Below are 57,671 nucleotides of genomic sequence, written 5' to 3' on the forward strand. Positions count from 1 at the left end.
GTACTGCAGGGGGGACCCTGTGGGAGAGTAGGACGCCGCCGGACTCCTTTTACGGGAAAGCCCCGTGCCCTTGTGGCACGGGGCTTTCCTGCGTTGTGCGCCCAGCATGGGCGATTGCTAACCCTGAGCCGGAGGCAAGGGCATCATCGTGAGGTGGGCTCTGGAGGAAGCCCGAGGCGAGACCTGGGTACCGAGGAACACGAACCGTGTATGAGGCGTACTGGTCGGGTGAGCCCGCAACGGAGGGCGATGCCCAGGGATTCACGCGTGGCACGACAGATATCGACGATGTAGCCGGCGATCTCGGGGGAGACCTTGGTCTGGGCGACTGCCTTGCGGGCGGCTTCCAGATCGGCTGGGCCGGCCACGGGGCGGATCCCCGCTGACTTGAGGTCGCGTGGATTGAAGCTGGCGGAATGACGGGTGAGGACGTTGATCTCCGCGTCGCGGGACGGCAACGGCACGGTCAGTTTGAGGGGAAACCGGTCTAGCTGGGCCTCGGGGAGCGGGTACGTGACCTCGTATTCGACAGGATTCTGCGTGGCGGCTACGAGGAAGGGCTCGGGCAGCAGCCGAGGGGTTCCGTCCATTGTGACCTGGCGCTCTTCCATCGCTTCCAGGAGGGAGGACTGCGTTTTGGGAGGGGTTCGGTTGATCTCGTCGGCGAGAAGCAGGTTGGTGATGACAGGGCCGGGCTGGAAGGAGAACTCTGCCGTGCGGGCGTCGTAGACCAGTGAGCCGGTGACGTCGCTCGGCATCAGGCCGGGGGTGAATTGGACACGCGCGGTTCGGGTGAGGCCGCGAGAGCCCGGACCAAGAGGGGGCACCACCCGCGCCCTGTTCGACCAGGAGCAGGGTGGGGAGGCCGTGGCTCGGGAAGCAGGCGATGGTGTCGAGGCCGTCCGAGGCGTAGTGGAAACCTCCCGCTTCGACATCGCCGGCGTCGCGGGCGGCGGGCAGGGAGCACTCAGGGGCGCGGGTGGCTACCGGGGGACTCCGCGCGGACACCGGGGACCAGCGTGCCCACGGGAGGGAGTGCCCGCCGCGAGAAGGACCGTACGGTAGCCAGAGCGATTCCGGCAGCGACGAGTACGAGGAGGGCGAGCAACAGACCGCGGGTGCGGATCCAGATCTGGTGCGGGGCGAGGGACGCCGAGGTGGTGGTGGGGGCGGGGGTGACCTCGGTCATTCGGCTGCTCCCTGCGCCCCGGCTTTCAGGAGTGTGCGGGCAGTGGACGGCCCGCTTCGGCGGCGGCCTCGTCGGCGGTGCGCCCGGGGCGGGGGTCGAGCAGAGCGCGCTCCTCCAGGGAACGGACGATGGCACGCATGCGCTCCTGGACCGCCTCGGTCCAGCGGTGGGCGGTGGCGTGGGCTTCGGCGGCCGTACGGTGTTCGGCCGCGCTGCGGGGGTTGTCGTCGAAGAGGGCGTCTGCGGGACGCATGGTGCGGTGCGGGGTGCCCAGCCTCCACCAGAGTGCGGCGACGAGTCCGATGACGACCAGCACGAGCACGACAAGACCGAGTGGGCCGCCCGGTGCGGCGCCGGAGGCCGCGTTCAGGAGATCGCCGATCCAGCCCCAGAGGCGGTCGAGGCCGCGCTGGAGGAAGTTGGGATCGTTCTCGTGGTACATCGGTTTGGAAAGCTCGTGCTTCGCGGCCTCGCGGGCGGGGACACGTGGAGTGTCCACGGGTATGTCACCGCTCGCGTGGATGAGTAGCCGTGCTGCTGTTGTGCCCCCCCCGCCGCAGACACGGCATCAGCTCCTGGTGTCGTATCCGGGCAGGCCCGCTGCCCGGGCGAGCTCGAGGTCGAGTGCCTCGCGGCGGATGCGCTGATCTATGTAGAGCAGGGCCATCACACCAGCGGAGAGGGGGTAGGTGATCGTGGCAGTGATCACCTGGCCGATGCCGGAGACGATCAGGAACGGCCAGCCGAAGTCCATGGAGCCGTCCGTGAGGAAGGAGCCGATACCGCCGTCCACAGCCATCGCGATGACGCTGAACGGGATGGCGATGATCATGCTCACGATGAGAGTCAACAGCCAGGTGAGCGCCAGGACGCCGAAGGTCCGCCACCATGCGCCCCTGACCAGCTTCGCGGAGCGGCGCATGGAGGCCGTGATCGATTGCCGCTCCAGCATCAGCGCCGGCAAGGCGAGACAGAAGCAGACCATCAGCCAGATGACGACGACGAGCGCGGCCAGGAGTCCGATGGCGACGAGCGCGGCGCCTGCGGCGGAGCCGACCAGCATGCCCGGCAGCACGCCCACCGTCATGATGGCGGCGCTGATCAGGGTGAGCAGCAGAGTCAGACCCAGCAGCTGAGCAAGCCGGGGCCGGGCTTCGGCCCATGCATCGGAGAGCGTCACCGGGCGGCCCAGCACCGAGCGGCTGATCACCACGGTCAGTACGGATGTCGTGATCAGCGTGGCGATCATGGTGATGAGCAGGGTCGGCACACTGCTGACGAGTGTCGACTGAGCCGAGTCGGCTGCTTGCCGGAGTGCATCCGAGCCAGTGGCGTTCGGGTCGATCGCTGCGGGTTCCGGCAGCAAATAGCGTTGCACGAGGGTGATCGCGATCTGGGCGACCACCGACACGGTGAGCGTGATACCGAGGACCGTGCGCCAGTGGGCCCGCATCGTGGAGACCGTGCCGTCGAGGATCTCGCCGACACCGAGAGGCCGGAGCGGGATGACACCGGGCTTGGCCGCGGGGGGCGACTGCGCCCAGCCGGAGCCGTGCGGCCCGCTTCCCCAGCCAGGGCCCTGAGGCCCACCGCCCCAACCAGGTGCGGGGGGCGGTGCGCCGGGACCTGTGCCGGGAGCGCCCGGTGGGGACCACTGCCCTGCGGGCGGCTGCGTGGAAGACCAATTCCCTGCCGGGCTGCTGCCGTCGACGGGCTCGGAAGGCCGGGGGGTGCCCGCCCCCTGGCCTTCGGAGGGGGCAGATCCGGGCGAGGCCCAGCCCGGAGTGTCGTTCATTCTCGCTCCTTCACGGTCCCGTCCGCTCATCGGGACGGCAGGTTGGCAGCCATCGTGCCACGCGTTGCTCCGGTACGGGCCTGGCGCTGTAACTCCTCCACACCTTCATATGTGTGTGGTTCACCGGGCAGACGGGGCAGATGGTGATCAGGACGCGCAACGCCGGTGGACATCGAGCCTCCCGCGCTTCCCGTACTTCCTTCGCTGTGACGAGCTTCCGGAAGGGCCCGTGCTGGTGCTCTTCGACCCTTGGCTGCCTGCCGAGGAGGCCGAGCCGGTGTGCTCGGATGTGCCCCCGCGCTGGCGCAGGCGATCTGGACGCTGGCGGTGTGCGGGGCGCGGTTGCTGGGCATCACAGGTGCCCCGGGAGGATGCTGGGGCCAGTGGGCGTATGGCGCGGTATGGGCTTGCCCTTCTGGACGAACTGGATTGACTGCTGACCCACTGCAATACGGGGGCGCTCGTCTCGGGTGGTGAGGGCACTGCCTTCGCGGTGGCACTTGGGGCACACCGGGGAGGGGGATGCCGTGCTCATCGGGGCGGACCGTATTGCCGCGGACGCATCGGTGGCGAACAAGGTGGGGAGCTATCCGCTGGTGCTCGCGAAGTACCACCACGTACCGTTCATCGTGCTGGCGCCGACCACGACCGTGGATCTGGACACCGCGGACGGGGCATCGATCAGTGTGGAGCGGCGGCCGGGGGGTGAAGTGACGGAGCTCATATCCCCGCAGATCGGGGTGGCAGGCGGGGGCACCAGCGGATTGCTCGTGGCATCGGTGCGAACCCCGGCGTACAACCCCGCGTTCGACATCACACCGCCGGAGCTGGTCACGGCGATCGTCACGGAGGAGGGCGCAGTTTCCCCGGTCACGGGGGGTCGGACTGGCAGAGCTGTGTGCCAGATCATCGTAGGTAACGATTAGCTAATGGGATGATGTCAATCATGAAGGGACGCGTCCTTGTCGTCGACGACGACACCGCACTGGCCGAGATGCTCGGGATTGTGCTGCGTGGTGAAGGATTCGAGCCGGCGTTCGTAGCGGACGGCGACAAGGCACTTGCCGCATTTCGTGAGGCCAAGCCGGACTTGGTCCTGCTGGATCTGATGCTGCCCGGTAGGGATGGCATCGAGGTCTGCAGGCTGATCAGGGCCGAGTCGGGTGTGCCGATCGTCATGCTCACTGCCAAGAGCGACACGGTTGACGTGGTGGTGGGCCTGGAGTCCGGGGCCGACGACTACATCGTCAAGCCGTTCAAACCTAAGGAGTTGGTTGCCCGGATCAGGGCACGTCTGCGGAGGTCCGAGGAACCGGCGCCGGAGCAGCTGGCCATCGGAGATCTGGTCATCGATGTGGCCGGTCACTCGGTGAAGCGGGAGGGACAGTCGATCGCCCTCACCCCGTTGGAGTTCGACCTGCTGGTCGCCCTCGCCCGTAAGCCGTGGCAGGTCTTCACCCGTGAGGTACTGCTGGAGCAGGTCTGGGGATACCGCCACGCCGCCGACACCCGGCTGGTGAATGTGCATGTCCAGCGCCTGCGCTCCAAGGTCGAGAAGGACCCGGAGCGGCCCGAGATCGTGGTGACCGTCCGAGGCGTCGGTTACAAGGCTGGGCCGAGCTGATATGCCCCTGAGTAGCGCTGCTCCGCAGCCCGGGGAGCCGGGAGCCCGTGCGGAGCGGGCTGCTGCTCCAGGACACAAGGCGTCCCAGGTCGGACGCCTGCTGCCGGGTGGCCTGTTGTTCCACGACCGGGTGCCCGGCGGCCCTGTACCGCGACTGCTGATGCGTTGGGTACGGCGTCCGCTGCTACCTGCCGTGCGGCTTTGGCGACGCAATCTTCAGCTGCGGGTCGTCGCGGGCACGCTGCTCATGTCGCTCGGTGTGGTGCTTCTCCTCGGTCTGGTCGTGATCGGGCAGGTGCGCAACGGCCTGCTCGAGGCGAAGGGCAAGGCTGCCCAGACCCAGGCCCTCGGCGGTTTCGCGGCGGCCCAGGAGAAGGCGAACGCCCCGCTCACCCCCGGTGGGCAGGGCAGCGATGCGGCGGACGGCACCTCGGCCAACAACTCCTGGCGGACCGAGCTCGTTGATCAGCTCGCCAGTGGAGGCAAGAACGCCTTCAACGTGATGGTGCTCAGCGCCGATGAGGGCACCCGTGCGCCGCGAGGCTCGGGCAGTGTGGAGGCGGCGAGCATTCCGCAGAATTTGCGGGACTCCGTGAACGAGGGACCGGGAGCGTTTCAGGCATATTCCCTGATCCAGTACGCGAACGGACAGGAGCCGCAGCCCGGACTCGTCGTGGGCAAGCGGCTCTACGACATCGACCACAATCCGTACCAGCTCTACTACCTCTTCCCGCTGACGCAGGAGGAGAAGTCATTGACGCTGATCAAGGGCACGCTGGCGACTGCGGGGCTGTTCCTGGTCGTGCTGCTCGGGGCCATCGCCTGGTTCGTGGTGCGGCAAGTCGTCACGCCCGTACGGATGGCGGCGGGCATCGCCGAGCGGCTCTCCGCAGGCAGGCTCCAGGAACGGATGAAGGTCACCGGCGAGGACGACATCGCACGGCTCGGTGAGGCCTTCAACAAGATGGCGCAGAACCTGCAGCTGAAGATCCAGCAGCTGGAGGAACTGTCCCGGATGCAGCGGCGTTTCGTCTCCGACGTCTCCCACGAGCTGCGCACGCCCCTGACGACCGTACGGATGGCCGCCGATGTCATCCACGAGGCCCGCAGCGACTTCGATCCCGTGACGGCGCGCTCCGCGGAGCTCCTCGGGGATCAGCTCGACCGGTTCGAGTCGCTGCTCTCCGATCTGCTGGAAATCAGCCGGTTCGACGCGGGCGCCGCTGCGCTGGAGGCCGAGCCGATAGATCTGCGGCAGGTCGTACGACGGGTGATCGGCGGGGCCGAGCCGCTGGCCGAGCGCAAGGGCACCAGGATCCGGGTGGTCGGCGACGAGCAGCCGGTGATCGCGGAGGCCGACGCGCGGCGGGTCGAGCGCGTCCTGCGCAACCTTGTGGTCAACGCCGTCGAGCACGGCGAGGGCAGGGATGTCGTGGTGCGGATGGCGGTGGCCGGAGGTGCGGTCGCCGTGGCCGTCCGCGACTACGGCGTGGGGCTCAAGCCCGGTGAGGCGACGCGGGTGTTCAACCGTTTCTGGCGGGCCGACCCGGCCCGCGCACGGACGACCGGCGGCACCGGACTCGGACTGTCCATCGCCGTGGAGGACGCCCGGCTGCACGGCGGCTGGCTACAGGCATGGGGCGAGCCGGGCGGCGGTTCGCAGTTCCGGCTGACTCTGCCGCGCACGGCGGACGAACCGCTGCGCGGTTCGCCAATACCGCTGGAACCCGAAGACTCCCGGCGCAACCGGGAGAACCGGGAGCGAGCCGCGGCCGCTTCCACGACCGGGAGCGAGCACTGGCTGACGGCAGTGCCGACCCAGCCCGGTGGCAACGACCGGTCCGCGCTGCCCATACCCTCGCGTACCCCAGTGGTCTCCGGGACAGCGCCGGCCTCGGTGCATCCGGCGGCCCTGCCGGGGAGCGGCGCACGGGTGGTCGCGCGCGCCGCCGAGGACCGGCCGGGTGGCGATTTCGACTCTGCAGTGCAGGACCCGGAACGGGGGGACACGAATCGTGGGCGCTGACCGTCGTAAGGACGGCCGTGGAGGCGTGTTGGGGCTGTTCGCGCTGGTCGGATGCGGAGTCGTGCTGCTGTCCGCCTGCGGCTCGATGCCCGTCACCGGGGATGTCAAGGCTGTTGACGCTTCGCAGCCCGGCGACTCCCAGGTGCAGGTGTATGCCGTGGCGCCGCGTGACAACGCCACCCCCAACGAGATCGTCGACGGCTTCCTGGAGTCCATGACGAGTGATGACTCGGACTTCAGGACGACCCGCAAGTACCTGACGAGGAAGGCAGCCAGTACCTGGAAGCCGAGCGCGTTCACGACGGTGCTCACCAAGGCGCCGAACCGGAGCGAGCGCCCGTTCCGTGACAGCGACTCCGGCATGACGGAGATCACTTACACCCTGACTGGTGAGAAGGTGGCAACGGTCGACGCCCAGAGCGCCTATCAGCCGCTCGCGCCCACGGACTACAACCAGCCCCTTCATCTGGTGAAGGAGAACGGGCCGCAGGGCAAGGAGTGGCGCATCGACAGAGTGCCGGACGGCCTTCTGCTCGGGCAGTCGGACTTCAAGCGCCTCTACCGCTCCGTGGATAAGTACTACTTCGCCGCGGGGCCGACGTCGGAGCCGCCGATCCTGGTTGCCGACCCCGTCTATCTCCGCAGCCGGACGGACCCTGTCACGGGGATGGACACCGTGACACAGGCGGTCCGCAGCCTCCTGGCAGGGCCGACCAGTTGGCTGCGGCCGGTGGTCGACTCCAGCTTCCCCGCAGGTACGGCGCTGAAAAAGGGTGTCACCACGCTGACGCCCGACGACCGCAACGTACTGAAGGTCCCGCTCAACAAGAAGGCGGACGGTGTCGGACAGCGCTCCTGCCGCATGATGGCCTCACAGGTCCTCTACACCGTGCGGGACCTGACGTCCGCACGGGTTGAGCAGGTCGAACTGCAGGACTCCGACGGTTCGCAGCTGTGCGTCCTCCGGGCGGACCAGGCGGAGGAGTTCGCACCTGATGGTTCGTCGAGCGGGCCGGACAGCCAGTACTTCGTCGACGCCAATGGGCATGTGGAGCGAATTCCCGGCAGCACCAAGGGCAGTGGCACCCCGGAGGTGGTGGCCGGTCCGCTCGGCGACGGACCGGTGCGGATGGGCGCGGTAGGTGTGGCCAGGGACGAGCAGTCGGCAGCGGCGGTCTCGCGCGACAAGGCGTCCCTCTATGTGGCGTCCCTCTTCTCGGACGGTGAGCTTCCGGCAGCCGCGGTGACCAGCAAGGCCCAGAACCCGAACGATCGTCTGTCGGCGCCGAGCTGGGACGGCCGGGGCGATCTCTGGGTGGCTGACCGGGATCCCGGCAACCCCAGACTGCTGAGGCTGACCGGTGGTACCGGCAAGCCGCAAGAGGTCAGCGTGCCGAGCCTGGACGGCGGGCGGATCGAGGCGCTGCGGATGTCCGCGGACGGCGTGCGGATCGCCCTTCTGGTGAACCAGGACGGTCACAACACTTTGCAGATCGGCCGGATCGAGCGGCGCGGGCCGGAGACTGAGCAGAAGGTCTCGGTGGTCGAGTTGCGACAGGCCGCACCGCAGCTGACGGATGTGACCGCGATGTCTTGGGCGGGCCGGAGCCGTCTCGTGGTGGTCGGCAAGGAGCAGGACGGCGTGCAGCAGGTGCGCTATGTGCAGGCGGACGGCTCGACGGCATCGGGTGTTCTGCCCGGTGTGAACCAGGTGTCGTCGGTCGCGGCGGCGGACGACGAGCAATTGCCGCTGATGGCCGCCACGTCGAGCGACGGGATAGTGAAGCTGTCGCCGGGTGACAACTGGCAGACGGTGGTCAAGGAAGGCTCGTCGCTGGTCTACCCGGGCTGAGAGGCTGTCGGGTGGCCTCTGATCGGGCGGCCACGCCCTGGCACGCACGCTTCCCGCGTTGCCAGGATGTCCTCGTAGCGCCTTCCCTAAGCTCTCAAGGAGCAGGGGAGACCCTATCCGAGGACATCCCGGCGCCTTGGAATCGCACGCACCAGACCGCGTCCGCTTTCCGATCGGAGGCCGCCCGACAGCCTCTGAGACCCCGCAAAGCCGTTTCCACGTTTTCCACAGGGGTGGCCCGGTCTCTGCGGGGAGGGCACAGTGGAGTCATGCGGGGATGGTGGCGGGAGATCTCCGGACTGGTCCTGCCGGTGTCCTGTGGTGGCTGCGGCGTGCCGCGTACCGAGCTGTGCGAGGAATGCCGTGCGGAGCTGTACGGCGGGGTGCCGCGCCGGGTCAGGCCCGTGCCGGAGCCGGCGGGCCTTCCGGTGGTGCACGCGGCCGCTGCGTACGAGAACGCGGTACGTGCGGTGCTGCTGGCCCATAAGGAGCGGGGTGCTCTGGGGCTGGCCGGGGCACTCGGCAAGGCGCTGGCGGGGGCCGTACGGGCTGGGACGGGGCAGGTGGGTGCCATCGGCCCGCTTCTGCTCGTCCCCGTGCCGTCGACGCGGCGGGCCGTGGCGGCGCGGGGACATGATCCGATGCGCCGGATCGCGCTGGCCGCCGCGGGGGAGCTACGGCGCGGAGGTACGGCTACCCGGGTGGTCGCGGTGCTTCGGCAGCGGCGTCCGGTGGCCGATCAGGCGGGGCTGGGAGCCCGGCAGAGGCAGGCGAATCTTGCCGGGGCGCTGGAGGTTGTGGCCGGGGGTGAACGGCTGCTTGCAGCCGGACGGGTGGTGCTGGTCGACGACCTTTTGACGACCGGCGCCTCGCTGGCCGAGGCAGCCAGGGCGATCGCGGCAGCGGACGGACGCACGGGTGCCCTGCCCGGCAGCGGGCAGGCGGCCGTTGTCGCAGTTTCTCCGTCGGCCTCCGAAAGAAACCGGAACGGTCAGTGAACTTGCATCGTTGCAGGTAGTGAGTGGGTGAGAAGACCTGAACGGAGGTACGTGCAAGTAGCGGGTGCCGACATTCGGCCAGGCAGGCTATGTTCGGTTGTGAGGGATGGTGAATACCGGACCTTGATGAATGCACCGCCAGGTTTCGGGCAGGCAACTCACCGGTAGTCCAGAAGCAGAGAATTCGGTGGGGTGGAGACCCTGCCGATGGGGGAGGAGGAGGTGGAAGTCACCGAGTCCGCGGCTCCGGTTACCACCGGGGCCTGGTGCAAAAGGGAGATGCTCCGCCCATGAGCGGAGCGATCCGGGAACGGAGTTCTGCGTGGACATCGTCGTGAAGGGCCGCAAGACCGAGGTGCCCGAGCGGTTCCGCAAGCACGTGGCCGAGAAGCTGAAGCTGGACAAGATCCAGAAGTTCGACGGCAAGGTGATCAGCCTCGACGTCGAGGTGTCCAAGGAGCCGAACCCCCGTCAGGCCGAACGTTCCGACCGGGTGGAGATCACGCTCCGTTCGCGTGGGCCGGTCATCCGGGCGGAAGCGGCCGCAGGCGACCCGTACGCAGCGCTGGACCTGGCCACCGGCAAGCTGGAGGCGCGGCTGCGGAAGCAGCACGACAAGCGCTACAGCCGTCGTGGCAACGGCCGGATTCCCGCTGCCGAGGTCGCCGAGACCGTGCCGGGCGCGGCGTCGTTCAACGGCGAGGGAGAACTGGTCGGCAACGAGGCGGCTCAGTCCGTACCCACCACCAGGTTCGGCTCGCTGGAGGTACAGGGCGAGGGTCCGCTGGTGATGCGCGAGAAGACGCACGTCGCCGCACCGATGTCGCTCGATCAGGCGCTCTACGAGATGGAGCTGGTCGGGCACGACTTCTATCTGTTCGTCGACTCCGAAACGAAGGAACCCAGTGTCGTCTACCGACGGCACGCCTATGACTACGGTGTCATTCACCTGAGGACCGATCCGCTGGCCGCCGACGAATCGGGCGGCGCGGGCGGTGCGCTCGGCGGCTGACGCCACCCTTCTGCGGTGCCCCTGGAGCGCCTGTGCGCCCCCAGGGGCACCCGTGTGCGACCACAGGGCCACCGCCGTGACGTCCAGGCATGAAATCATGTCGTCTCAAGCCAACCGGTGCTCTGTGAAATGCCGTTGGCGGACAGTTTGTGAACTTCAGGCCATGGCCTTCAGGGGGAGGAACAATGGCGGACACCTTCGGGCCCGTGCGCGATGCGAATGATGCCTGCGGCGCTGCCGATAGCGGGGCGAACGCGGACAGCGGTTCCTGCAAGGAGCCGATCCGGGTCCTCGTGGTGGACGACCACGCGCTCTTCCGCAGAGGTCTGGAGATCGTCCTCGCCCAGGAGGAGGACATCCAGGTCGTCGGCGAGGCGGGTGACGGTGCAGAGGCGGTCGACAAGGCGGCCGATCTGCTGCCCGACATCGTGCTGATGGATGTACGGATGCCCAAGCGTGGCGGCATCGAGGCCTGCACGTCGATCAAGGAGGTGGCCCCCAGCGCGAAGATCATCATGCTGACGATCAGTGACGAGGAGGCCGACCTCTACGACGCGATCAAGGCGGGCGCCACTGGCTACCTCCTCAAGGAGATCTCCACGGACGAGGTGGCCACCGCGATTCGCGCGGTAGCCGACGGGCAGTCCCAGATCAGCCCCTCCATGGCGTCGAAACTGCTCACCGAGTTCAAGTCGATGATCCAGCGGACCGACAAGCGCAGGCTGGTGCCGGCGCCGCGGCTCACCGACCGGGAACTCGAAGTCCTGAAACTAGTTGCCACGGGCATGAATAATCGCGATATCGCGAAGGAACTGTTCATTTCCGAGAACACCGTGAAGAACCACGTCCGCAACATTCTGGAGAAGTTGCAGCTGCACTCCAGGATGGAAGCCGTGGTCTATGCCATGCGGGAGAAGATCCTGGAGATCAGATGACCGGTCCCATGACGGGACCGGGCAGGACGACGCCGGGTAAAGGGACGGGAATGCGCGCTCACGCCAGAGCGCGGGCGATTTCCTGAGCCAGCGGCCCGCGCAGCTCCGGCGCGTCGACCCGCTCCAGCCGGACGTCCGTACAACCGACCCAGGATGCGGCCTCCAGCAGCGCCTCGGCCATCGGCGCCACGGCCTTCCGCCCCTCCAGGGACACCTGGCGGGCGACCAGCGTGCTGCCCTCGCGCGCCGGATCGACGCGGCCCTGCAGCCTGCCGCCCGTCAGCAGCGGCATCGCGAAGTAACCGTGAATTCGCTTGGGCTTGGGGACGTAGGCCTCCAGGCGATGGGTGAAACCGAAGATCCGCTCGGTGCGTGCCCGCTCCCAGACCAGCGAGTCGAACGGTGACAACAGGGTCGTACGGTGCCGGCCGCGCGGCTCCGAAGCCAGCGCCGCCGGGTCCGCCCAGGCCGGCTTCGCCCAGCCCTGCACTGTCACCGGCACCAGACCGGAGTCCGCCACCACCGTGTCGAACTGCTCACCCTTGAGCCGGTGGTAGTCCGCGATGTCCGCGCGGGTGCCGACACCCAGGGACTGCCCCGCGAGCGCGACCAGCCGTCGCAGACACTCCGCATCGTCCAGATCGTCGTGCCGCACGGCATCGGGCAGGGCGCGCTCGGCGAGGTCGTACACCCGCTTCCAGCCGCGCCGCTCGGTGCACACCACCTCGCCGTACATCAGGGCGCGCTCGACGGCGACCTTCGACTCCGACCAGTCCCACCACTCCCCGCCGTTCTTCGCGCCGCCCAGCTCCGTCGCCGTCAGCGGGCCCTCGGTGCGCAGCCGCTTGATCACCGTCTTGTAGGCGCCGTCCGGCAGGTCGTGGTGCCAGTGGGGTCGCGAGCGGTAGGCGCGGCGGCGGAACGCGAAGTGTGGCCACTCCTCGACCGGCACGAGGCAGGCCGCGTGCGACCAGTACTCGAAGGTGCGGCCACCCGACCAGTACGCCTTCTCGACCGTGCGGCGGCCGACCGCGCCGAGGCGCGCGTACGGAATCAGTTCGTGCGAACGCGCGAGCACCGAGATCGTGTCGAGCTGTACGGCACCGAGATGCCGCAGCACACCTGGAACCCCGGCCCGGCGGTCCGGAGCGCCCAGGAAGCCCTGGGCGCGCAGGGCGATCCTGCGCGCCTGGTCGGCGGAGAGTTCGGCGGCGGGAGGCGGCACAGACGTCATGCCTCGCACCCTAGAGGGAGGCGCTGACATCCGGTCGTGGAGTTTCCCCGACGGCAAAGAGGCCGATGAGTCAGGTGGTGGCCGGATAGGGGCCTGGCAGGCCAAGATCGGACGGGCCGGCAGCGAACGCCCTGGATGTCCGGGGCCTGACAAGCGACGGGACCTTGTCCGCGTCACCGATCGTGAAAGGCGCGGCAGCGCTCGGTGGTGAGGGTGACCGGCTCCATGTGCGGATTCCGGTGAGACGCCGGCCGTGAAGCGAACACTTTTCGGACTTCCCGGCACCTTCGGAGCCCCCCGGCCGTTGACTCGGACGGAACGAGGGAGCCGACGCGGCGGCAGCCCTCCCGGCGCGGCGCGGTCCTCGCTTACGATGGCCGTTGCGGTGGGGCCCACCTGCCGTGCCCGCGCCAGAGTCCATACACGACCCAGTGCCAGGCCCGACCGGCAAGGAGACCAGCCTCAGTGTCCGTCTTCAACAAGCTCATGCGTGCAGGCGAAGGCAAGATCCTGCGCAAACTGCACCGCATCGCGGACCAGGTCAGCTCCATCGAAGAGGACTTCGTCAACCTCTCCGACGCCGAGCTGCGGGCGCTCACCGACGAGTACAAGGAACGGTACGCGGACGGCGAGAGCCTGGACGACCTGCTCCCCGAGGCATTCGCAACAGTCCGTGAAGCCGCCAAGCGGGTCCTCGGACAGCGCCACTACGACGTCCAGATGATGGGCGGCGCAGCTCTGCACCTCGGCTATGTGGCCGAGATGAAGACCGGCGAGGGCAAGACCCTGGTCGGTACCCTGCCGGCGTATCTCAACGCACTCTCCGGCAAGGGCGTGCACCTGATCACGGTCAATGACTATCTGGCCGAGCGCGACTCCGAAATGATGGGCCGGGTCCACAAGTTTCTCGGCCTGACCGTCGGCTGCATCATCGCCAACATGACGCCCGCCCAGCGCCGTGAGCAGTACGCCTGCGACATCACGTACGGCACGAACAACGAGTTCGGCTTCGACTACCTCCGCGACAACATGGCGTGGTCCGCGGACGAGCTCGTCCAGCGCGGCCACAACTTCGCCGTGGTTGACGAGGTCGACTCGATCCTCGTCGACGAGGCCCGTACGCCGCTGATCATCTCCGGCCCGGCCGACCAGGCCACCAAGTGGTACGGCGACTTCGCCAAGCTGGTCACTCGCCTGGCCAAGGGCGAGGCGGGCAATCCGCTCAAGGGCATCGAGGAGACCGGCGACTACGAGGTCGACGAGAAGAAGCGGACCGTCGGCATCCATGAGTCCGGCGTCTCGAAGGTCGAGGACTGGCTCGGCATCGACAACCTCTACGAGTCGGTGAACACCCCCCTCGTCGGGTACCTCAACAACGCCATCAAGGCCAAGGAACTCTTCAAGAAGGACAAGGACTACGTCGTCATCGACGGCGAAGTCATGATCGTCGACGAGCACACCGGCCGTATCCTCGCCGGCCGCCGCTACAACGAGGGCATGCACCAGGCGATCGAGGCGAAGGAGGGGGTGGACATCAAGGACGAGAACCAGACGCTCGCCACGATCACCCTGCAGAACTTCTTCCGCCTCTACAGCAAGCTCTCCGGCATGACCGGTACGGCGATGACCGAGGCCGCCGAGTTCCACCAGATCTACAAGCTCGGTGTGGTACCGATCCCGACCAACCGGCCGATGGTCCGCGCCGACCAGTCGGACCTGATCTACCGCACCGAGGTCGCGAAGTTCGCCGCGGTCGTCGACGACATCGCCGAGAAGCACGAGAAGGGCCAGCCGATCCTGGTCGGCACCACCTCGGTCGAGAAGTCCGAGTACCTCTCGCAGCAGCTCTCCAAGCGCGGTGTCCAGCACGAGGTCCTCAACGCCAAGCAGCACGACCGTGAGGCGACGATCGTCGCCCAGGCCGGCCGCAAGGGCGCGGTCACGGTCGCGACGAACATGGCCGGACGAGGCACCGACATCAAGCTCGGCGGCAACCCCGACGACCTTGCCGAGGCGGAGCTGCGCCAGCGCGGCCTCGACCCCGTCGATCACGTCGAGGAGTGGGCGGCCGCGCTGCCCGCCGCGCTGGAGAAGGCCGAGCAGGCTGTGAAGGCCGAGTTCGAAGAGGTCAGGGAGCTCGGTGGCCTCTACGTCCTGGGCACCGAGCGGCATGAGTCGCGGCGTATCGACAACCAGCTGCGCGGTCGTTCCGGTCGTCAGGGCGACCCGGGCGAGTCCCGCTTCTATCTGTCGCTCGGCGACGACCTCATGCGGCTGTTCAAGGCGCAGATGGTCGAACGCGTCATGTCGATGGCCAATGTGCCGGACGATGTGCCGATCGAGAACAAGATGGTGACGCGGGCGATCGCGTCGGCCCAGTCGCAGGTCGAGCAGCAGAACTTCGAGACGCGTAAAAACGTCCTGAAGTACGACGAGGTGCTCAACCGGCAGCGCGAGGTCATCTACGGCGAGCGACGCCGGGTCCTGGAAGGCGAGGATCTGCAGGACCAGATCCGCCACTTCATGGACGACACGATCGACGACTACATCCGACAGGAGACCGCCGAGGGCTTCGCCGAGGAGTGGGATCTGGACCGGCTGTGGGGTGCGTTCAAGCAGCTCTACCCGGTGAAGGTCACTGTGGACGAGCTGGAGGACGCGGCGGGCGACCGGGCCGGGATCACTGCCGAATTCATCGGTGAGTCCATCAGGGACGACATCCACGAGCAGTACGAGGCACGCGAGAAGCAGCTCGGCTCGGACATCATGCGTGAGCTGGAGCGGCGTGTGGTGCTGTCCGTCCTGGACCGCAAGTGGCGTGAGCACCTCTACGAGATGGACTACCTCCAGGAGGGCATCGGTCTGCGTGCCATGGCGCAGAAGGACCCGCTGGTCGAGTACCAGCGCGAGGGCTTCGACATGTTCAACGCCATGATGGAGGGCATCAAGGAGGAGTCCGTCGGCTACCTGTTCAACCTGGAGGTCCAGGTCGAGCAGCAGGTCGAGGAGGTTCCGGTGCAGGACGAGGCCGAGCGGACCTCGCTCGTCAAGGAGGACCTCGTGCCCGCGGCGCGTCCGGAGATCCGGGCCAAGGGGCTCGATGCTCCGCAGCGTCCGGACCGGCTGCACTTCTCGGCTCCCACAGTGGACGGGGAGGGCGGGGTCGTCGAGGGCGACTTCTCCAACGGTGACGGTAGGGCTGCTGCGTCCGAGTCGGACGGGCTGACTCGGGCGGAGCGGCGCAAGGCGCAGAAGAATGGTGGGCGGCGCCGCAAGAAGTAGCGGCGGCGCTGGTGGCGTGTTGGCCGGGGCCGGGCACCTTTTGTGGGTGCCCGGCCCCGGCTTGTTTTGGGTCCCTGGTGCGTTTTGGGTCCCTGGTGCGGGGCGTTCTGGGATGGGTTGGTGTCCCTGGTGTCCCTGGTGTGCCACTGCGCGGGGCTTTCCTCGTGCCTTCCCGGAACCGGGGCTCTGCCCCGGGCCCCGCTCCTCCAGCGCCGGTGGGGCTGGGAGTGCGGGGCATGGGTGGGGTGAGGCCTGGAGGTGGTACGCAAGGCCTTCCCCAGGCTCCGCTGCTCGCGCGTCCACGGGCCCTGGGGGTCCTTGGCCGGGCGTTCACCGGCTGGGCGTTGCCTGCAGGTGTTCGTCGCCCAGCTCTACTGCTGCGCAGCGCCAGCGGAGGTCTGTGCCCTGTTCCAGGCGGAAGGCCATGGCCCTCACTTGTTCGCCCGCTGCGATGCTCGCGCAGGCCTCCACCACGCCAGGCGCCGGCTGGGCGCCGTGGCACATGCGGATGACCGGGCGGGCGCCGCGAGCCCTGAGGGGGGTGCGGGGAGCCAGTTCGGCCAGTTGGTCGTACGCCTCGCCGATGGTGTGTCCGAGCATCCAGTGCACCGGGCGCTGGCCGCTGAGGACCGCCAGAAGGCGCTCGGCGAACCAGTGGTGGGGGCGGACGCGTCGGGGAGTCCTTGCGCGTTGCGGTGGTACGGACACGGGCCTGTGCTGGTCGCGTCGTCCGGTGGGCCGGGTCCTGTTCGTGCTCATCGCTCATTGCCCCCGTGCTTCAGAGGCCCGGCCGAATACCGGGCGGTAACTTCTGCTGTGGACCTTCTACGGCGACGGTGGACGTAGTCGCAAGCGCCGATGGGGGACGAACGCGATCGTGAGGAATCACCTATCCGGGTGATGCGCCCGGTGCCGTGCGGGGTGCGAGGAAGGCATGAGGAGGTGAGAGGCGGTTGCGGGGTGGACGGGGCAGCAGTGGTGCACGTAACCCCAAAGGGGGACGTCGCACGTATCCTGAGGACGTTTCCGACTACGAAAGCGGCCAGCCATGCGCGTGTACGTCCCCCTGACGCTCCCCGGTCTCGCAGCGGCGCACAAGGCGGGCGAGATCGGTCCCGGTCCGCTGACCGCCTATGCGGTGACCCCCGGACTGCGCGAGTGGTACGTCTCCGACGACATCGAAGAGCTGGAGTACGCGGCGCTCAACCGGGCCGCTTCCGCCTCGCTGCGTCTGATCGCCGGGAACCCCGAAGCGGTCCGCCGGCGGGTCGTCGTCGCCGTCGACGTACCGGACGGCGTGGCCGTGGCCGACCCGGACCGCAGCCTCGACTCGTCGTCGCTCGGGGAGGTGCGGATCGCGTCCTCCGTGGCGCTGACCGAGGCTGCCGCTGTGCATGTCGACGCGGACGACGCGGAGAAGGACGTCACGGCCGCCGCGGCTGCGCTGGGCGCGGCAGACCTCGGTGACGACGACGCTCAGTTCACGGTGGACGGCGCCGAGGACCACGAGCTGCTCTGGTTCGGCATTCAGGAGATTCCGAATCTGATCGGATGAGAGGGGCGGCGAGGATACTGCCCCCGCTGCCGGACATGTGTCGGACCCGGCGGGTACTTTCTTACGCATGGGGACGCATCGGAGGCACCGCACTCATCTGGTCTGGGACTGGAACGGCACGCTGCTCGACGACAACGCCGCAGTCGTCGGCGCGACCAACGCCGCGTTCGGCGAGGTCGGCCTGGAGCCGATCACGCTGGAGCAGTACCGCGAGATGTACTGCATCCCGATCCCCCGCTTCTACGAACGGCTGATGGGCCGGCTGCCCACGGAAGCCGAGTGGGAGCGGATGGACGGGATATTTCACCGGTACTACACCGAGCAGCGGGCCGCTTGCGGGCTCACCGAAGGTGCCGAGGAGCTTCTCGTTCAGTGGCGGCTGGCCGGGCGCAGCCAGTCCCTCCTGAGCATGTACGGACACGACCAGCTGGTCCCCGTGGTCCGGGGGTACGGCATCGAACGGCACTTCGTACGCGTCGACGGGCGCACCGGGCCGTCCGGCGGCAGCAAGGCGCGGCACATGAAGCGGCACATCGCTGCACTGGACGGGGTATCCCCGGAGCACACGGTGGTCATCGGCGATGCGGCGGACGACGCCGTGGCCGCCGCCCACGTCGGTGCGAAGGCCGTGCTCTACACCGGCGGATCGCACAGCAGAGCCAGTCTGGAGGCGGCCGGGGTGCCGGTGGTCGACAGCCTGGCCGAGGCCGCCGACCTCGCCGAGCAGATGGCTGGATAGGGAGGGAGAAGCTGTGGGGTGGCCCGCGCCGATCAGCGGTCACCCGACAAGCCTCTGAGGGGGCTTGGGCGCCGTCAGGTGGTCACCGGGGCCTTTGTGCGGAGCACCTTCAGGAATTCGCGCATCCACGCCGAGTGGTCCGGCCACGCACGGGACGAGATCAGGGTGCCGTCGACCACCACCTCATGGTCCTCGAAGACAGCGCCCGCCGCCTGCATGTCGATCTCCAGCGCGGGGTACGCGGTGACGTGCCGGCCGGCCAGCGCGCCGACCGCCGCCGTCATCAGCGGGCCGTGGCAGATCTGGGCCACCGGCCGGTCCGAGTCGAAGAAGGCCTTGAGGATCTTGCGCAGCTCGGCGTCGTTGCGAAGATACTCGGGGGCCCGGCCGCCCGGGACGACCAGGGCCACGTAGTCTCCGGGGTCGACCTCGGAGAAGGCCAGGTCGGCGGGCCAGGTGTAGCCGGGCTTCTCGGTGTACGTGTCGAAGCCGGGCGCGAAGTCGTGGACCACGAAGCGGAGCGTCTTGCGGGCGGGGGCGGCGATATGGACGTCGTAGCCCTCCTCACGCAGCCGCTGGTAGGGATAAAGGACTTCCAGGGACTCGGCGGCGTCGCCGGTGACGATCAGGATCTTCGGTGCCATGGCGGGGCTCCCACGGTTCGTCGGCCTGTTTCGTCTACCAGAGTGCGGCAATGCGGGCCGACGCGCTGTCCAGAGTGTCAAACTTCGGGGCCGTCTTTTGTACACATGCGGCCCGTGACGGTTACGGGGGCGGGCGAGATAGCCTGGACCCCGTGATCAGCGCGATACGCCTCGGGGGCAGCGAAGCCCCCGGCCTGCGCCCGGAGTGCCACAGCACCCGGGCCATCACTGATCCTCACAGCCCGGGCCGACTGCCAAAAAAGGCCGATATGGTCCCGGCCATCTCTCATAGCGGCATAGCGTCGACTCAGACCGGAAACCCCGTGTCGTGGCGGTACGTCGTCTTTTCCACCTACGTCACGCAACGGCGCGCGACAGGAGCCAGAGGACATGCAGACCAAGCTGGACGAAGCCAAGGCCGAGCTGCTCGTACGGGCCGCCAAGGTAGCTGACAACAGCCCGGGCGGTGGTGTCGGCGGCCCGGGCGGTACCCCCCGGGTACGTGTTGCGGCCACCGGGGCCGACCAGGAGCGTCCCGGACAGGACGTAATTCTCGCCTACCTCCAGCGCTACTACCTGCACACCGCTCCGGAGGACATCGCGGGCCGTGACCCTGTGGATGTCTTCGGCGCTGCTTCCTCCCACTACCGGCTCGCGGAGACACGCCCGCAAGGCACGGCGAACGTCCGGGTGCACACTCCGACCGTCGAGGAGAACGGCTGGACGTGCAGCCACTCCGTGGTCGAGGTCGTCACCGACGACATGCCGTTCCTGGTCGACTCCGTCACCAACGAGCTGTCCCGGCAGGGGCGCGGCATCCATGTCGTGATCCACCCGCAGGTCGTCGTGCGCCGCGACGTCACCGGCAAGCTCATCGAGGTCCTTGCCGAGGGCAACGGCATCTCGACGAGCCCGCAGGGCCGCAAGAACGCCAAGGGTGCCAAGAACGCCAAGAACGCCAAGGGCGCCAAGGCTGCCAAGGGCGCCGGGACCGAGCTGCCGCACGACGCGCTCGTCGAATCCTGGATCCACGTCGAGATCGACCGCGAGACCGACCGCTCCGACCTCCAGCAGATCGCCACCGATCTGCTGCGGGTGCTGTCCGACGTACGGGAGACCGTCGAGGACTGGGAGAAGATGCGCGACGCCGCACTGCGCATCGCCGACGACCTGCCCGGCGAGCCGCTCGACGACCTCGCCGACGAAGAGGTGAACGAGGCCAGGGAGCTGCTGCGCTGGCTCGCCGCCGACCACTTCACTTTCCTCGGCTACCGCGAGTACGAGCTGAAGGAAACCGACGCGCTGGCCGCCGTCCCCGGCACCGGCCTCGGCATCCTGCGCTCCGACCCGCACCACAGCGTCGACGAGGCGCACCCCGTCAGCCCGTCCTTCGACCGGCTGCCCGCCGACGCCCGGGCCAAGGCCCGCGAGCGCAAGCTCCTCATCCTCACCAAGGCCAACAGCCGGGCTACCGTCCACCGCCCCAGCTACCTCGACTACGTCGGTGTGAAGAAGTTCGACGCCGACGGCAACGTCATCGGTGAGCGCCGATTCCTCGGGCTGTTCTCGTCCGCCGCCTACACCGAGTCCGTGCGCCGGGTGCCCGTCATCCGCCGCAAGGTCTCCGAGGTACTGGAAGGCGCGGGCTTCTCGCCCGACAGCCACGACGGCCGCGACCTGCTGCAGATCCTGGAGACGTACCCGCGCGACGAGCTCTTCCAGGCGCCCGTCGACCAGCTGCGCTCCGTCGTCACCTCCGTGCTGTACCTCCAGGAGCGCCGTCGGCTGCGGCTCTACCTGCGCCAGGACGAGTACGGGCGCTACTACTCCGCGATCGTCTACCTGCCACGCGACCGCTACACCACCGGTGTACGCCTCCGCCTGATCGACATCCTCAAGGAGGAACTGGGCGGCACCAGCGTCGACTTCACCGCCTGGAACACCGAGTCGGTCCTCTCCCGGCTGCACTTCGTCGTCCGGGTCGCACCCGGCACCGAGCTGCCCGACCTCACAGACGCCGAGGCCGACCGCATCGAGGCCCGGCTCGTCGAGGCAGCCCGCTCCTGGGCCGACGGCTTCCAGGAGGCGCTGGGCGCCGAGTGCGGTGAGGAGCGCGCCGCCGAGCTGCTGCGCCAATACAGCCACTCGTTCCCCGAGGGCTACAAGGCCGACCACACGCCACGCGCCGCCGTGGCCGACCTGGTCCACCTGGAGGCCCTCAAGAAGGACGAGAAGGACTTCGCCCTCAGCCTGTACGAGCCGGTCAGCGCCGGCCCCGGCGAGCGCCGCTTCAAGATCTACCGGACCGGCGAGCAGGTCTCGCTGTCCGCCGTGCTCCCGGCGCTCCAGCGACTCGGTGTCGAGGTCGTCGACGAGCGTCCGTACGAGCTGCGCTGCGCGGACCGTACCCACGCCTGGATCTACGACTTCGGTCTGCGGATGCCGCAGACCAACGGCACCGGCAACTACCTCGCCGATGACGCCCGCGACCGGTTCCAGGACGCCTTCGCCGCCGTGTGGACCGGTGAGGCGGAGAACGACGGCTTCAACTCGCTCGTGCTGGGCGCCGGTCTGAACTGGCGGCAGGCGATGGTGCTGCGTGCCTACGCGAAGTACCTGCGCCAGGCAGGATCGACCTTCAGCCAGGACTACATGGAGAGCACTCTCCGTAACAACGTCCACACCACTCGGCTGCTGGTCTCGCTCTTCGAGGCGCGGATGTCGCCCGAGCGCCAGCGGGCCGGTACGGAGCTGACCGACGGGCTCCTCGAGGAGCTGGACGGGGCCCTGGACCAGGTCGCCTCGCTCGACGAGGACCGGATCCTGCGGTCCTTCCTCACTGTCATCAAGGCCACCCTGCGCACGAACTTCTTCCAGATGGAGGATGGCGGGAAGCCGCACGGTTACGTCTCGATGAAGTTCGACCCGCAGTCCATCCCGGACCTGCCGGCGCCCCGTCCGGCGTTCGAGATCTGGGTCTACTCGCCGCGTGTCGAGGGCGTGCACCTGCGCTTCGGCAAGGTCGCCCGAGGCGGTCTGCGCTGGTCGGACCGGCGCGAGGACTTCCGTACGGAGATCCTCGGTCTGGTCAAGGCGCAGATGGTGAAGAACACCGTCATCGTGCCGGTCGGCGCCAAGGGTGGCTTCGTCGCCAAACAGCTCCCGGACCCGGCCGTCGACCGTGACGCCTGGATGGCGGAAGGCATCGCCTCCTACCGCACCTTCATCTCGGCGCTGCTCGACATCACCGACAACATGGTGGCCGGCAAGGTCGTGCCGCCCAGGGACGTCGTCCGTCACGACGAGGACGACAACTACCTGGTCGTTGCCGCCGACAAGGGCACCGCGAAGTTCTCCGACATCGCCAACGAGGTCGCCGACTCGTACGGCTTCTGGCTCGGCGACGCGTTCGCCTCCGGTGGTTCCGCCGGCTACGACCACAAGGGCATGGGCATCACCGCCCGCGGTGCCTGGGAGTCCGTCAAGCAGCACTTCCGCGAGCTCGGCCATGACACCCAGGCCGAGGACTTCACCGTCGTCGGCGTCGGTGACATGTCAGGTGACGTGTTCGGCAACGGCATGCTGCTCTCCGAGCACATCCGGCTCGTCGCCGCCTTCGACCACCGGCACATCTTCATCGACCCGAACCCGGACGCCGCCACCTCGTACGCCGAGCGGCGCCGCCTCTTCGACCTGCCGCGCAGCTCCTGGGCCGACTACAACAAGGAGCTGATCTCCGCGGGCGGCGGCGTCCACCCGCGCAGCGCCAAGTCCATCCCGGTCAACGCGCACATCCGTGAAGCGCTCGGCATCGAGTCGGGCGTCACGAAGATGACGCCCGCCGAGCTGATGCAGACCATCCTCAAGGCCCGCGTCGACCTGCTGTGGAACGGCGGCATCGGTACGTACATCAAGTCGTCCGCCGAGTCGAACCCGGACGTCGGCGACAAGGCCAACGACGCGATCCGCGTCAACGGCCAGGACCTGCGGGCCAAGGTCGTCGGCGAGGGCGGCAACCTCGGTGCCACCCAGCTCGGCCGGATCGAGTTCGCCCGTAACGGCGGCCGGATCAACACCGACGCGATCGACAACAGCGCCGGTGTGGACACCTCCGACCACGAGGTGAACATCAAGATCCTGCTCAACGGTCTGGTCCGGGACGGCGACATGACCGTCAAGCAGCGCAACAAGCTGCTCGCCGATATGACCGACGAGATCGGCCGTCTGGTGCTGCGCAACAACTACGCGCAGAACGTGGCGCTCGCCAACGCCACGACCCAGTCGTCCTCCCTGCTCCACGCCCACCAGCGCTTCATGCGCCGGCTGGTCCGTGACGGGGACCTCGACCGCGGGCTGGAGTTCCTGCCCACCGACCGGCAGATCCGTGAACTGCTGAACGCCGGCAAGGGGCTCAGCCAGCCCGAACTGGCTGTGCTGCTCGCCTACACGAAGATCACGGTGGCCCGGGAGCTGATCAAGACCAGCCTGCCGGACGACCCGCAGCTGCAGAAGCTGCTGCACGCCTACTTCCCGCAGCAGCTGCACGAGCAGTTCCCCGAGGCGGTCGACGGCCACGCGCTGCGTCGCGAGATCATCACCACGGTTCTGGTCAACGACACCGTGAACAGCGGTGGTTCGACCTTCCTGCACCGGCTGCGGGAAGAGACCGGAGCCTCGATCGAGGAGATCGTGCGGGCGCAGTTCGCGGCCCGCGAGATCTTCGGCCTCGGCCAGGTGTGGGACGCCGTCGAGGCGCTCGACAACAAGGTCGCCGCCGATGTGCAGACCCGGATCCGGCTGCACTCGCGCCGGCTCGTCGAGCGCGGTTCGCGCTGGTTGCTCGGCAACCGGCCGCAGCCGCTGGAGATCGCCGGGACGGTCGACTTCTTCAAGGCGGGTGTCGAGCAGGTCTGGGCCGAGCTGCCCAAGATGCTGGTGGGCGCCGACCTGGACTGGTACCAGTCGATCTTGGACGAGCTCACCGAAGCGGGTGTCCCGGGCGAGCTGGCGCAGCGGGTCGCCGGATTCTCCTCCGCCTTCCCGGTGCTGGACATCGTGGCGATCGCGGACCGCACCGGCAAGGATCCGCTCTCCGTCGCCGAGGTGTACTACGACCTCGCGGACCGGCTGGGCATCACCCAGCTGATGGACCGGATCATCGAACTGCCGCGGGCCGACCGCTGGCAGTCCATGGCCCGCGCCTCCATTCGCGAGGACCTGTACGCCGCGCATGCCGCGCTCACCGCGGATGTGCTGTCGGTGGGCAACGGGACCGCTACGCCGGGGGAGCGGTTCAAGGCGTGGGAGGAGAAGAACGCGGCGATCCTGGCCCGGTCGCGTTCCACGCTTGAGGAGATTCAGGGGTCGGACGCGTTCGATCTGGCGAATCTGTCGGTGGCCATGCGGACGATGCGGACGTTGTTGCGTACGCACGCGTAGGGGTTGGTGGGGGCGGGGCGGTTGCCGGGGGTGCCCGGTAACCGCCCCGCCCCCGATCGCCGGACGGGTTTGATCTTTGGGCTCGGGTTCTGGCCCCGGACGCTCCCCGGCCCGCCGCCCGCGCCGCTACTTCTTGCCGGTGAACTTCTCGTACGCGGCCACGACCTCGTCCGCCGGACCGTCCATCCGCAGCGTCCCCGCCTCCAGCCAGATCGCCCGGTCACAGGTCTCGGTGATCGACTTGTTGCTGTGGCTGACCAGGAAGACAGTGCCGGCCTCCTTGCGCAGCTCCTTGATCCGTTCCTTGCTGCGTCGCTGGAACCTGGCGTCGCCGGTGGACAGCGCCTCGTCGATCAGGAGGACGTCATGGCTCTTGGCAGCGGCGATCGAGAAGCGCAGCCGGGCGCCCATGCCGGAGGAGTACGTCCGCATCGGCAGCGTGATGAAGTCGCCCTTCTCGTTGATGCCGGAGAAGTCGACGATCCCCTGGTAGCGCTCGCGGATCTGGGCCCGCGTCATGCCCATCGCGAGGCCGCCGAGTACGACGTTGCGCTCGCCGGTCAGATCGCTCATCAGTGCCGCGTTCACCCCGAGCAGCGAGGGCTGGCCCTGGGTGTGCACCCGGCCCTTCGTCGCGGGCAGCAGACCGGCGATCGCCTTCAGCAGCGTCGACTTCCCCGAGCCGTTGGAACCGATCAGGCCGATGGCCTCGCCCTTGTACGCGGCGAAGCTCACCCCCTTCACGGCGTGCACCTCGCGCACCCCGGGTGCCTGTCGGCGCGAGACGATCCGGCTGAGCGCCGAGGTGGCGCTGCCCCTTCCGGTACGGGCGCCATTGACCTTGTACGTGATGTGGACGTCGTCCACGACGACGGTCGGCATCCGCTCGTTGTCGTCCGTCATGTTGTCAGCCACGTCCGTACCGCTCTTCCGCCTGCCAGAAGTACACGAATCCGCCCACGCCGCACACGAGTGCCCAGCCCGCGGCTATCGCCCACACATGCGGCGGCAGATGGGACGCGTCGAAGCTGTCGATGAGCGCGAACCGCATCAGGTTGATGAAGACCGCCGCCGGATTGCACTCCAGCATCACCATCACGAAGTGCGGAACCCGGTCCCCCTTGAGCATCGTGTCCACGCTCCACATGACGCCCGAGGCATACATCCAGGTGCGCAGGATGAACGGCATCAGTTGGGCGATGTCCGGCGTCCGGGCGGCCAGCCGCGCCACCACCATGGAGACGCCGGTGTTGAACACTGCCTGCAGGAACAGCGCCGGAATCGCCAGCAGCCAGGACGGGCTGGGGAACTGCCCGAACCCCACCAGAATCAGCACCAGCGCGCCCAGCGAGAACAGCAGTTGCTGGAGCTGCTGCAGGGCCAGCGCGATCGGCAGCGAGGCGCGCGGGAAGTGCAGGGCCCGGACGAGGCCGAGGTTGCCGCTGATCGCACGGGTGCCCGCGGTGATCGAGCTGCTGGTGAAGGTCCAGATGAACACGCCGGTGACGAGGAACGGAACGAAGTCCTCGACGTTCCGCTTCGTGTTCATCAGGACGCCGAAGATGAAGTAGTAGACCGTCGCGTTCAGCAGCGGGGTCATGATCTGCCAGATCTGGCCGAGCTTCGCCTGGCTGTACTGGGCGGTCAGCTTGGCGGTGGCGAACGCCGTGATGAAGTGCCGACGCCCCCACAGCTGGCGGATGTACGCCCACAGCGAGGGCCGGGCCCCGCTCATGGTCAGTCCGTGCCGGGCGGCGAGCGCGGCGAGCTCTCCCGGTGCGTACACCGGGAGAGGTGTACCGGCAGGTGTGTCGGCCGGGGCCGCTGGGGTTGTTGTCTGGCTCACCACGATCGCTTTCGGCGGGAAGGCAGGAGGGAAACTTCGTCCGACGGGACGGAACCGTATCGTCGCAACGCTGAGGGTAGGGTGCATTCGCGTCGCAACGCAACCGTTTCGTCGTTACGGACTATGATTCGGCCATGACCACCGACCCGGGAACCCGCCGCCGTGTCCCCGCCGGAGCCGCCGTGCTGCGCGAGGACGTCACCGATGCGATTCGCAGCGCCGTCTTCGAGGAGCTGGCCGCGGTGGGCTTCGCCCGGATGTCGATCGAAGGCATCGCCCGGCGCGCGGGCGTCGGCAAGACCGCCGTCTACCGCCGCTGGAAGTCCAAGCTGGCCCTGGTCCTCGACCTGGTCTCCGCCGTCGCCGTCCAGGGCATGCCGGCTCCGGCGACCGGTTCGCTGTACGGGGACGTCCGCGCTGTACTGGAACTCGCCTCCTACGCCCTGCGCCACCCCGTCGCCTCGCAGGTCATCCCGGACCTGCTGGTCGAGGCAGCCCGCAGTCCGGAGATCTCCGAGACGATCAAGGCGGCCCTGCTGGACCCGCATCGGGGCATCGCCGCCGTCGTCGTACGGGACGCCGTGGCGCGCGGCGAACTGCCCGAGGACAGCGACCCGGACCGTGCGCTGGACCTGATCGTCGGCCCGCTCTACTGGCGGCTCGCCGTCGTCCGCACCCCGCTGCCCGAGGGCTACCTCGACGACCTGGCGGCATCCGCCGTCGCGGCGCTCAAGAACTGAGCCGGGCAGGTACTGAGACCGACCGCCGGTCGGTCCACGCGGCGCAGCCGATGTCACCCGTTCGGGAGAGACCGCAACCGGTGACCCCCGGCCCTTCATGGGGTTGAGCCATACGGACAACCAGGCCCCGATGAACGGACGTGCTCAAATGCCGCCACGGCTCAGTGTCGTCGTACCCGTCCACAACGTCGAGCTCTATCTGACGGACTGCCTGAAGTCCCTCGCGGAGCAGACCATGACCGACCTGGAGGTGGTGATGGTCGACGACGGGTCCACCGACAACAGCGCGGCCCTGGCCGCCGAGTTCGCCGAACAGGACGGCCGGTTCCGGCTGGTGAGCCAGGAGAACAGCGGACTCGGGCACGCCCGCAACACCGGTGTCCGCAACTGCGACCCGGACGCCCGCTATCTCGCCTTCGTCGACAGCGACGACGTCCTCCCGCCCCGCGCGTACGAACTCCTCATCGGTGCCCTGGACGAGACCGGCTCGGACATCGCGTCCGGCAATGTGCTGCGGCTGCGGGCCTCGGGCAAGCTCCAGCAGTCGCCCGACTTCCGCAAGCCCATGGCGACGACCCGGCTGCGCACCCACATTTCCCGTGACTGGGACCTCGCCGTCGACAGGATCGCCTGCAACAAGGTCTTCCGCCGGTCCTTCTGGGACGAGCACGCCTTCGTCTTCCCGGTAGGCGCTCTCTACGAGGACATCCCTGTCGTCCTGCCCGCCCACTTCCTTGCCCGCTCCGTCGACGTGCTGAAGGACGCCGTCTACCACTGGCGCGACCGTGCGGGTTCGATCACCACCCGTCGCACCGTCGTCCGCGGCGTCCAGGACCGGGCCTCGCACGTGCTGGGCGTCTCCACCTTTCTCGACGAGCACCGCGGCGCCGCCGACAAACGGCAGTACGAGGCGCACGTCCTCGCCAACGACCTCTGGTACTTCATGGAGGCGCTGCCCGACGGCGACGAGGAGTACCGGCGCGCCTTCCTCACGTACGCCAATGAGTTCACGGATCAGGTCGACCCGGCCGTGCTCGACGCGCTCCCGCTGCGGCTGCGCCTGATGTGGCACCTCGTGCGCGAACGGCGGACCGACGAACTGCTGGCCCTGCTCGCCTTCGACAAGGCCGAGCCGGGAGCGTTCGCGGTACGGGGCGTGCGGCGCCGCAGCGCCTTCTTCCCGGCGCTCACCCGGCCGGTGCCGCGTTCGGTGCTGCGGGTCACCGACCAGGATCTGCCGCTCACCGCCCGGCTGCGGGAGGCCCACTGGCGGGGCGGCAAGCTGCACCTCAAGGGGTACGCGTACATCCGGAACCTGCCCGCCACCACGCGTGGCACCGAGTTCCGGGCCGGCTGGCTGCGGGCGGGGCGACGGCGTGTGGTGCTGCTCCGGCTGCGCACGGTCGCCGAAGCCGAGGCCACCGCCCGGTCCCGGCAGAGCCTGCACGACTACGACCGGTCCGGCTTCGAGACCGTCATCGACCCGGCAAGGCTCCGCATCGATGCGGGCGGCAGCCTCGAACGGCTCACCTGGCGCCTGGAGATCGGCATCGCCGGGCACGGCATGCTGCGTCGCTCCGGCCTCTCGACGAACGAGGCGGCCGCACCGCCGCCCGTGCACCGGCCCGACGGCGACCACCGGATCGTGCCCGCCTTCGAGAACGGCAGGCTGGTGCTGCACGCCGAGCGGATCGACGCCCGCTACGAGACGCACCGCGCGGGCGACGCGGATGACGGCGCCGGAACCGTGGCGATCGACGGGATGATCCGCGACCGTCTCGGCAAGGGACCGCTGCGCCTGGCACTCACCCACCGGGCCTCCGGTACCTCCTTCGACTGCCCGGTGACCGTGCACGAGGTGGCCGTGGGCTCGGCGGCGGGATGGCGGCGCTTCACCGTCGATCTCCCGCTCGGCTACTTCGCCGATGCCCGGAAGGGCGCGGGGGAGGGGGCGGCGAGCGCGCAACTGCCGTACAGCCTGCATCTGGTCGGCCCGGACGGGCGCAGGACACCGATCGATGTGCCGGGGCCCGTACTGCCGCGCCGCTACCCGCTGGGCGGGGACGGGGACGAGCGGCGCGAACTCGGTCTCACCGTCAGTTCCCGAGGAAATCTGCTGATCAGCGACCGCATCGTGCAGCCCGCCGTCGACCTGGCGACCTGGACGGAGGACGGACAACTCCTTCTGGAGGGCACTTTCCCCGACGAGCTGGAACGGCCCGTCGAGCTGGTGGCGCGGCACAGCGGGCACGGCGAGGAGGCCGTCTTCCCCCTCGCCCTCTCCGGTGCCGTCGGGGCACGGCGGTTCAGGGCCGCGCTCCGGCCGGACGCCGTCGAGGGACCGGGCGGGAAGCTTCCGCTGGGCCAGGGCCACTGGTACCTCTTCCTCCGCGAGAAGGGCGCGAGCAACGACGCGTACGAGGCCCCGCTGCGTGTCCCGGCCGTCGCGCACCGCACCCTGCCCGCCGCCCGCACCCTCGCGGGCCGGAAGTACCTCATCGAGCGGCGCTTCCACGACCAGCTGCTGATCAACTCCGCGTCGGTGCTCACCGCCGCGGAACGCGGTGCGCGTGGCAAGCGGCTGCTGCGCGAGGCGTACCGGGACCTGCGCATGGCACCCCTGCGCAACACCGTGCTGTACAGCAGCTTCGACGGCCGCCAGTACTCCGACTCGCCGCGCGCGATCCATGAGGAAGTGGTCCGTCGGGGTGTCGAGTTGGAGCATCTTTGGGTGGTGCGCGACCAGCAGGCCCGTATCCCGGCGGGCGTTATGACCGTCGAGCACGGCTCCGCCGCCTGGCATGAGGCGCTGGCCCGCAGCCGTCACATCGTCACCAACACCCAGCTGCCGGAGTGGTTCGAGCGGCGCGAGGGCCAGTGCGTCGTCCAGACCTGGCACGGCGCCCCCCTCAAGCGCATCGGGCTCGACCTCGCGGACACCGCCCAGGCCGACGCCGCCGATATCGCCACCATCGAGCAGCGCGCCCGCCAGTGGAGCGTCCTGGTCTCCCCGAACCGCTTCGCCACCCCCGTCCTGCGGCGCTCGTTCGGCTACCAGGGCGAGGTCTTGGAGTGCGGCTGTCCCCGCAACGACCTGTTCCACGCCCCGGACCGGGTCAAGGTCGCCACGGCGGTACGGGAACGGCTCGGCATCCCCGTGGGCAAGCGGGTCGTGCTGTACGCGCCGACCTGGCGTGAGGACCGGCCGCAGGGCGACGGCCGCTACGCCCTCGACCTGCGGCTCGACCTGACCGCCGCCGAACGCGAACTCGGCGCGGACACTGTCCTGTTGGTCCGTCGCCACTATTTGGTCACAGACCGCCTCCCGGGCAGCGGCAGCGGCTTCGTCCGTGACGTCTCGCGCTACGGGGACGTCGGTGAGCTGATGCTGGTCAGCGACGCACTGGTCACCGACTACTCCTCGCTGATGTTCGACTTCGCCCAGACCGGCCGACCGATGCTCTTCCACACCTACGATCTGGCGCACTACCGCGACACCCTGCGCGGCTTCTGCTTCGACTTCGAGGCCCGCGCCCCCGGCCCTCTGATCCCCAGCTCCGCCGGACTCATCGAGGCACTGCGCGACCCGGAGCGGGCCACCGGGGGACACGCGCAGGCGTACGAGGCATTTCTCCGGGACTTTTGCGACCTGGATGACGGACATGCGACGCAGCGGGTGGTCGACCGGATGCTGCGGCGCCCGTAGGGCCTGTGTGTTCCCCGGTTCCGGTCCCCGTGCCCGCGCGGGACCCGGAGCCGGAACCGTTCGAGTGATTCACGCCATCCCGTATACGTGCAGATGTGCGGTGAATTGATTCACCCGTCCGCTCGGCGTGTTGATCGGCGCGCTGGACAGAGGCTTCAGGTTGCTATGTCCTTTTTTCATGACTATCCGAATGTGGCGCGACACCTGGGACGTACGACGCGCAAGAGCCGTCGTACTCGTCGCGGCGGCCGTCGGGCTGCTCGTCAGAATGCTGATCGCGGCGACCGAGCGCGGCCCCGCCGACGTGCGTATTTTCCATGGATTCGCGAAGGCCGTCGCCGCGTACGGCCCCATTCGCATTTATGAGCAGCCGCTGCCCGGGCTGCCCGTCTACAACCACCCACCGCTGGCCGGCTGGATACTCCTCGGACTCAATGAACTCGCCGAACTCGGAATTCCGTTCGGCACGCTGATCCGATCACCTGCCTCGATCGCCGACTTCTTCTGCGCGCTCGTCGTCTTCGAAATCGTCCGGCGGCGCCGTTCTCTTCGAAATGCGGTCGCCTGCGGGATCGGTGTGGCCCTCAGCCCCCTACTGATCGCCACATCCGGCTACCACGGCAACACCGACGCAGTCGCCGTCACCTTCGCACTCGCCGCCGCGTATCTGCTGGTCGACCGGAAGTCGCCGCTGGCCGCCGGGGTGGCCGCAGCGCTCGCGATCAGCGTCAAATTCATCCCGGTCGTGGTGATCCCCGCGCTGTTCGTGGTCGCGCTGCGCGTCGGCCGGCCGGCACTCGTCCGCTTCAGCGCCGGGTTCACCGCCCTCGTCGCGCTCGTCTGGGGTCCCGTCCTGGTGACTGTGCCGGAGAACCTCAAGGAGAACGTCCTGGAGTACGCGGGCGGCAGCTACCGCCTCTGGGGCCTCGTCCGGTTCGCCGATGTGCTGGGTCTGCCGGAGCCGTTCATCGCCTTCATCCGAGGCGACGGCCACTTCCTCCTGGTGCTGATCTGCGTGGTGGCCGGCGTCTGGCTGGCCTGGGTGCGGCCCGCACAGCTGCCCGGTGCCGTCGCCGTGACGTTGGGCCTGCTGCTGCTCCTCTCCACCGCGTCCGCCCTGCAGTACCTGACCTGGGCGGCGGCCGGGATGTTCGTCCTCGGGTTCTGGGAGGGGCTCGCGTACAGCTGCCTGCTCGGCTGGACAGCCGTACTCGGCTACCAGGGGCGTTCCGCCGTGCGTTGGAGCGAGACGGTGCTGCAGTTGGGTGCCGCCGGCTGGTTCGTCCTCGCGACAGGCCTGGTCACCGGCGTCCGCAGGATCCTCGCCACCTCGCCGGACGTACCCGCCTCGTCCCCAGCCGAACGGGCATCGGTCCCCGCGCCCTGCACCTCGCGACCGTCCGGTTCCGCCGTCAACTGACCACACCCGAGCGCGACTGGAGAACCTCCCGTGAAGGAAAGCACGAGCCCCAGAATCGGCATCCTGGTGGTCGCGTACAACGCCGAGACGACGCTGGAGAGGACCCTCGACCGCATTCCGGAGAACTTCCGGTCCAAGGTCGCCGAAGTCCTCATTCTCGACGACGCAAGCCACGACGCGACCTTCACCGCGGGCTGCCGCTGGTCGCAGACGGAGGGAATGCCGCGGACCGTGGTCATGCGGCACACCAAGAATCTAGGATACGGCGGAAACCAGAAGGCCGGATACGCGCTGGCAGCCGAACACGGACTCGACATCATCGTGCTGCTGCACGGCGACGGACAGTACGCCCCCGAATACCTGCCCGACATGGTCGCACCGATCGAACGCGGCGAATGCGAGGCCGTGTTCGGCTCGCGGATGATGAAATCCGGATCCGCTCTCAAGGGCGGCATGCCGATGTACAAATGGCTCGGCAATCGCATTCTCACCCGCCTGGAGAACGCCCTGCTCGGTTCGCAGCTCACCGAATTCCACTCCGGGTACCGCGCCTACAGCGTCGCTGCACTCAAGAAGCTGCTGATCCACCGGAACGCCGACGCGTTCGACTTCGACACCCAGATCATCGTCCAGATGCTCAACGAAGGAATGCGGATCAAGGAGATCCCCGTCCCCACCTACTACGGCGACGAGATCTGCTACGTCAACGGCATGAAGTACGCGAAGGACGTCGTCAAGGACGTTCTCGAATACCGGCTCGCCGTCAAGGGATTCGGCACCTGCGCCTGGATTCCCAAGCCCGTCGAGTACGCATTCAAGGAGGGCGACGGTTCCTCGCACGCCGTCATCCTGGAGAAGATGCGCAGCCTCGCGCCCGGCAGAGTCCTCGATCTCGGCTGCTCCGGCGGCCTGTTCGCCCAGCGCCTCGAAGCCCTCGGCCACGAAGTGACGGGCGTGGACTACGTCGAGATCCCCGGCGTCCGCGAGAAATGCACCCACTTCCACCTCGCCGACCTGGAGGAGGGGCTGCCCATGGAGGTCGGCGCCGACTACGACTACGTCGTCGCCGGCGATGTCATCGAGCACCTCTCCCGCCCCGAGCGCGTGCTCGCCGAGGCCGTCACCGTGCTGCGGCCCGGCGGCCATGTGCTGCTCTCCGTACCGAACTTCAGCCACTGGTACTCACGGCTTCGGGTCGCGCTCGGCGTCTTCGACTACGACCGGCGCGGCATCCTGGACGAAACGCATCTGCGCTTCTTCACCCGGGCCAGTCTGCGCCGCACCGTCAGGAGCGCGGGCTACGACGTCCTCCACATCGCCTCCACCGGGGCCCCGTTCTGGGCGCTGCTCGGCGGCGGACCGCTCGCGGCGGTCCTGGGCGGGGTGTCGAAGCTGCTCACCCGGATCCGGCCGACGCTGTTCGGCTATCAGTACGTCGTGCTGCTGACTCCGCATGCGGCCGAGACGATCATTGCTGGAGAGCACGTCGATGTACAGGACATCCTCAACCGGCGGTACGTCACCGCGGGCCGGGTCGGCGTCTGAGAGGCTGTCGGGTGGCTCGACGTTCGCGGTGTACGGGACCACCCCGTATGCACGTACAGCTGTGCGTACTACTTCACCGCACCCGCCATCACGCCTGAGACGAACTGACGCTGGAAGGCGAAGAAAACCGCAAGCGGAATCACCATCGAGACGAAGGCGCCGGGCGCCAGCACATCGATGTTGTTGCCGAACTGTCGTACCTGCTGCTGCAGGGCCACCGTGATCGGCGGGGAGCCGGAGTCCGCGAAGATCAGCGCGACCAGCATGTCGTTCCACACCCAGAGGAACTGGAAGATCCCGAGCGAGGCGATCGCCGGACCGCCCAGCGGCATCACGACCCGGGTGAAGAGCCGGATCTCGCCCGCCCCGTCAAGCCGGGCCGCCTCCAGCAGTTCCCTCGGGATCTCCGCGAAGAAGTTACGCAGCAGGAAGATCGCGAAGGGCAGACCGAAGGCCGTGTGGAAGATGATCACGCCGAAGGTCGTCTCGAAGATCCCGACGGCGCCGAAGAGCTCGGAGACGGGGACCAGGGCGACCTGCACCGGCACCACCAACAGCCCCACGACCACGAGGAACCACCAGTCGCGGCCGGGGAACTCCATCCAGGCGAAGGCATATCCGGCCAGTGAACCGATCACGACGACCAGGACGGTCGCCGGGACGGTGATCACGACCGTGTTGAGGAGGGAGTGGGTGATGGTCGGGTTGTCCAGCAGCCGGGAGTAGTTGTCGAAGGTGAGCTGGGACGGGACCGTGAAGACCTTCCACCAGCCGGTCGACGCGATGTCGTCCGCGCCGCGCAGCGAGGACAGCAGCAGCCCGATGGTCGGCATCAGCCAGAACAGACCCACCAGGATGAGGAAGACCCGCATCACACCGCCGCCGGCGCGGGCGGCGATGCGCGCACCGAGGGACTGCTCGGCCTTCATCAGTCCGTTTGCGGCTTTCGTGCTCGTGGCCGTGTCGGACGCTGTCGTCATCGGCGCCCCTCCTTCCGGATCCGGCGTACGTTGACGAACATGACCGGGAGAACCAGCAGCAGCAGGAGCACGGCGATGGCGCTGCCGATCCCGAGGTCCGCGTCCGTGCCGAACGAGGAGCGGTAGAGCTGGAGCGCCAGCACATTCGCATCGTCCTGCGAGGAGCCCGGCGCGATGATGAAGACCAGGTCGAAGATCTTCAGGACGTTGATCATCAACGTGACGAGCACGACCGCGAGAACGGGCGCGAGTATCGGCACCGTGATCCGGCGGAACACCTGCCACTCGTTCGCGCCGTCCACCCGGGCCGCTTCGAGCAGTTCACGCGGCAGGCCCGCCAGACCCGCCGCGATCAGCACCATTGCGAACCCGGCCCACATCCAGACGTAGGAGCCGATGATCCCCGGTGTGACGAGGGCCGGTCCAAGCCACTCGACTCCGTTGTACGGCTCCTTGAAGTTCGAGGCAGGGAGGCGGAGTTCGGCGCCGTCGGCCGAAGCGGGCAGGGTGAACGTACCGTCCGCGCCTGCCGTAGCCGAGGCGACCACCTTGCCGTCCTTGACCGCCTCCACCTCGATCCCCTTGAGCCCCAGCTCCTTGGCGTCGATGACATTGGGTCTGCCGCCGCCACCCCGGGTGAAGTCCAGCCACGCGGTACCGGTGATCTTTCCGGCCCCTGCCGCCGCGGCCTTCGCGGGCTTCGCGTCCGTCGGCATCTTCGCCGGTGCCACACCGACCAGCGGCAGCTGCACCGGCTGCCCGGCCCGCACCGGCGCCTTGGTGACGAATGAACCGCCGCCGCCCGCCTTGAGCGGGTGGACGGGCAGCGGATGCGCCTTCGGGTAGCCCGCCGACTCGGTGAACGTGTCGTGCACACCCACCCATACGGCGTTGGCGACCCCGCGTTCCGGGGCCGCGTCGTACACCAGCCGGAAGATGATGCCCGCGGCGAGCATGGAGATCGCCATCGGCATGAAGACAACCAGCTTGAACGCCGTACCCCAGCGGATCCGCTCCGTCAGCACCGCGAAGATCAGCCCGAGGGCCGTGGAGACCGTCGGCGCGACCACGACCCAGATCGCGTTGTTCTTGACCGCCGTACGGATGGTGTCGTCTGTGAACAGCGCCTTGTAGTTGTCGAGTCCGGCGAAGCCCGTACCCGCCTGGTCGAAGAGCGACCGGTAGACGGAGTACACGATCGGATAGACCACGAGCGCGCCCAGCAGCACCAGCGCGGGAGCCAGGAACAGCGCCGCGATGACCCGGCGGGTGCCGGTCACACCTTTGCGGCTGCGGCCCGGGCCGTCGGCCGGGGCGTCGGACGGCTTCCTCGGCGCGGGTACCGACGGCCGGACGGACGGATGCTTGTCGGCGGGCGGCACCGCGTCGGCGCCCCCCGCTGCCGCTGTCGTCATCCCGTCAGCTCTTGTACGCTTCGGCCGCGTCGGACTCCAGCTTCGCTTGAGTCCCCGCGATGTCCTTCGGGTTCTTCAGGAAGTCCTGGAGGGTCTTCCACTCACCCTTTCCGGGCGTCCCGCCGAACAACTGCGGGGCCTGGTCGGACATGTCGAACCGGACGGCATCACCCGCTGCGACCAGCGCCTTCGCCATCGTGCGCTGAACCTCGTTCGGGTACGCGGCTGCGTCCAGGGCCTTGTTCGGCGAGATGAACCCGCCCTGCTCGGCCATGATCTTGGCCGCGTCGGTCGAGCCCAGCCAGGTCAGCAGGGCCTGGGCGCCCTTGCCGTCCTTCAGCGCCACCGCCGCGTCGCCACCCGTCACGACGGGGGACTCGGCGCCTACCGCCGGGAACGGGAACACCTTGGCGTCGGTCCCGATCTTCGCCTTCGTCTGTGCGATGTTGACGCCCACGAAGTCGCCCTCGAAGACCATTGCGGCCTTGGGCTGGTCACCGCCGGTGAAGGTCTGGGTGACCGAGGCCGGAAACTCCGTCTGCAGTGCACCGTCGGCACCGCCCGCGATCAGCGACGGCTTGCCGAAGAGCTGCGCGAGCGTGGCCAGCGCGTCCTTGACGGACGGGTCCGTCCACTTGATCTTGTGCTGGGCCAGCTGGTCGTACTTGCCCGGGCCCGCCTGGGAGAGATAGATGTTCTCGAACCAGTCGGTGAGGGTCCAGCCGTCCGCGCCACCGACCGAGACCGGAGTGACGCCCGAGGCGGAGACCGTCTCGGCCGTTGCCAGGAAGTCCTTCCAGGTCTTCGGCTCAGCCGCGCCCGCGTTCTCGAACACCTTGGCGTTGTACCAGATCAGGGACTTGTTGGCGGCCTTGAAATAGACGCCGTACTGGGTGCCGTCCACCGCACCGAGGTCCTGCCAGACCTTCGAGTAGTTCTTGGCCAGCTGGGCCTTGGCCTCGGGACCGACCGGCTTGGCCCACTTCTTCCGGGCGGCCTGCTGGATCGCGCCGACCTGCGGGATCATCGCGACGTCCGGCGGCTGGCCGCCCGCGATCTTCGTACCGAGGAAGTTGACGATCGGGTCCTGCGCCGGGACGAAGGTGACCGTCGCCCCCGTGCGGTTCTCGAACTCCTTGAGAACCTTGACGAAGTTGGCCTGCTCGACTCCGGTCCAGACCGCCGCGACCGAGAGCCTCTCGCCGTCCAGTTTCGGCAGGACGACGCTCGACGAGCTTCCCTTGCCGCCCCCGGAGCTCTTGTCCGGCTTTCCTTTTCCGCTGCCGTCGTCACCGCAACCGGTCAGAGCCAGTGCGCCGATGGCGGTTAACACCATGGCCGCTTTGCTGAACCGAAGGGTTGTGCGCATCGCTGCCCCGTCTCTCACATCGTTGTGTGCGCACAGTCCTACGCCCGGTGTACGGGTGCCGCAATACCGCTTCTCGCGTCAACTCCTTGATCGTGATGGGCTCGTGATGTGACGTCAGTATCTGCTCGGGCCTGGCTCAGAGGCCATCCGACAGCCTCTCGACTCAGCAGCGGACGGGCCCGAACGGGGCTATCGGCTCGGCATTCACCGACCGAGCCGCCCGCTCCAGCGCACTGGCCAGCAGCGCCAGGTCCGTCGGACCGTTGCCCAGCTCGCGGACCGGGCGCCGGGTCGGCGGATCGCCCATCCGCTCCCACTCCAGCGGGACGACGGTGGGGCGCAGGGTCGCCGTACGCGGAATACGCCCCGTCACCCTGCCGCCCTGGAAAGGTGTCACCCGCCCGTCCGGATGCCCCAGCCGGCCACGGCCGGGCGCCGGATCATCCGGCGACGGCGGGACGACCGGCGCGTCGAGCACGATGCGCAGCCGGGCCCCATGGGCCAGGTCCGTGTCCTCCGTACGGTCCGGGCGGGCGGACGTCGCGACCAGGTGGACGCCGAGCCGGCCGCCCTCCCTGGCCACGGCCTCCAGGGCCCGTACGACCGAACCTGCGGCGGGGCGGCCGGGGCTGCCGAGCGCCGGGGCGACCAGCGCGTCGAAGTCGTCGACCAGGACGACGAGCCGGGGCAGCGGGGAGGGACCGGGGTCCGTGGGTCGCGCGGCGGCGGGCCGCAGCCGGAGCGTCCCGCTCGTCGGGGAGTCCACGTCGCCGCGCTGCTCCCCGGCGCTCGGTGGGCGCCGGCCGGTCATCCGCTGCGCCATCCCGTGCCGGTGGTGCCACTCGGTGAAGTCGTACTGGCCGAGCAGTTCGGCGCGCCGCTTCAGTTCGCCGCCCAGTGCCTGCGCGAACTCGCGCATCCGTACCGGATCCGAGGCCCCCAGGTGCATGAACGCGTGTGGGAGTTCGGTACACGGGTGCAGGCTCTCGCCGCGCTCGCCACCGGCGCCGTCGACCAGGAGTATGCCCAGCCGGTCGGGCCGGGCGGCCGCGGCCAGTGAGGCGGCGACGGCCCGCAGCAGCTCCGTACGTCCGCTGCCGGGAGGCCCCTCGATGAGGAGATGGGGGCCTTCCTCCGCCAGATCCACACTGACCGCGCCCCGGGGTCCGGCCCCGAGCACCACGACGGGGCGCCCGGCGGCCATGGCAGCGGTCCCTTCGGCGGAGGCGGCTGCGGGCGTGCCGGCGCCCGTGCCCGTGCTCGCTTCCACGGCGGTACGTGCGGCCGCCGCTCCGCTCTCGGCGCCTTGTGCCACGACCTGAGGTGTGTCGCCGCCGCGCGGTCCGCCGACCCGGTTCGAGGTCCGCCCGGATCCGGCGGAACGGAGACTGTCGGCCCCCTGGACATCACCACCGTCCCACGTACCCCCGGGAACGGTGCGGGAGCTCGGAGTGGCCCCGGGCGAACCGCCGTAGCGCCCACTGCCGGCGTGGGCAGCACCGGCGCCGGGGTACGGGCCACGCCCGGAGCCACGGGTGTCGTGGGCGTCGTCGTGCGCGAGGCCGTGGCCCGCGGTGCCGACGTGGGTGGTGTTCTCGCTGCCGGGATACGGGGTGCGCACCGAGCCGGGGGCGTACCCGCCCGCGCTGTCCGGCCACGGTGCGCCGCCTGTGCGCTGGGCGCCCACGCGGGGGCCGCCTGTACTGCGCGGGTACTCCGTACGGCGCGAACCGCCGGCATCCGCGTCGGCCGCATCCGTACGGCCGTCGGCTCCGGCGCCCGCCGGCCCGCCCGTCCAGCGGCCCGAACCGTGGACCGTGGCACCGGGCCGGGCGTCCGCAGTGGAGGCCCAGCGGGCCATCAGCGAGGCCGGGGTGGCACGCGCCAGGCCCAGTTCCTCCAGCAGCCGGGTGGTCGGCGGGAGCGCCGCCGACGCGGTCCGGCCAGGGGCGGTGGCCGATCCTTCCGTAAGCAGTGGGGCCAGTGCCCGGCCGAACCGCTCGGCCCAGTGCGCCGACACCGCGTCCACCACAGCGACCGTGCCGTGGCCCGCGGCCCGGCCGTCCGCCGTGCGCAGCAGCCGCAGTGCCGTCGCCACATCGCCGCTCAGCATCGCCACCGCCCCGCACTCGCGGAACGCTATCGAGGCCTGGCAGGCGGCCTCGTACGTCGCCGCGACCGGTGAGCTGGGCGTGGCGGCCGGGGTCTCGGCCAGACAAATCAGATGGATCCCGGCGGCGGCACCCGCAACGGCCAGCCGGGCGGTGTGCTCGCGCAGCAGCGTCGAGCCGGGGTCACCATCGACGATCACCACGGTGTAAGGGCCCGAGTACTGCCCGGCGGCCTCGGCGACCGCGCTCCGGTCCAGGCTCGCCCAGTCGGGTCCCAGCGGCCCGTCGTCCAGCCGGCGCACCAGCTCCGTCGTACGGGCGACGGCCTGCTCGCGGTCGTACGCGAGGAGCAGCCGGCAGTCCTGGCCGTGCATGGGGCGCAGATGAGGCAGCCAGCCGAGCCAGGTCCATTCGCGCCTGCGTTCGTCGGCGCTGCGGGCGCGGTCCGTGCTGATCAGCACGATCTCCAGATCGGCGGGGGAGTGCAGTACGGCGAGCTGCGCCACTGCCCAACGGGCAAGTCCGGCCAGCCGGGCCCGCGGACCGGCGAGCCCGAGGGAACCGGCCTCCCGCAGCCCCACGGTCACCGGCACGGAGGGCAGCTCCGCCCGGTCTGTCGTCCCCAGGCGCACCACCAGCGCCTCCGGGTGCGCGGTGCCGCGCTCCCACAGCCGGGGGCCGGGGCCGAGCGCGGTGAGCAGCACGGCCGCCGGGTCGGGCCAGCTGCTCTCCGCGGCGGATCCCGATGGTGCCGCGGGGGAGGCGGCGGCCGGGAACGGCGGCTCGGCCGCACCCGTATCGTCGGGTGTCGGCTCGTGCACCGGTTCGCCCTTGTTGCCCGCGAGTCTGCGCGCCCAGGCGCCTATCCCGCCCCGCCGTGGTGTCCCGTCGTCCGGGAAGCGGGGGGAACTCTCGGAGGGGGACTGGCGGCGGGTGTCGGCCCACCCGCCTTTGCCGGGCCCAACGCTTGCGGCGGGCCCGGCGCCGGCGGCGGGGGCGTACCCGTGGCCGGAGCCGTACTCCTCGGCGAAGCCGCCGTCGGCGGCGGCCGCGCCCGCCGTACCGGACACCCGCAGATGCCCCTCGCCGTCCGGGGCCGTCGCCAGCGTCGGCGTGCGTGCGCCCGAGGTCAGCCGGAGCGTCGATTCGCCGAGCCGCAGCAGCGCACCGGGCTTCAGACGGACCGGGCGGTCGCGGACCTCCGTACCGTCGAGCAGGGTGCCGTTGGTGGAGCCCAGGTCCGCCACCGAGACCAGGCCGTCCGCGGAGACCGTCACCGTGCAGTGCAGCCGGGACACATCGGGGTCGTCGAGCGGGACGTCCGCGTCGGCGGAGCGGCCGATCCGGATCTGGCCGCCGTGCAGCAGATGGACCCCGCCGGCGTCGGGCCCCGCGATCACGTGCAGCTGAGCCGGAACGGCGTCGTTGGCCGCCTCGTCCTCGCCGGGGACCTGGAGTGAGAGCACCGCTCCGTCGACCAGCGGGGGCTCCCCCAGCACGCACCGCTGCGCGTCGAGCCGCTCACGCCCGGCGAACAGCAGCACCGCACCGCTGCCTGGTGAGCCGTCGGGCCCCAGGACGGCGGCGGCCAGATTGGACGCCACGGTGGCGAGCGCCGTGCCCGGCGGGGCGGTGACCAGCACGTCGCAGGCGCGCGCCGGGGTCTGGCCGCTGCGCGGCGCGAGGACGGTCAGCCGGATCTGCATCGCCGTCAGCGGTCCCTTCTGCGCGGGCGCCGGGCAGGGGGAAGGGCCTGTGATTCCCCCCACCCGACACGGACGCGTCGTCCGGTACGGGTTCGTCACGTGCCGCAGGCTCCTACCCCACAGTCCGTGTGGGAGGCATCCTTGCACCTGCCACTGACAACACGCCCGGGGGTCACCGCTAAGTGATCTTGAAAGGTCGGCTGTACGCCCATAAGTGCCTGCTTGGGATGGTCTCCGCGGTGGCGGAACCCGTTCCGGGAGAGAGCCCGTAACAGTTCATCGCACGTGCGTGCGACAACCATCCGCCCGGTGTGAGCGTCTTGTACCGCAACCGGCCGGTACCTCCTTGAGAAGGTGATCCGGCCCGGACCGAGTGCGGTGACGGCAACCGGGCGGACCGGCCCGGCTCCGCCGGTCACCCCACTAGAGTGGGTCGGAACTCCCGGGCGGATCCGGGAACACCGCAAGCACCACGACCAGCAGGGAGCGCATCACGTGCGGCCGGTAGGCAGCAAGTACCTGCTCGAGGAGCCGCTGGGACGCGGCGCCACGGGCACCGTCTGGCGTGCCCGCCAGCGGGAGACCGCAGGCGCCGAGGCGGCCGTCGCCGGCCAGCCCGGCGAGACCGTGGCGATCAAGGTCCTGAAGGAGGAGCTCGCCAACGACGCGGACGTCGTGATGCGGTTCCTGCGCGAGCGCTCCGTGCTGCTCCGGCTCACCCACGAGAACATCGTGCGCACCCGCGACCTGGTCGTCGAGGGAGATCTGCTCGCCCTCGTCATGGACCTGGTCGACGGCCCGGACCTGCACCGCTACCTCCGCGAGAACGGCCCGCTCACCCCGGTCGCCGCCGCGCTCCTCACCGCGCAGATCGCGGACGCGCTCGCCGCCAGCCACGCCGACGGCGTCGTCCACCGCGATCTGAAGCCCGCCAACGTCCTGCTCGACGAGCGCGACGGCCAGATGCACCCGATGCTCACCGACTTCGGCATCGCGCGCCTGGCCGACTCCCCGGGGCTGACCCGGACCCATGAGTTCGTCGGCACGCCCGCCTATGTGGCGCCCGAGTCCGCCGAGGGCCGCCCGCAGACCTCCGCCGTCGACATCTACGGCGCGGGCATCCTGCTGTACGAGCTGGTCACCGGCCGCCCGCCGTTCTCCGGCAGCACCGCCCTCGAAGTCCTGCACCAGCACCTCAGCGAGGAGCCCCGCCGCCCCACCACCGTTCCGGCACCGCTGTGGACGGTGATGGAGCGCTGCCTGAGCAAGGACCCGGACCGGCGGCCCAGCGCCGAGAACCTGGCCCGCGGACTGCGCACCGTCGCGGAAGGCATCGGCGTGCACGCCAGCTCCGCCCAGATCGCGGCGGCCGACGGCGTGGGCGCCCTGCTCGCACCCGACCCGGCGCCCGCGGCCGTTCCCCAGACCCCCGGTGCGGCCGACCCCACGCAGGTGCTGCCGAGCGACGCGGGCTCGTACGATCCGAGCGCCGCGACCAGCGTCATGCAGCACGCCCCCGGCCCGGGCGGGCACGCCGACCCGACCTCGGTCATGCCGCCCGTACCGCCGGTCCCGGACGGCCCTCCGCAGCCCGAGGGGCCGCACCCCTGGGAGTCCCAGCTCCGGGCGGCCCGCGATCGTAACGAGCAGACGCAGTTCCAGTACCTCGACCCGAGCCAGGACCCGCTGCGCCGCCGCCCACAGCGGCCGCAGCCCCAGCAGCAGCCTCAGCGACGGCAGCCGCCGCCGCAGCATCAGCAGTACCAGCAGCCGCAGCAGTACCCCCAGCCTCGGCAGCAGCAGTACCAGCCGCAACAGCGGCAGCAGTACGCGCCCCCGCAGCCGCCGCCCCCGCAGCCGGTCCCGCGCCGGCCCCGTGAGCCGAGGCAGCGCAGTGCCAACCCGATGAGGATTCCCGGCCTCGGCTGCCTCAAGGGCTGCCTGTTCACCCTGGTCCTGCTGTTCGTCGCGGGCTGGCTGATCTGGGAACTGACCCCGCTGCAGGACTGGATCGGCCAGGGCAAGAGCTACTGGCAGGCGATCAGCGACACCGTCTCCAGCGTGACCGACTGGTTCTCGGAACTGGGCGGCGGCGGCAGCGGACGCCTCGGACCCTGAATGCCCGACGCATCATCAACTCTGTAGTTATATCGACTTCTGCGGGTCAATTTCTGCCGCATTTCGCCCGCAGAAGTGAAGGTTGGCCCCATCCCGGGCACTCAACACCCCGATCGACGCGTAACTTTGTCGGCCGGGGGTCGTGAGCGATGGTCCATCGCCAGCCGCTGAGGGAGCAGTCTTGGCACGGAATATCGGCAGCCGGTACACCGCACACCAGATCCTTGGGCGCGGCAGCGCCGGCACGGTGTGGCTCGGCGAGGGGCCCGAGGGCCCGGTGGCCATCAAGCTGCTCCGCGAAGACCTCGCGTCCGACCAGGAGCTCGTGGGCCGCTTCGTCCAGGAGCGCACCGCGCTGCTCGGCCTGGACCATCCACATGTCGTCGCTGTCCGTGACCTCGTGGTGGACGGCAACGACCTGGCACTGGTCATGAGCCTGGTACGCGGCACGGACCTGCGCACCCGCCTCGACCGCGAACGGCGTCTCGCGCCCGAGGCCGCCGTCGCGATCATCGCGGACGTCGCCGACGGCCTGGCCGCCGCGCACGCCGCCGGGGTGGTCCACCGTGACGTCAAGCCGGAGAACATCCTGCTCGACATGGAGGGCCCGCTCGGCCCCGGCGGCTCGCACCCGGCGCTGCTCACCGACTTCGGCGTGGCCAAGCTGATCGACACCCCGCGCCGCACCAAGGCCAGCAAGATCATCGGTACGCCGGACTATCTGGCCCCCGAGATTGTCGAGGGTTTGCCGCCCCGCGCCGCCGTCGACATCTACGCGCTCGCCACGGTCCTGTACGAACTCCTCGCAGGCTTCACACCCTTCGGCGGCGGACACCCCGGCGCGGTCCTGCGTCGCCATGTCACGGAGACGGTCGTCCCGCTCCCAGGCATCCCCGACGAGCTCTGGCGGCTCCTGGTCCAGTGCCTGGCCAAGGCCCCGGCCTCCCGGCTGCGCGCCTCCGAGCTCGCGGCCCGGCTGCGCGAGCAGCTCCCGCAGCTGGCCGGTATCCCGCCGCTGGACGTGGACGAGCCGGACGCCGAACCGGAACCCCGGACGTACGGCGAGCAGGAGTACACCCCCGCACCCGAGGAACCCCGCCGCCGCGGCGCGGTTCCCCTGGTCCCCGGCTCGTCCGCCGACTCCAACCGCGACACTCACACGAGCATGCGTGTCCCGGCGCCCGACGAACTCTCCGGCGGCCCCCGGGGCACGGCCAGGGCCCCGCGCTCCCCGGGCCGGCCCCGCCCGGGCTCGGCCCGTAACAAGTCCGCGGCCGTCCGCAAGCGCCGCCTGACGCTGGGTGCCGCGGTGCTGGTGGTGGCTCTGGGCGTGGGCGGCTGGCTGACGCTGGGCGGCGACGACGCGAACGCGCCTGCGCAGGAAACGAAGAACTCGGCGCCGGGAACACCCTGACCTTGCGGGGCAATACACCCAGGCGGTTCCTGAGAGGCTGTGTGGTTCCGGATGATTCCCGGAGGCCTGCGGGGCCGGGGAAACCCTTCGGACGGCCTTTCGTCGTACGACCCGGGGACGCGCCGCACACACGGTCACGGAATCGTGATCATGCGGCCCGAGGAATGTCCGCTCCGACAGCCGTTACGCTGGACCCGTGGCAGTCGTCGATATTTCCGAAGAGCTGAAGTCCCTCTCCTCCACCATGGGGTCGATCGAGGCCGTCCTGGACCTGGATGCGCTGAGGGCGGACATCGCCGCGCTCGAGGAGCAGGCGGCCGCGCCTTCCCTCTGGGACGACCCGGAGGCGGCGCAGAAGATCACCAGCAGGCTTTCGCACCTCCAGGCCGAGGTCCGCAAGACCGAGGCCCTCCGCGGCCGGATCGACGATCTCGAGGTCCTCTTCGAGCTCGCCCAGGACGAGGGCGACGCCGATGCCCTGTCCGAGGCCGAGTCCGAGCTGGAGTCCGTCAAGAAGGCGCTGGACGAGATGGAGGTCCGTACGCTCCTGTCCGGCGAGTACGACTCCCGCGAGGCCGTGGTCAACATCCGGGCCGAGGCCGGTGGCGTGGACGCCGCCGACTTCGCCGAGAAGCTCCAGCGCATGTACATCCGCTGGGCCGAGCGGCACGGTTACAAGACCGAGGTCTACGAGACTTCGTACGCGGAAGAGGCCGGCATCAAGTCGACCACCTTCGCCGTCCAGGTGCCGTACGCGTACGGCACCCTCTCCGTCGAGCAGGGCACGCACCGGCTCGTCCGGATCTCGCCCTTCGACAACCAGGGCCGCCGCCAGACGTCCTTCGCGGGTGTCGAGGTGCTGCCCGTGGTCGAGCAGACCGACCACATCGAGATCGACGAGTCCGAACTGCGCGTCGACGTCTACCGCTCGTCGGGCCCCGGCGGTCAGGGCGTCAACACCACGGACTCCGCGGTGCGCCTGACCCACATCCCGACCGGCATCGTCGTCTCCTGCCAGAACGAGCGCTCGCAGATCCAGAACAAGGCATCCGCGATGAACGTCCTCCAGGCGAAGCTCCTTGAGCGCCGCCGCCAGGAGGAGCAGGCGAAGATGGACGCCCTCAAGGGCGACGGCGGCAACTCCTGGGGCAACCAGATGCGGTCGTACGTCCTGCACCCGTACCAGATGGTCAAGGATCTGCGTACGGAGTTCGAGATGGGCAACCCGGAAGCGGTCTTCAACGGCGAGATCGACGGCTTCCTCGAAGCGGGCATCCGCTGGCGCAAGCAGCGGGAGAAGTAGGCGGGCTCCAGCAGCCTGTTGCTGTTTTCTGTTCCTACGGCGGTGCCGGAAATCCCCACGGGATTTCCGGCACCGCCGTTTTCATCGGGGGCTGTTACGAGGCGGCGCCGGAAAGGGAGTTGGGCTACCGAGTTGCGCAGGAGTTGCGGTGAATGCGTCACAGTCGTGATTCCGAATGAAGGCCAACTGCCAACAAATCGCCGCAGTTTGCATGGAACGGCCTTGACGTATTCCTTAACTGTGGACAGGGTGCTAGGGCAGCATGCGTATGTCTGGGACGGATGCGAACGGGGGCGGGCGGTGTGACCACGACTCGATGTGGCACCGTTCGGAGCAAACCCCGCAGAGCCGGGGCCCGCATATGGCTGCTCCACTGACGAGAACAGCTACTGGGGGTAGCAGCAGATGACCAAGAAGACGCGAGTACGCGTCGCGCGCATAGCCGCAGGTGCGGTGATCGCCGCGGGCGCCTCGCTCACCGCTGCCGGTGCGGCGTCGGCCGTCGGCATCGGCGTGAATGTCGGCGGTCTCGCCGCCAAGGCTGAGGTCGACGACAGCGGTCTGGGGATCGACGCCGGAATTGCACAGGAAGACGGCACCCAGGGCGGCGACCCGGGCGGTGTCGACCAGGGGCAGGCGTCCACGGGTGAGACCACCTCGACCGGTGAGACCACCTCCACGGGTGAGACCACGTCGACCGGCGAGACCACCTCCACGGGTGAGACCACCTCCACGGGTGAGACCACGTCGACCGGCGAGACCACCTCCACGGGTGAGACCACGAACGGCAACGGCAACTCCGGTAACGGGGGTAACTCGGGTACGTCGGGTAACGGGGGTAACTCGGGTAACGGGGGCAACTCCGGTACGTCTGGTAACGGGGGTAACTCCGGTACGTCCGGTAACGGGGGTAACTCGGGCACGTCTGGTAACGGTGGCAACTCCGGCACGTCCGGCAGCGGCACCTCCGGAAGCGGCTCGTCCGGCACCACCGGCAGCGCCTCCTCCGGCTCCGCGACCGGCGGCGACACCATCGACTGCACCGTCGACCTCGACGGCACGACGTGCGCGGACAACACCACGCCCGACTCGGCCGGCAACCAGCCGGTCGAGCAGGGCAAGGGCAAGGACGAACTCGCCGAGACCGGTGCCGCCGAGACCACATTCCTGCTGGTCGGCGCCGCGACGATGATTGCCGGAGGCATCGGCTTCCGGATCCTGCCGCGCCTGATGAACGGCCGTACGGTCGCCTAAGAGGCTGTCGTAAGGGCCGCCGACGGTTACATGTAACGCACACAGGGGCCCGGGACCGCCGTTCGGTACGGCATCCCGGGCCCCTCTGCGTACACGTACAGGCTTTCTGCGGGGGCGTTCCACCGGTTCGTAGAGACCGGAGAGAGCGGACTGACCCGCGGCCGCTCGGTGCTAAACAGTCCGCTGTGCCAGCAGCGCCAGCGCGCCCAGCAGCAGCACCAGCAGGGCCGCCAGCGTCACGGGACTCAGCCCGGCGAAGATTCCCTGCCCCTGTTCCTGCTGCAGCCGCTCACGGCTTGCCCGGCACACGGGGCAGCGGCCCTCGTTCACGGGCGCCGCGCAGTTTGCGCACACCAGTCGGTCATAGGTCATGCGCTTTCCTCCTCCCGCGCGGCGGAGCCGCATACGCCTTCACTCCGCACAACGCTCATGGAAACGCGACCGTTCCCCCTACCACTGTGCCAGCTCGCGCGGATTTCGGCGCGGCCCGCCGGGCATCGCCCGTTCCGTAGCACTTCGGCCCACCTTATCGACCAGTGTCGTTCCGCCATAAATCGCCCATCCATGGACGCGCGCCTGCACGCGTCTACCCGGTTCGCGTAAGGTCACGCACACCTACTCCCGGCCGACCGTGGTGCATCCGTGATCCGATTCGACAACGTCTCCAAGACCTACCCGAAGCAGAGCCGTCCCGCTCTTCGGGATGTGTCTCTCGATATTGAGAAGGGCGAGTTCGTCTTCCTGGTGGGCTCCTCCGGCTCCGGCAAGTCCACCTTCATGCGGCTCATCCTCCGCGAAGAGCGCGCCAGTCAGGGCGCGGTTCACGTGCTGGGCAAGGACCTCGCGCGCATGTCGAACTGGAAGGTGCCGCACATGCGACGCCAGTTGGGCACGGTGTTCCAGGACTTCCGCCTCCTTCCCAACAAGACCGTTGCGCAGAACGTGGCGTTCGCGCAGGAGGTCATCGGCAAGCCGCGCGGCGAGATCCGCAAGGCGGTGCCCCAGGTTCTCGACCTGGTCGGCCTCGGCGGCAAGGAAGACCGGATGCCCGGTGAGCTCTCCGGTGGTGAGCAGCAGCGCGTGGCGATCGCGCGGGCGTTCGTCAACCGTCCGATGCTGCTGATCGCGGACGAGCCGACCGGCAACCTCGACCCGCAGACCTCCGTCGGCATCATGAAGCTGCTGGACCGGATCAACCGGACCGGCACCACCGTGATCATGGCGACCCACGACCAGAACATCGTCGACCAGATGCGCAAGCGCGTCATCGAGCTGGAGAAGGGCCGTCTCGTACGTGACCAGGCCCGCGGCGTCTACGGCTACCAGCACTGAGCATCGAGCACTGAAAGGACGCCATGCGCGCCCAGTTCGTCCTGTCGGAGATCGGCGTCGGCCTCCGTCGCAACCTCACGATGACCTTCGCCGTCATCGTCTCCGTCGCCCTCTCGCTCGCCCTGTTCGGCGGCGCGCTGCTCATGCGCGAGCAGGTCAGCACGATGAAGGACTACTGGTACGACAAGGTCAACGTCTCGATCTTCCTGTGCAGCAAGAGTGATGTGACCTCGACGCCCAAGTGCGCCAAGGGCGCTGTCACCGCCCAGCAGAAGAAGGACATCGAGGCCGACCTCAAGAAGATGGACGCCGTCGAGACCGTCATGTACGAGTCGGCCGACGAGGCGTACAAGCACTACCAGGAGCAGTTCGGCGACTCGCCCATGGCGAGCAACATCACGCCGGACCAGATGCAGGAGTCGTTCCGGGTCAAGCTCCACGACCCGAAGAAGTACAAGGTCGTCGCCACCGCCTTCGCCGGCCGTGACGGGGTGCAGTCCGTCCAGGACCAGAGGTCCATCCTGGACAACCTCTTCCAGCTGATGAACGGCATGAATGTGGCCGCCCTCTTCGTGATGGCACTGATGCTGGTCATTGCGCTGATGCTGATCGTGAACACCGTCCGGGTGTCCGCGTTCAGCCGGCGGCGCGAAACCGGCATCATGCGGCTCGTCGGCGCCTCCGGTTTCTACATCCAGATGCCGTTCATCATGGAGGCCGCGTTCGCCGGCCTCATCGGTGGTGTGCTCGCCTGCGTGATGCTGCTGGCCGGCCGGTACTTCCTGATCGACGGCGGCCTGGAGCTGCAGAGCAAGCTGAATCTGATCGACTTCATCGGCTGGGACGCGGTCTTCACCAAGTTGCCCCTGATCCTGGCAATCGGTCTGCTGATGCCCGCCGTTGCCGCTCTCTTCGCGCTCCGCAAGTACCTGAAGGTGTGACAAGCGCCCCTGTGGCACGCGACCAACCGGTCATGCGCCACAGGGGCGTTGTCCTAGACTCGGCGCCATGCCGGGCCCCACGCATTGTTCCGGGCCCCGCGGTGTGCGCCGCGGGGCGGCCCTGACATTGGTCTTCGTGACCGTGCTTGCCACCGCGGCGGCCACTGGCTCGCTGCCGCGCGGCGGTGTGAAGTCCTCGGGCATAGAGGCCCGTTCCGTCGCCTCCACCGTCGACGCCGACGAGGTGGCCGACGCCGCCGCCCGGGCCGTGGCCGACGGCAAGTCCGGCAAGGAGGCGGCCGAGAAGGTCGTCAGCCGCAGCGGCGACCGCTGGGGCGCGGTGTACGACGAGCGGCAGTACGAGGAGTTCGAGCAGGCCCTCGACGGCTCGTACACCGGTGTAGGGATCGCCGCGAAGCTTTCCGCCGACGGGCTGGTCGAGGTGGCCCGGGTCCAGCCCGGCGGCCCCGCCGACCGCGCAGGCATCGAGACGGGCGATCTGCTCCGTACGATCGACGGCCACCGGATCGACAAGCGCCCCGTCGCCGAGGTCGTGGCCCTGCTGCGCGGAGACCGTACGGAGGCGGGTGCGGGCACCATCGTCGTGCTGGGGGTTCAGCGGGGCGCCGCCCTTCGGACCGAGACGCTGCGCCGGGCCAGGCTCACCACCGAGGCCGTCACCGTGCGGCGAATCGGACCGGGCCGCTCCGATTCCTCCGCAGCTGTACTGATCGAGGTCGGCTCGTTCACCAGGGGCTCGGGCGCCGAGGTCCGGGACGCGGTCCGGGACGCACCGGCGGGCGCCGGGGTGCTCCTCGATCTCCGCGGCAACTCCGGCGGCCTGGTCACCGAGGCCGTGGCCGCCGCCTCCGCCTTCCTGGACGGCGGTCTCGTCGCCACGTACGACGCGCACGGCGAGCAACACGCTCTCTACGCACAGCCCGGTGGTGACACCGTCCGCCCCCTCGTCGTCCTCGTCGACGGCGGCACGATGAGCGCCGCCGAGCTCCTCACCGGCGCGCTCCAGGACCGGGGGCGCGCCGTCACCGTCGGATCGCGCACCTTCGGCAAGGGTTCGGTCCAGATGCCCAGCAAGCTCCCGGGCGGCTCGGTGGCCGAGCTGACCGTCGGCCACTACCGCACCCCGGCGGGCCGCGGTGTCGACGGCCGCGGCATCACCCCGGACCTCGCGGTCGGCTCCGGGGCCGAGCAGCGGGCCGAAACGGTATTGAGTGGCCTCGGGGGTGGGTCGTAGTGCGAAAATGGCCACACTATGGCTAAGGAAAAGGACACAGGGCGCAAGCTCATCGCGCAGAACAAGAAGGCGCGGCACGACTACCACATCCTCGACACCTACGAGTGCGGTCTTGTGCTCATGGGCACCGAGGTCAAGTCACTGCGGCTGGGCCGGGCCTCGCTGGTGGACGGCTTCGTCCAGATCGACGGGGGCGAGGCGTGGCTGCACAACATCCATGTCCCGGAGTACGTGCAGGGGACCTGGACCAACCACTCGGCCAAGCGGAAGCGGAAGCTGCTGATGCACCGGGCCGAGATCGACAAGCTGGAGTCGAAGTCGGGCGAGACGGGTCACACGATCGTGCCGCTCGCGCTGTACTTCAAGGGCAGCCGGGTCAAGGTCGAGATCGCGCTCGCCAAGGGCAAGAAGGAGTACGACAAGCGGCAGACCCTGCGGGAGAAGCAGGACCTGCGGGAGACCAACCGTGCGATCTCGGCAGCGCGCCGGCGCCAGCGGAGCGCATAGCCGGGGGTGTACGGGCGGGGCCGGGAAGCGTCCGGACGGGTCGGCAGGAATAGGCTGGCATCGTCGTGCGTTGGTCACGTACGATGGCACTGCACCTCACAGCGGGTGCATCTATTGAAAAAACAACATGGGGATGATCGGTTTCGACAGCGGATGTCGAAGCAGGGGAAGCGTGTCGAGGAAGCGGCAATGATCTCGTAAACCATATGTCGCAACCAATAATCGCCAACACCAAGCGCGATTCCTTCGCCCTCGCTGCCTAAGTAGCGACTTGCGAAGTGTCAGCCCGGGGTTGATCCCGACCCGGATCCTGGCATCATCGAGGGATCTAAACTTCTAGACCCGGTCACGGGGCCTGGAAGGAAATCAAACAGTGACTGAGCCCGTCGGAGACTTGTTCGCGTGATCTCCGGGGCTGAGAAAAGCGCAGCGGACTGCACACGGAGAAGCCCTGGTTCTGCACCGTTGGACGCGGGTTCGATTCCCGCCATCTCCACAATTCCCATGTGAACGAGGACCCCGTTGCCCAAAGGCAACGGGGTCCTCGCTTTTGTGCCGGACATCAGCTCCGGGGGGCCCGGACCCCGGCCGCCGCGACGACCAGCGCCAGCCCGGCCGCGCACACCGGTACGACATAGCCCGTCACCTGCCCCATGTGCTCCACCATCCAGCCGCCGGTCGCCGAACCCGCGGCGATTCCGCCCAGCAGCGCGGTCACGGCCAGGGTCATGCCTTCGTTCAACTGGCCCTCCGGAGTGAGGCGTTGCACCAGTGTCATGCCGGTGACCATGGTCGGGGCCGTCGCCGCGCCCGCCAGCAGCAGCGCGCCCGCGAGGGCGAGCAGCGAATCGGTCGTGGAGGCGGCGAGCAGCGGCAGGGACATCAGCACCGTCATTCCTGCCAGGCAGCCCAGCAGTCGGCGCCGGATGTCCGCGGCCGGGCGCAGCGATCCGTACAGCAGCCCCGCCACACACGATCCGGCAGCCTGGAGGGCCAGGATCGCGCCCCCGGCATGGGCGATCGTGACGACCTCCATCGCGCCGAAGACCGCGCCGGTGGCGAGGAAGGCGGCGAGCAGGGCCGGCATGCCCGGGGCGCGGGACGGGGAGCCCGCGCCGGCGCGGGGCGCCACCGGCGGTTCGGTGGAGCGCTGGGCGGCGAAGATCAGCACACCGGTCATCAGCAGGACCGCCCCGACGAGTGTTCCGGCCTCCGGGAAGAGCGCAGCGCACAACAGGGCGGCGAGGGCCGGGCCGAGCATGAAGCAGAGTTCGTCGGCGGCCTGCTCGAAGGAGTTCGCGGTGTGCAGGGCGGCCGGATCCCCCCGGTGCAGATGGGCCCAGCGGGCCCGGGACATCCCGCCGGTGTTGGGGGTGGTGGCGGTCGCGGCGTACGAGGCGAAGAGCGTCCAGGCCGGGGCGCCGTAGTGCACGCAGAGCAGCAGCGCGAGCGATCCGAGCGCGGCGATCGCGGTGGCGGGCACGGCGACCCTGGCCTGCCCGTACCGGTCGACGAGCCGGGCCGTCCAGGGCGCGACCACCGCCGTCGCGGCGAGGCCGGTCGCGGTCACGGCACCGGCCAGGGCGTACGAGCCGCGCGACCCGGCGATCATGATCACCGCGCTGACAGTGAACATGCCCGCGGGGAGCCGGGCGAGGAGATTGCCCGCGGTGAAGGCGCGGGCGCCTGGGGTGGCGAGCAGCCGGCGGTACGGGTTGGTGGGTGCTGCCTCGGCGGGGGCGGCGGCGCGCGAGGCGATGACCAGCAGGTCCCCGGAGACGGTGAGCATGGGGTCGGCGGGCGGATTTCTCTCGTACGGCATGAACCAACCCTCGGGGCGCACGGCCCACGGGGTCCAACACCTTCTCCGTACCGATTAACGCATCTGTGTTGTAAATTTCCGGGTGTGGCCTCCTCCGCTGCCGATACAGGCGCCCAGGCGCATACCCATACCGACCCCCGGCTGCTCCGCGCCTTCGTCTCCGTAGCCGAGGAACTGCACTTCACCCGAGCCGCCGCCCGGCTCTACATCGCCCAGCAGGCACTGAGCCGGGACATCCGCCGACTGGAGCGCGAACTGGGTGCGGAACTATTTGTACGCACCACCCGGCAGGTCTCCCTCACCGCCGACGGCGAACGGCTCCTCCCACACGCCCGGCGGGTCCTTGAAGCACACGCCGATCTCGCCGCAGCCTTCGCCGATCCCGCGGCCCGGCCGCTCTTCGTCGACCTCAACACCGACGGCATGACGGCCGCCCGCGTACTCGCCCGCGCACGGGAGCTGGCCCCGGCGTGCGAGCTGATGGCGCGCTTCGAGAGCGGACTCACCTGGGCCGCCGACGAGATCCTCGCCGGGCGCCTCGACGTCTCCTTCGGCCGCGCCGCCGGACTCGACCCCGCAGTGCGGGCACGGCTCGGCGTACAGCCGGTGCGCTACGAGCCGATGGCCGTCCTGCTCTCCGCCGATCACCCCCTGGCCGCGCACGAGGCCGTCGCACTGGACGACCTGACCGGTGAGACCGTCTACGCGGGCGCCGGGAACCCGCGCACCGGGGAGTGGACGGACCTCGCCCGGCTCCTCTTCGCCGAGTGGGGCATCGAGCTTGCGCCACCCCTACCGCTCGCGATCGGCGTGGCCGAATTTCAACGGGTCACGGCAAAGTCGGGGCACCCGGTTCTGTGCATGGTCGAATTCCCTCCGATGCCGGACACCGTCGTGCGTCCGCTGGTCCGGCCCGTACCGATCTCCCCGCTCCTGCTGGTCTGGCGCAAGGGGCTGCGCCACCCCGGCCTCGACGCCCTGCGTGAAGCGGCGGTTCAACTGGGCTCCGAGGAGGGCTGGATGGTGCGGCCGGGCGGAAGCTGGCTGCCCGAGACCGATGCATCCCTCATGTTGAAATCGACGAACTGAGGCCGGGATAGCGTGCTGGGTGATCCATGACATCCACCGGCTCGACGCGGAGATACGACTCCGTCCCGCCACCCCGGCCGACGCCGCCTCCCTCGCCGTATCTCTGACCCGCAGCCGCGCGTACATGCAGCCCTGGGAGCCGGTGCGGCCAGACGCCTTCTACACCGAGCAGGGACAGCGGCCGGACAACGTGGCGTCGCAACGGGTGCTCGCCAAGTGCGGCTTCGAGCAGTACGGGATGGCTCCGCGCTATCTGCACATCAACGGTGAGTGGCGCGACCACCGGCTGTTCCAGCGGATCCTGCACGATGGGCCGTTGACGGGGTGACGGCCGGTCCGGGGATGCCCTCAACGGCCCCGCGTGCAGCGACCCGTGGGGCAGCAGGGGTTCCGGGGCAGCGCCCCGAGGGGCACTCTGGGGGAGACCCCGGTCAAAGACCCCGAGGCGGTGAGATACGCATGGCGGCGGGCAAGAGCTCGTACGACTGGCGGTTCGACTCCGGCCGCCCCTGCCTGGACCTGGTGGCCACAGGAATCGGCACCTTCGGCGCATGCGAACTGCTCGACGGCGCCGAGCGCCTCGCCGACTGGCTGGTGGCCGCCGGACTCGTACCGAGCGGCACCCACCTCGGCGCCGTGGACGACACCTGGGTGGTGCGCTTCCGCCAGCTGAGGACCGGCGTCGACCGCCTGCTGACCGCCGAGCTCGGTGGCCACAGAGCCGAGAGTGCCCTGGAGCGGGTCAACGCGCTCGCCGCGGCCGCACCACCGGGGCTGCGGGCCGTGCGCGGAACGAGCGGCACGCTGGTACGGACACTGAGCGCCGATCCCGAATGCGGGGCACTGCTGGCCGCCGTGGCCCGCGACGTCGTGGAGCTCCTGACCGACCCCGTGGCGCGAGCCGGCCTGCGCCGCTGCGAGGCCGGCAACTGCCGCCGCCTGTACCTGGACACCTCGCGCGGCCGCCGACGCCGCTGGTGCTCCAGCGAGGTGTGCGGGAACCGGGAGCGGGTGGCCCGGCACCGGCGCCGGGTGGCGGCCGTGGTGGTCACGGACGAGGCAGCGGATGCGGTCACCGGCGCGGTCACGGATGCGGGCGTGGACGAGTAACGACGTGCCAAGCGCGGCAGGTGCGCGGCGGGCCCCGCTTCGCATAAGGTTGACGGCTGCCCAATGCACGTCAGAAGGGGGTCTCGGTGGCCGCGCAGGATGCCGCTGTCGATTCGATGCGGGACCGGGAAATCGGTGTCGAGCAGGAACATCTCGACCGTGTTTATCACCGCCTCGAAGAGAAGATCCACGAGGCGGAATTTCTCATGAGTGACGCCGCCAAACGCGGCCAGGTCGGCACCCCGGGAGCGCTCGCCGAGCGCGACGCCCAGGTGTTCCGCGCCGGAATCCACCTCAACCGGCTGAACAGCGAGTTCGAGGACTTCCTCTTCGGAAGGATCGATCTGCTGCTCGGCAAGGACGGCGAACGAGGCCCAGACGGCGCGTACACATCCGTCGAACCGGCCGACGAGGCCGTACGCGACGACCACTGCGCCGATATCGCGGAGACGCTGCACATCGGCCGGATCGGGGTCCTCGACTCCGACTACGCGCCGCTGGTCATCGACTGGCGCGCACCGGCCGCCGCGCCCTTCTACCGGTCGACGCCGAAGGAACCGGGCAGGGTGGTACGCCGCCGGGTCATCCGCTCCAAGGGCCGTAAGGTCCTCGGGGTCGAGGACGACCTGATGCGCCCCGAGCTGACCGCGTACCTGGGCGGCGACAAGCTCCCCGTCATCGGCGACGGCGCGCTGATGGCGGCGCTCGGCCAGGCCCGCAGCCACACCATGCGAGACATCGTCTCCTCCATCCAGGCCGAACAGGACCTGGTGATCCGGGCCCCCGCCGCCTCCGTCACCGAGGTGTCCGGCGGCCCCGGCACCGGCAAGACCGCCGTCGCCCTGCACCGCGCCGCGTACCTCCTCTACCAGGACCGGCGGCGTTACGCGGGCGGCATCCTCGTCGTCTCGCCGACCCCGCTCCTCGTCGCGTACACCGAAGGCGTGCTGCCCTCGCTGGGCGAGGAGGGGCAGGTCGCGATCCGCGCCGTCGGCTCGCTCTCCGACGAGGCGGCCGGCGTCGAGGGCGCCACCGTGTACGACGAACCCGCCGTCGCCCGGATCAAGGGCTCCTCCCGGATGCTCCCGGTGCTGCGCAAGGCGGCGCGCGGCGCGCTGGAACAGCCCGGCACCCCTCGCAAGGCGGAGGACCAGGACGGCCAGCTGTCCTTCGGTGACGGAGCCGACGAGGTCCCGGCCACCCCGACCCGGCTGCGGGTCGTCGCGTTCGGCGCCCGTGTCGAGCTCAACGCCGACGAGCTGCACCGCATCAGGCAGTCCGTCCTCGGCGGCACCGCCCCGGTCAACCTGCTGCGCCCGCGCGCCCGCAGGCTGCTCCTGGACGCCCTGTGGAACAAGTCCTCGGGCCGGGGCCGCTACACCGACCCCGAGCTGGCCGCCGAACTGCGCTCTTCCTTCGACGAGGACGTCTCAACCGAGACGCCCTTCCTCGACTTCCTCAACGCCTGGTGGCCCGAGCTCACCCCGCGCGGGGTGCTCGCCGCGATGGCCGACGAGAAGCGGCTCGGCCGCTGGGCGCGCCGGGTCCTCAACCAGGGCGAGGTGCGCCGCTTCGCCCGCTCCCTGAAGCGGCTCGACAGCGCAGGGAACGGGCCGCTCTCCGTGCACGACGTGGCGATCCTCGACGAGCTGCAGACGCTGCTGGGCACCCCGCACCGGCCGAAGAAGAAGCGCGAACTCGACCCGCTCGACCAGCTCTCCGGTCTGGAGGAGCTGATGCCGCAGCGCGAGGAGACCCAGCGCGAGCGGGCTGAGCGGCTGGCCGCGGAGCGTACGGAGTACGCGCATGTCATCGTCGACGAGGCGCAGGACCTCACGCCCATGCAGTGGCGCATGGTCGGCCGCCGTGGCCGGCACGCCACCTGGACGATCGTCGGAGACCCGGCGCAGTCCTCCTGGTCCGACCCGGACGAGGCGGCCCGGGCGCGCGACGAGGCGCTCGGCAACCGGCCGCGCCGCCGCTTCACCCTCACGGTCAACTACCGCAACCCGGCGGAGATCGCTGAGCTGGCCTCGAAGGTCCTGGCGCTCGCGATGCCCGGAATGGAGTCACCGGCCGCGGTCCGTTCCACGGGTGTGAAGCCGCGCTTCGAGACCGTACGGGACGGCGATCTGGCCGCTTCGGTGCGCGAGGAGGCGCGGCGGCTGCTGGCCGAGGTGGACGGCACGGTGGGTGTGGTCGTCGCGATGCATCGCCGGGCGCAGGCCCGCAGCTGGCTCGCTGAGCTCGGCGAGCGGGTGGTGGCGCTGGGCAGTCTGGAGGCGAAGGGCCTGGAGTACGACGCCACGGTGGTCGTCTCGCCCGCGGAGATCGCGGACGAGTCCCCGGCCGGCCTGCGCGTGC

39 protein-coding genes, 1 other RNA gene and 3 pseudogenes (1 of these 43 running past the window's edge) are annotated in these 57,671 nt (G+C 69.4%); 28 read left to right on the forward strand and 15 right to left on the reverse strand.

The genetic code is table 11. The features are described from left to right. Positions 1-242: 242 nt before the first annotated feature. The 4 genes and pseudogenes from ABT115_RS18530 to ABT115_RS18545 form a co-directional block, all read right to left on the reverse strand. Positions 243-788: pseudogene (locus ABT115_RS18530) on the reverse strand (AAA family ATPase); the annotation flags it as partial. A gap of 179 nt (positions 789-967) precedes the next feature. Then, positions 968-1,189: a hypothetical protein gene (locus tag ABT115_RS18535; RefSeq protein WP_351790649.1), complete on the reverse strand. Its 222-nt coding sequence runs from the start codon at positions 1,187-1,189 to the stop codon at positions 968-970. A 28-nt stretch (positions 1,190-1,217) separates the two neighbouring features. Then, positions 1,218-1,688 (reverse strand): annotated as a pseudogene (locus ABT115_RS18540) (DUF4129 domain-containing protein); the annotation flags it as partial. 69 nt (positions 1,689-1,757) lie between these two features. After that, positions 1,758-2,984, reverse strand: a complete 1,227-nt coding sequence (locus ABT115_RS18545) for a DUF7847 domain-containing protein (protein WP_351790652.1) — start codon at positions 2,982-2,984, stop codon at positions 1,758-1,760. Between the two features lie 229 nt (positions 2,985-3,213). On the opposite strand from ABT115_RS18545, the pseudogene ABT115_RS18550 reads away from it, so the two are divergent. The 7 genes and pseudogenes from ABT115_RS18550 to ABT115_RS18580 all read left to right on the forward strand — a co-directional run bounded on the left by ABT115_RS18550 (position 3,214) and on the right by ABT115_RS18580 (position 11,431). After that, positions 3,214-3,899 (forward strand): annotated as a pseudogene (locus tag ABT115_RS18550) (hypothetical protein). Between the two features lie 19 nt (positions 3,900-3,918). Beyond that, positions 3,919-4,608 (forward strand): two-component system response regulator MtrA, encoded by a 690-nt coding sequence (gene mtrA, locus ABT115_RS18555; protein WP_351790655.1) that lies wholly within the window; start codon positions 3,919-3,921, stop codon positions 4,606-4,608. Between the two features lies 1 nt (position 4,609). Further along, positions 4,610-6,634: an MtrAB system histidine kinase MtrB gene (mtrB, locus tag ABT115_RS18560; protein WP_351790658.1), complete on the forward strand. Its 2,025-nt coding sequence runs from the start codon at positions 4,610-4,612 to the stop codon at positions 6,632-6,634. Then, a complete protein-coding gene (locus ABT115_RS18565; protein WP_351790661.1) occupies positions 6,624-8,486 on the forward strand; it encodes an LpqB family beta-propeller domain-containing protein in 1,863 nt (620 codons plus the stop codon). Before mtrB ends, ABT115_RS18565 begins: the two co-directional genes overlap by 11 nt. A gap of 269 nt (positions 8,487-8,755) precedes the next feature. Then, positions 8,756-9,484 (forward strand): ComF family protein, encoded by a 729-nt coding sequence (locus tag ABT115_RS18570; RefSeq protein ID WP_351790664.1) that lies wholly within the window; start codon positions 8,756-8,758, stop codon positions 9,482-9,484. 322 nt (positions 9,485-9,806) lie between these two features. Then, the gene (hpf, locus tag ABT115_RS18575; protein WP_351790667.1) at positions 9,807-10,496 is read left to right on the forward strand and encodes a ribosome hibernation-promoting factor, HPF/YfiA family; all 690 of its coding nucleotides are present in this window, start codon (positions 9,807-9,809) and stop codon (positions 10,494-10,496) included. Positions 10,497-10,681: 185 nt separating this feature from the next. Next, on the forward strand, positions 10,682-11,431 hold the full coding sequence (locus tag ABT115_RS18580; RefSeq protein ID WP_351790670.1) for a response regulator: 750 nt from the start codon (positions 10,682-10,684) through the stop codon (positions 11,429-11,431). A 58-nt stretch (positions 11,432-11,489) separates the two neighbouring features. Here ABT115_RS18580 and ABT115_RS18585 read toward each other — a convergent pair whose 3' ends face one another. Further along, positions 11,490-12,665: a winged helix-turn-helix domain-containing protein gene (locus ABT115_RS18585; RefSeq protein ID WP_351790673.1), complete on the reverse strand. Its 1,176-nt coding sequence runs from the start codon at positions 12,663-12,665 to the stop codon at positions 11,490-11,492. Positions 12,666-13,130: 465 nt separating this feature from the next. Here ABT115_RS18585 and secA point away from each other — a divergent pair, with 465 nt between their 5' ends. Further along, entirely contained in the window at positions 13,131-15,947 is a 2,817-nt protein-coding gene (gene secA, locus ABT115_RS18590; RefSeq protein WP_351790676.1) for a preprotein translocase subunit SecA, read from the forward strand. A 330-nt stretch (positions 15,948-16,277) separates the two neighbouring features. Here the strand turns inward: secA and ABT115_RS18595 are convergent, their stop codons facing one another. Beyond that, positions 16,278-16,706: an Rv3235 family protein gene (locus tag ABT115_RS18595; protein WP_351790679.1), complete on the reverse strand. Its 429-nt coding sequence runs from the start codon at positions 16,704-16,706 to the stop codon at positions 16,278-16,280. A gap of 289 nt (positions 16,707-16,995) precedes the next feature. Between ABT115_RS18595 and ABT115_RS18600 the strand changes: the two genes are divergently transcribed. Next, the gene (locus ABT115_RS18600) at positions 16,996-17,502 is read left to right on the forward strand and encodes a DUF6912 family protein (protein WP_351790682.1); all 507 of its coding nucleotides are present in this window, start codon (positions 16,996-16,998) and stop codon (positions 17,500-17,502) included. Between the two features lie 67 nt (positions 17,503-17,569). After that, a complete protein-coding gene (locus tag ABT115_RS18605; RefSeq protein ID WP_351790685.1) occupies positions 17,570-18,241 on the forward strand; it encodes an HAD family hydrolase in 672 nt (223 codons plus the stop codon). Positions 18,242-18,315: 74 nt separating this feature from the next. Here ABT115_RS18605 and ABT115_RS18610 read toward each other — a convergent pair whose 3' ends face one another. Continuing rightward, on the reverse strand, positions 18,316-18,885 hold the full coding sequence (locus ABT115_RS18610) for a DJ-1/PfpI family protein (protein ID WP_351790688.1): 570 nt from the start codon (positions 18,883-18,885) through the stop codon (positions 18,316-18,318). A gap of 390 nt (positions 18,886-19,275) precedes the next feature. Here ABT115_RS18610 and ABT115_RS18615 point away from each other — a divergent pair, with 390 nt between their 5' ends. Next, positions 19,276-24,324 (forward strand): NAD-glutamate dehydrogenase, encoded by a 5,049-nt coding sequence (locus tag ABT115_RS18615; RefSeq protein ID WP_351790691.1) that lies wholly within the window; start codon positions 19,276-19,278, stop codon positions 24,322-24,324. A gap of 126 nt (positions 24,325-24,450) precedes the next feature. Here ABT115_RS18615 and ABT115_RS18620 read toward each other — a convergent pair whose 3' ends face one another. Together ABT115_RS18620 and ABT115_RS18625 are read right to left on the reverse strand one after the other, a co-directional pair. Continuing rightward, entirely contained in the window at positions 24,451-25,227 is a 777-nt protein-coding gene (locus ABT115_RS18620; RefSeq protein ID WP_351790847.1) for an ABC transporter ATP-binding protein, read from the reverse strand. 4 nt (positions 25,228-25,231) lie between these two features. Beyond that, positions 25,232-26,173: an ABC transporter permease gene (locus tag ABT115_RS18625; RefSeq protein ID WP_351790694.1), complete on the reverse strand. Its 942-nt coding sequence runs from the start codon at positions 26,171-26,173 to the stop codon at positions 25,232-25,234. Between the two features lie 131 nt (positions 26,174-26,304). Here ABT115_RS18625 and ABT115_RS18630 point away from each other — a divergent pair, with 131 nt between their 5' ends. The 4 genes from ABT115_RS18630 to ABT115_RS18645 all read left to right on the forward strand — a co-directional run bounded on the left by ABT115_RS18630 (position 26,305) and on the right by ABT115_RS18645 (position 33,581). Next, a complete protein-coding gene (locus ABT115_RS18630; RefSeq protein ID WP_351790696.1) occupies positions 26,305-26,910 on the forward strand; it encodes a TetR/AcrR family transcriptional regulator in 606 nt (201 codons plus the stop codon). Positions 26,911-27,058: 148 nt separating this feature from the next. Further along, positions 27,059-30,616, forward strand: coding sequence for a bifunctional glycosyltransferase/CDP-glycerol:glycerophosphate glycerophosphotransferase (locus tag ABT115_RS18635; RefSeq protein WP_351790849.1), 3,558 nt, complete (start codon positions 27,059-27,061; stop codon positions 30,614-30,616). A 190-nt stretch (positions 30,617-30,806) separates the two neighbouring features. After that, positions 30,807-32,036 (forward strand): glycosyltransferase family 39 protein, encoded by a 1,230-nt coding sequence (locus ABT115_RS18640; protein WP_502969121.1) that lies wholly within the window; start codon positions 30,807-30,809, stop codon positions 32,034-32,036. 30 nt (positions 32,037-32,066) lie between these two features. Further along, positions 32,067-33,581 (forward strand): methyltransferase domain-containing protein, encoded by a 1,515-nt coding sequence (locus ABT115_RS18645; protein WP_351790702.1) that lies wholly within the window; start codon positions 32,067-32,069, stop codon positions 33,579-33,581. Between the two features lie 68 nt (positions 33,582-33,649). Here ABT115_RS18645 and ABT115_RS18650 read toward each other — a convergent pair whose 3' ends face one another. The 4 genes from ABT115_RS18650 to ABT115_RS18665 all read right to left on the reverse strand — a co-directional run bounded on the left by ABT115_RS18650 (position 33,650) and on the right by ABT115_RS18665 (position 41,162). Further along, positions 33,650-34,561 carry a carbohydrate ABC transporter permease gene (locus ABT115_RS18650; RefSeq protein WP_502969118.1) on the reverse strand — a complete coding sequence of 304 codons (912 nt, stop codon included), beginning with the start codon at positions 34,559-34,561 and terminating at the stop codon, positions 33,650-33,652. Next, complete coding sequence (locus ABT115_RS18655) at positions 34,558-35,976, reverse strand: carbohydrate ABC transporter permease (RefSeq protein ID WP_351790704.1); 1,419 nt, start codon at positions 35,974-35,976, stop codon at positions 34,558-34,560. Before ABT115_RS18655 ends, ABT115_RS18650 begins: the two co-directional genes overlap by 4 nt. Positions 35,977-35,980: 4 nt before the next feature. Beyond that, a complete protein-coding gene (locus tag ABT115_RS18660; protein WP_502969119.1) occupies positions 35,981-37,312 on the reverse strand; it encodes an ABC transporter substrate-binding protein in 1,332 nt (443 codons plus the stop codon). A gap of 196 nt (positions 37,313-37,508) precedes the next feature. Next, complete coding sequence (locus ABT115_RS18665; RefSeq protein ID WP_351790710.1) at positions 37,509-41,162, reverse strand: FHA domain-containing protein; 3,654 nt, start codon at positions 41,160-41,162, stop codon at positions 37,509-37,511. A 495-nt stretch (positions 41,163-41,657) separates the two neighbouring features. Between ABT115_RS18665 and ABT115_RS18670 the strand changes: the two genes are divergently transcribed. From ABT115_RS18670 to ABT115_RS18685, 4 genes are all read left to right on the forward strand, one after another. Continuing rightward, complete coding sequence (locus tag ABT115_RS18670) at positions 41,658-43,280, forward strand: serine/threonine-protein kinase (protein ID WP_351790713.1); 1,623 nt, start codon at positions 41,658-41,660, stop codon at positions 43,278-43,280. A gap of 181 nt (positions 43,281-43,461) precedes the next feature. Continuing rightward, on the forward strand, positions 43,462-44,694 hold the full coding sequence (locus ABT115_RS18675) for a serine/threonine-protein kinase (protein ID WP_351790716.1): 1,233 nt from the start codon (positions 43,462-43,464) through the stop codon (positions 44,692-44,694). A gap of 196 nt (positions 44,695-44,890) precedes the next feature. Then, positions 44,891-45,997: a peptide chain release factor 2 gene (prfB, locus tag ABT115_RS18680; protein ID WP_351790718.1), complete on the forward strand. Its 1,107-nt coding sequence runs from the start codon at positions 44,891-44,893 to the stop codon at positions 45,995-45,997. Positions 45,998-46,402: 405 nt separating this feature from the next. Further along, positions 46,403-47,251 carry an LPXTG cell wall anchor domain-containing protein gene (locus tag ABT115_RS18685; protein WP_351790721.1) on the forward strand — a complete coding sequence of 283 codons (849 nt, stop codon included), beginning with the start codon at positions 46,403-46,405 and terminating at the stop codon, positions 47,249-47,251. Between the two features lie 171 nt (positions 47,252-47,422). Here the strand turns inward: ABT115_RS18685 and ABT115_RS18690 are convergent, their stop codons facing one another. Continuing rightward, positions 47,423-47,623, reverse strand: coding sequence for a hypothetical protein (locus ABT115_RS18690; RefSeq protein ID WP_351790724.1), 201 nt, complete (start codon positions 47,621-47,623; stop codon positions 47,423-47,425). Positions 47,624-47,893: 270 nt separating this feature from the next. Here ABT115_RS18690 and ftsE point away from each other — a divergent pair, with 270 nt between their 5' ends. From ftsE to ssrA, 5 genes are all read left to right on the forward strand, one after another. Beyond that, the gene (gene ftsE / locus ABT115_RS18695; protein ID WP_351790727.1) at positions 47,894-48,583 is read left to right on the forward strand and encodes a cell division ATP-binding protein FtsE; all 690 of its coding nucleotides are present in this window, start codon (positions 47,894-47,896) and stop codon (positions 48,581-48,583) included. A 23-nt stretch (positions 48,584-48,606) separates the two neighbouring features. Continuing rightward, positions 48,607-49,524: a permease-like cell division protein FtsX gene (gene ftsX / locus ABT115_RS18700; protein ID WP_351790730.1), complete on the forward strand. Its 918-nt coding sequence runs from the start codon at positions 48,607-48,609 to the stop codon at positions 49,522-49,524. 67 nt (positions 49,525-49,591) lie between these two features. Beyond that, a complete protein-coding gene (locus ABT115_RS18705; RefSeq protein ID WP_351790732.1) occupies positions 49,592-50,779 on the forward strand; it encodes a S41 family peptidase in 1,188 nt (395 codons plus the stop codon). 18 nt (positions 50,780-50,797) lie between these two features. Further along, a complete protein-coding gene (smpB, locus tag ABT115_RS18710; protein WP_351790735.1) occupies positions 50,798-51,286 on the forward strand; it encodes an SsrA-binding protein SmpB in 489 nt (162 codons plus the stop codon). A 129-nt stretch (positions 51,287-51,415) separates the two neighbouring features. Next, positions 51,416-51,785, forward strand: a transfer-messenger RNA (tmRNA) gene (gene ssrA / locus ABT115_RS18715). A 63-nt stretch (positions 51,786-51,848) separates the two neighbouring features. Here the strand turns inward: ssrA and ABT115_RS18720 are convergent. Next, positions 51,849-53,075 (reverse strand): MFS transporter, encoded by a 1,227-nt coding sequence (locus tag ABT115_RS18720; RefSeq protein ID WP_502969122.1) that lies wholly within the window; start codon positions 53,073-53,075, stop codon positions 51,849-51,851. A gap of 117 nt (positions 53,076-53,192) precedes the next feature. Here ABT115_RS18720 and ABT115_RS18725 point away from each other — a divergent pair, with 117 nt between their 5' ends. The 4 genes from ABT115_RS18725 to ABT115_RS18740 form a co-directional block, all read left to right on the forward strand. Next, positions 53,193-54,197, forward strand: a complete 1,005-nt coding sequence (locus ABT115_RS18725; RefSeq protein WP_351790740.1) for a LysR family transcriptional regulator — start codon at positions 53,193-53,195, stop codon at positions 54,195-54,197. 19 nt (positions 54,198-54,216) lie between these two features. Continuing rightward, a complete protein-coding gene (locus ABT115_RS18730) occupies positions 54,217-54,525 on the forward strand; it encodes a GNAT family N-acetyltransferase (protein WP_351790743.1) in 309 nt (102 codons plus the stop codon). A gap of 131 nt (positions 54,526-54,656) precedes the next feature. Beyond that, entirely contained in the window at positions 54,657-55,307 is a 651-nt protein-coding gene (locus tag ABT115_RS18735) for a CGNR zinc finger domain-containing protein (RefSeq protein WP_351790746.1), read from the forward strand. 86 nt (positions 55,308-55,393) lie between these two features. Then, on the forward strand, positions 55,394-57,671 hold the 5' portion of the coding sequence (locus ABT115_RS18740) for a HelD family protein (protein ID WP_351790749.1). 101 nt of this gene lie beyond the right edge of the window; the window shows 2,278 of its 2,379 coding nt (coding positions 1-2,278); it begins with the start codon at positions 55,394-55,396; its stop codon lies off the right edge, out of view.

Origin of the sequence: Streptomyces sp. NPDC001832 (assembly GCF_040297265.1) — a bacterium.
GTDB lineage: Bacteria > Actinomycetota > Actinomycetes > Streptomycetales > Streptomycetaceae > Streptomyces.

Coding starts and splice junctions, on each gene's coding strand:
- ABT115_RS18535 (WP_351790649.1), bottom strand. CDS start 1,189: ATGACCGAGGTCACCCCCGCCCCCACCACCACCTCGGCGTCCCTCGCC.
- ABT115_RS18545 (WP_351790652.1), bottom strand. CDS start 2,984: ATGAACGACACTCCGGGCTGGGCCTCGCCCGGATCTGCCCCCTCCGAA.
- mtrA (WP_351790655.1), top strand. CDS start 3,919: ATGATGTCAATCATGAAGGGACGCGTCCTTGTCGTCGACGACGACACC.
- mtrB (WP_351790658.1), top strand. CDS start 4,610: ATGCCCCTGAGTAGCGCTGCTCCGCAGCCCGGGGAGCCGGGAGCCCGT.
- ABT115_RS18570 (WP_351790664.1), top strand. CDS start 8,756: ATGCGGGGATGGTGGCGGGAGATCTCCGGACTGGTCCTGCCGGTGTCC.
- ABT115_RS18580 (WP_351790670.1), top strand. CDS start 10,682: ATGGCGGACACCTTCGGGCCCGTGCGCGATGCGAATGATGCCTGCGGC.
- ABT115_RS18585 (WP_351790673.1), bottom strand. CDS start 12,665: ATGACGTCTGTGCCGCCTCCCGCCGCCGAACTCTCCGCCGACCAGGCG.
- ABT115_RS18595 (WP_351790679.1), bottom strand. CDS start 16,706: ATGAGCACGAACAGGACCCGGCCCACCGGACGACGCGACCAGCACAGG.
- ABT115_RS18600 (WP_351790682.1), top strand. CDS start 16,996: ATGCGCGTGTACGTCCCCCTGACGCTCCCCGGTCTCGCAGCGGCGCAC.
- ABT115_RS18605 (WP_351790685.1), top strand. CDS start 17,570: ATGGGGACGCATCGGAGGCACCGCACTCATCTGGTCTGGGACTGGAAC.
- ABT115_RS18610 (WP_351790688.1), bottom strand. CDS start 18,885: ATGGCACCGAAGATCCTGATCGTCACCGGCGACGCCGCCGAGTCCCTG.
- ABT115_RS18615 (WP_351790691.1), top strand. CDS start 19,276: ATGCAGACCAAGCTGGACGAAGCCAAGGCCGAGCTGCTCGTACGGGCC.
- ABT115_RS18620 (WP_351790847.1), bottom strand. CDS start 25,227: ATGACGGACGACAACGAGCGGATGCCGACCGTCGTCGTGGACGACGTC.
- ABT115_RS18630 (WP_351790696.1), top strand. CDS start 26,305: ATGACCACCGACCCGGGAACCCGCCGCCGTGTCCCCGCCGGAGCCGCC.
- ABT115_RS18635 (WP_351790849.1), top strand. CDS start 27,059: ATGCCGCCACGGCTCAGTGTCGTCGTACCCGTCCACAACGTCGAGCTC.
- ABT115_RS18640 (WP_502969121.1), top strand. CDS start 30,807: ATGTGGCGCGACACCTGGGACGTACGACGCGCAAGAGCCGTCGTACTC.
- ABT115_RS18650 (WP_502969118.1), bottom strand. CDS start 34,561: ATGACGACAGCGTCCGACACGGCCACGAGCACGAAAGCCGCAAACGGA.
- ABT115_RS18655 (WP_351790704.1), bottom strand. CDS start 35,976: ATGACGACAGCGGCAGCGGGGGGCGCCGACGCGGTGCCGCCCGCCGAC.
- ABT115_RS18660 (WP_502969119.1), bottom strand. CDS start 37,312: ATGGTGTTAACCGCCATCGGCGCACTGGCTCTGACCGGTTGCGGTGAC.
- ABT115_RS18665 (WP_351790710.1), bottom strand. CDS start 41,162: ATGCAGATCCGGCTGACCGTCCTCGCGCCGCGCAGCGGCCAGACCCCG.
- ABT115_RS18685 (WP_351790721.1), top strand. CDS start 46,403: ATGACCAAGAAGACGCGAGTACGCGTCGCGCGCATAGCCGCAGGTGCG.
- ABT115_RS18690 (WP_351790724.1), bottom strand. CDS start 47,623: ATGACCTATGACCGACTGGTGTGCGCAAACTGCGCGGCGCCCGTGAAC.
- ftsX (WP_351790730.1), top strand. CDS start 48,607: ATGCGCGCCCAGTTCGTCCTGTCGGAGATCGGCGTCGGCCTCCGTCGC.
- ABT115_RS18705 (WP_351790732.1), top strand. CDS start 49,592: ATGCCGGGCCCCACGCATTGTTCCGGGCCCCGCGGTGTGCGCCGCGGG.
- smpB (WP_351790735.1), top strand. CDS start 50,798: ATGGCTAAGGAAAAGGACACAGGGCGCAAGCTCATCGCGCAGAACAAG.
- ABT115_RS18720 (WP_502969122.1), bottom strand. CDS start 53,075: ATGCTCACCGTCTCCGGGGACCTGCTGGTCATCGCCTCGCGCGCCGCC.
- ABT115_RS18735 (WP_351790746.1), top strand. CDS start 54,657: ATGGCGGCGGGCAAGAGCTCGTACGACTGGCGGTTCGACTCCGGCCGC.